This is a genomic window from Rhodoferax sp. RT4P68 (assembly GCF_056521305.1).
In genome coordinates this window covers 1-57,671 of the sequence record NZ_JBWMBB010000005.1, presented here as the reverse complement: position 1 = coordinate 57,671, position 57,671 = coordinate 1, and the positions used below count along the sequence as shown (strand labels likewise).

The window sequence follows — 57,671 nt, the reverse complement described above, 5'->3', positions numbered from 1 at the left end:
CCTGTTCGCCCCGTTCGCGGCCGGGGACGCGGCCCGCGGGTCGGGCCTGGGGCTGGCGATCTGCCGCGAGATCGTGCGGGCCTTGCACGGCAGCCTGTCGATGGACAACCGCGTCACGGTGCAGGGCGATGTGGTCGGCCTGGACGCGGTGGTGCGGCTGCCGCTGGCCATGTCACCTGCCGAGTAGTCAGGCCCTTCTGATTCGTATACTGCGCGCGGTGCAATAACTGTCGACTGATAGGCTCCTCACGCGGGGAGTGCATCGGTCACAGGCGGGGGCAGCGAATGATCAAGAAAATCCGCAGCGACCAACTGTGTGTCGGCATGTTCGTGCACGAGTTTTGCGGCTCGTGGATGGACCACCCGTTCTGGCGCTCCCAGTTCACGATCCGCACGGCGGCGGAGCTGCAGCGCGTCATCGACAGCAAGGTCGTCGAGCTGTGGATCGACACCGGCAAGGGGCCCGATGTGCAGGGCGGCGGGGCGGATGCCGCTGCCAGCATCGACCGCGCGCAGGTCGATGCCGAGATCGAGCGGCGGCTGGAGGAATTCGTCACCATGCCGGCGCCGCTGGGGTTGCTGCAGGGTGTGGAGGAAAGCAGCCTCGATGCGGCAGCCGCCCTGGTGCGCCGGTCGGTGCCGCGCATCGCCTCGATGTTCAACGACGTGCGCCTGGGCAAGGCCTTGGACTCACGCGCGTGCGACGACCTGGTCGACGAGATCACGGAGTCGGTCAGCCGCAACCCCGGAGCGCTGATCAGCGTGGCCCGGCTCAAACGCCACGACGACTACACCTACATGCACTCGGTGGCGGTGTGCGGAATGATGATCGCGCTGGGGCGGCAGATGGAGCTCAAGCCGGCGCTGATCAAGCGCATCGGGCTGGCCGGCATGCTGCACGACCTGGGCAAGGCCATGGTGCCGCTGGCGGTGCTGAACAAGCCCGGCAAGCTGACGGAAGCCGAATTCGAGATCATGAAGACCCATCCCGAGCAGGGGCACGCGCTGCTGGTGGAAGGCGGCAACGCCGGCCCGGTGGTGCTGGACGTGTGCCTGCACCACCATGAGAAGTTCGACGGCACGGGCTACCCGCACGGCCTGGCGGGCGACAGGATCAGCATGGTGGCGCGCATGGGGACGGTCTGCGATGTCTACGACGCCATCACCTCGGTGCGGCCCTACAACAAGGGCTGGGACCCGGGCGAGGCGCTGCGCCGCATGGCGCAGTGGACGGGCCACTTCGATCCGGGGGTGTTCCAGGCCTTCGTGAAGACCGTGGGCATTTATCCGGTGGGCACGCTGGTCAAGCTGCATTCGGGCCGGCTGGCCGTGGTGACCGCGCAGAACGCCGAGGCGCCGCTAACACCCAAGGTCAAGGTGTTCTACGACCTCAAGCGCAAGGCCCGGGTGGAGCCGCAAGAGATCAACCTGGCCAACCGCATGAGCAACGACAAGGTGTTCGGCTGCGAATCGCCGGAGAACTGGAAATTCAAGGACCTGGACGCGCTGTGGGGCGCGCCTGTGGAAGTCTGAGGACTCAGGTCGGCGGCAGTCCGGCCAGCGCGCGCAGGCTGTCGCGCTGCTGCGGCGCGTAGCCCGCCAGCACCATGCCGATGCGGAAATCGCCGGGCGCCGTATAGGACGAATACACCGCCTTGGCGTCGATGCGCAGTTCGCGCGGGACATCGCCGGCATGCAGGCGCAGCACGCAGCGCGAGCCCGGCGGGACCGGCCGGTCCGTCGACAGTGACAGCCCGTCGCCGCTCAGATCCACGGTGGTGCCGTGGCGCTCGGCGCCGTCGGCCAGCACGATGGTGACCGGGCAACGCCACAGATGGCGCGGCTGCATGCGCCGGCTGGAAACGCCGGGCGTCGCGGGCAGTGCGGCAAGCAGGTCGGAAGGGGCGTTAAGTCGCTGCATGGCGGTGGAAATGCGGCGCAGGCCGAAGGTCGGATTGTGCGTGTTCGCGGGGCCGCGTGCGACCGGGGATTCCCGCCCCGGCGCAGCGTTGCGGTCGCTGCGAACTGAGGTGAAATGGCCACCGCGCCGACCGGCCCATCGACCTCACCACTTCAGGGATCTGCCATGCCTCGCTTCGCCGCCAATCTCAGCATGATGTACAACGAACACGCCTTCCTCGATCGCTTCGGCGCGGCTGCGGCGGATGGCTTTCGAGGCGTGGAATTCCTGTTCCCGTACGCCTTCGAAGCACAGGAACTGGCCGCGCGACTGCAGGGCGCGGGGCTGCAGCAGGTGTTGTTCAATGCGCCACCCGGTGATTTCGAGGGGGGCGAGCGCGGCATTGCGGCGTTGCCAGGGCGCGAAGACGAGTTTCGCGCCGGCTTCGAGCGCGCCTTGACCTACGCCGAGGCGCTGCAATGCCCGTGCATCCACGTCATGGCCGCGCTGGTGCCCGACGCCGCCGCCCGTGGGCGCATGCGCGAAACCTATCTGGCCAACCTTGCCTGGGCTGCTGCACTGGCGGGCGAGGCCGGCCGGCGCGTGCTGATCGAGCCGATCAACGGGCGTGACATGCCCGGCTACTTGTTGAGCCGTCAGGACGAAGCGCACGCCGTCATCGCCGAGGTCGGCAGCCCGCACCTGCAGGTGCAGATGGACCTGTACCACTGCCAGATCGTGGAGGGCGATCTGGAGGCCAAGATGCGCCAGTACCTGCCCACCGGCCGGGTCGGCCATTTCCAGGTTGCTGGCGTGCCGGCCCGGCATGAACCCGACGTGGGCGAGGTGAATTTTCCTCACCTGTTCGGCGTCATGGACACGTTGGGCTACGCAGGCTGGGTGGGCTGCGAATACCGCCCCGCCGCTGGCACCAGCGCTGGCCTTGGATGGCTACGCCGCCTGGCCTGACAGAAGCGGGCGGCAAATGGCCGGCAGCGTCAACGACTGCCGACGGCTGAAAAGATGAAATACCGTCAGACATCTATCTAACATTTGCATACACTTGGGAAATTGTAAGCAAAGGTTTTCAGATGGATGCATTGGACGACCGTGGTGCAGGCCGCACCGAACTGACGGTCCCGCGCTGGGCGGCGCTGCGCCAACGCCCCCGCGTGCTGCTGGCGTGGGAGCATGGGCGCAATTTCGGTCGCCTGTCCCGGCTGCTTCGGGTCTCGCGCATGATCGAGCAGCAGGGCGGCGAGCCGGTCTGGGTGGTGCCGCGGCGCCAGCGCGATGCGCCGCAACTGGTGGCCCTGTCGCACCGTCGCCTGGTGGCGCCGGCCATCGAACAGCAGGTGTTCGCCCCTGACTTTCGCGCCGATTCGTTCGCCGATGTGCTGCTGTCCCTTGGCTTCGACGACCCGCGCACGTTGACCACCGCCGTGCGGGCCTGGATGCAGATCCTGGAGAACCTGCAGCCCGAGTGCGTGCTGCTGGACTACGCCCCCACGGCGCAGCTGGCGGCCCAGCTCATGGGGTTGCGCGCCTTCCAGTTGACCAACGGCTTCGATGCGCCACCCTCGCACTGCCCGCCCTATGCCGACGTGCGGCCCGATTCAGTGCTCGGCCAGCGCAATGCGGCACGCGTGCAGCGCGTGTCGGCCACCATCACGCAGGTCGCACAGTCGCTGCTCGGCCGGCCGGCCAGCTCGCTGCAGGCCATCCTGGACCATCCACGCAAGGTCTTCGAGTGCATCCCCGAAGCAGACCCCTACGGCACCCGCCAGCACGGGCTGTGGGTCGGCCCGCTGGGCGCACACCTGGATGCGGTCGACGTGCCCTGGCCGGAGAGCTGGCTGCACCGTCGCCGCGTGTTCGCGCAGATGCGCACCATGGGCGGCGCGACCGAGCTGCTCGACGAGCTGCTGCTGACCGATGCCGTCACGCTGTGCGTTTGGCGCGATGCGCCGGCCGAGGTGATCGCCCGCTACCGCAACACCAGCGTGCGTGTGCTGCGCCAGCCGGTGCGGCTGGAAAGGGTGCTGCCCGAGGCCGACGCCGTCGTGAACCAGGGCTCGACATCGCTGGTCTGCCAAACCCTGCTGGCCGGCAAGCCGCAACTCATCGTGCCCAGCGATTTCGAGAAGCTGACCGTGGCCCGGCGCGTGGCGCAGAGCGGTGCTGCTTCGCTCTGGAACCCGACCAAGGTGGGCGCCCGCGAGGCCGTGCAGTGCCTGCTGCACACGCCCGCGCATGCTGAAGCAGCGCGCAGCATCGCCGAGCGCTACCCGTCGCACTGGCTCGAAGCGAACCGCAACCGCTTTGCCCGCGCGCTGATCGGCGAAGTCGATGTGGCCTTCGCACTGCGGGCGTAGGCGCGGCGCCGCACACCACTGCGGGGCACCTCAAATCATCAGCGGGTCGACGTCGATGGCCCAGCGGATGACGCCCTTGGCCTCGGGCCGCTGGCGCGTGCTGCGCAAAACATCCATCCACGCCGCGAGAAAGCGCTGCAGCGCACCGCGCACATCGCACTCCACCAACATCTGCGCGCGCTCCACATTGGCCACCCGCTGGATGGTCAGCGGCACGGCCGGGTAGCGGCGCACCAGGTCGGCCCCGGGCAGCGCGTCTGCCGCAGCGCTGGCCAACGTCAGGAATTGCTGCGCCGCCTCCTGCGTACGGGCATCGGCGCGCAGGAGCGCCTGGAAGCTGAAGGGCGGCATGCCGGCCTGTTCGCGCTCTTTCAGCTGCGCGGCGGCGAACGCCGGGTAATCGTGCCGGCGCAGTGCGCCAAACAGCGCGTGCTGGGGGTGATCGGTCTGGATCCACATCTCGCTAACCCGCGCCTGCGCGGCGTCGCGGCCTGCCCGCCCAGCGGCCTGCATCAGCAGCGCGAACAGCCTCTCGGGCGCGCGGAAATCGCTGGAAAACAGGGCCCCGTCGGGGTTCAGTGCGGCCACCAACGTGATGCGGCGAAAGTCGTGCCCCTTGGCGATCATCTGCGTGCCCACCAGCACATCTACCTCGCCTGCGTGCACCTGGGCCAGCTGCGATTCGAGTGCGCCCTGGTGGCGCGTGCTGTCGGCGTCGATGCGCAGCACGCGCACGCGCCTGTCCACCTCCCCGGCCTGCCCATCGACGGCCGGGCGCTGCAGACCGGCGAGCAGCTCTTCCAGATGCTCCTGCAGCCGTTCCGTGCCGCGGCCGACTGGCGCCAGGTCGATGTCGCCACACAGCGGGCACGCGCGCGGCACCCTTTCCGTCATGCCGCAGTGGTGGCAGCGCAGCGTGCGGTCGATCTTGTGGAAGACGCGGTAGGCGCTGCAGTGCGGGCATTCGCTCTTCCACTCGCAGCTGCCGCAAGCCAGCACCGGCGCGTAGCCACGGCGGTTCAGCAGCACCATGGCCTGCTCGCCGCGGCCGATGCGCTCGGCGATGGCGGCCAGCAGCACCGGCGCGAACACGGTCTTGCGCGGCTGCAGGTTCATGTCGACCAGACGCACCGTCGGCAGACCGCCAGCGCCACCCGTGTCCTGGCCGACACGCTGCGGCATCAGCAGGCGCTGGTACTTGCCGCCCTCGTCCGGCGGGCGGCTGTGGTGCCAGCTTTCCAGCGACGGTGTGGCCGATCCCAGCAGCACCTGGCAGCGCGGCAGGCCATCAGCTGCCGGCGCCAGGCTGCTTTCCAGCCGGCTGCGATAGATGGCCAGGTCGCGGGCCGAGTAGCGGGCGCCCTCCTGCTGCTTGTAGCTCGGGTCGTGCTCCTCGTCGACCACGATCAGCCGCAGCCCCGGCATGGACGCGAACACGGCCATGCGCGTGCCCAGCACGATGCGCGCGCCCCCGGCGGCCGGGCCGGCATGGGCCGACAGCCAGCTCGACAGCCGCTGCGCCGGCGTCATGCCGCTGTGCATCGAGACCAGCGCCTGCGGCCCGAACAGCGGCGCGAAACGGGCGACAAAGCGCGATTCCAGCTGCGGCGTGAGGTTGATCTCCGGCACCATCACCAGCGCCTGGGCGTTGGGGTCGGCCAGCAGCAGGCGCTGCACCGCCTGCAGATAGACCTCGGTCTTGCCACTGCCGGTGCTGCCGAACAGCAGGAACGGCCCGGGTTCGGCGGCGATGCGCGCCAGCGCCTCGGCCTGCTGCGCGCTGGTCGCAGGCGTGGCCGCCTCGGTGCTAGGGGCAGCGGGTTCGGCACGCGTCTTGCGCTTAAGGCGCCGCTGCCATTGCGCGGCGTCGAGTTCGCGCAGCTGGGGCGGCAGTGCCGCCAACGCGACCTCGCCGAGCGCCCGCTGGTAGTAGCTGGCCGCAAACTGGACCAATCGCCGCCAGGCCGGGCTCAGCGGCGCGATGCCGTCCAGCACCGCCGCGACTGGCCGCAGATCGCCTGCTTCGCAGCCCTCGGGCACGGCGTCCCACACCACGCCGAGCGTCTCGCGCTGGCCGAGCGGCACGCGCACCAGCGATCCTGGCAGAAGTGCCAGCTCACTTCGGTAGCTCAGCGGCCCCGCAGCGTTGCTGTGGGCTGGCAGCTGGACCAGGACGGAGAGGGTCTCGGACATGGCAAGAGGTTCGCTCACGCGCTTTGTTGATGTGAACTCGTGGAAAGCGCGTTAAGTCGTTGATTCCTAAGTTGATTGAATGTCATCCCACAGATCTGTGGATAACTTTGTTGATAGACCTGTCGCAGCGCGCCCAAACCCTTGCAAATCAAGGCTTCGCGGTTCGGTGCCCGCAAAAAAAGCAAAACTGCAAACCCTTATGAATCAACGACTTGGCGCGGCTATGGGTTTTGTAGCGCGGGCGCCTGGGCAGTTGACTTTCCGAAATCCCGCTGCCCCGTTTTTGTGCATAAGTAAGACACGCGGAAATATGCCTCAAGCCCGTGACGTGTATGCAAACGCCCCAGGCAGCGCGCTCGCGCAGCCGGTGTCGCCCGTGACGGCGTTCAGCGTCTGATGGCCCGCGACGCGGTGTGGACCGCCTCGACGAGAGCGCTCACGTGCTCTGGCGGCGTGTGCTGGCTGATGCCGTGGCCCAGGTTGAAGATGTGCGTCGGGCCGTAGCCTGGCCCCTGGTGCGGCCGGCCGAAGCGTTCGACCAGACGCGTCGCCTCGGCGGCGATCTGCGCGGGCGGGGCGAACAGCACGTTCGGGTCCAGGTTGCCCTGCAGCGCCTTGGCACGCGGGTCGGGCGCGGAGCCGCTGGCGCCCCCGACGCGGGCGCGGGCCGAGGCCAGGTCCACCGTCCAGTCCAGCCCCAGCACCTCGCAATCGAGTTCGGCCATGGCGTCCAGCCACAGGCCGCCGCCCTTGGTGAAGACGAGGCGCGGGATGCGCTGGCCGTCGTGCTCGGTCTTCAGCTGGCGCAGCACCTGTTGCGTGTAGGCCAGGCTGAACTGCTGGAACGCGCCATCGGCCAGCACGCCGCCCCAGCTGTCGAACAGCATCACGGCCTGCGCGCCGGCCTCGATCTGCGCGTTCAGGTAGGCGGCCACGGCCTGCGCGTTGATCTGCAGCATGTGGTGCATCAGGTCGGGCCGGCTGTACAGCATGGTCTTGACCAGGCGGTAGTCGTCCGAGCCCTGGCCTTCCACCATGTAGCAGGCCAGCGTCCAGGGGCTGCCCGAGAAGCCGATCAGCGGCACGCGCCCGTTCAGCGCGCGGCGGATGGCGGTGACGGCGTCGAACACGTAGCGCAGCTTGTCCATGTCCGGCACGGCCAGGCGCTGCACGGCGGCCTCGTCGCGCACCGGCGTGGCAAAGCGCGGGCCCTCACCCAGTGCGAACGACAGGCCCAGGCCCATGGCGTCGGGCACGGTCAGGATGTCGCTGAACAGGATGGCGGCGTCCAGCGGATAGCGCTCCAGGGGCTGCAGCGTGACCTCGGTCGCGTAGTCCGGGTTCGTCGCCAAGCCCATGAAACTCCCGGCGCGCGCGCGCGTGGCCCGGTATTCGGGCAGATAGCGGCCGGCCTGGCGCATCAGCCACAGAGGGGTGTGGTCGGTTGCCTGACGCAGGCAGGCCTTGAGGAAGCTGTCGTTTTGGAGGGGGGCAAACATGCGCGGGATTGTCGCCCAGGCTTTCAGGTCAGCGCACCGGAAGGAATTGCAGGAACTGCCCGCCGAAGAGGCTCTGCACATAGCCGATGGCGGCGCGCCTGTACTTCTCGGTGACGACGACGGCCAGCAGATCCAGCCGGCCGATGATCTTGCCGAACTCGCGCTCAAAGCTCAGGTTGCGCGATTGCGCGTTCATCTCGTCGGCCAGCAGCAGCGGCTGGCCGGCCGGCGTGCGGCGCGTGGCCAGCAGCCAGATGGCCGCCTCGATGTTGCGAGCGGCGTTGTACAGGTGCTGCGCGTCCAGGCTGTCCAGCAAATGGAACCGCGTGCGCCCGCCGTGGGCCGTGATCAGCATGTCGGCATTGGCGTAGATGAACGCGGCCACGCGGTCGCCCTGGAACTGCGGGCCGAGCGAGAGGGCCAGCGCCGCGATGTCGCGCTGGCCCTGCAGGCTGGCCGGGGCCTGGCGCGCGCGCATGGCGAAGGCCAGTGCGTCCAGCGCCGCGTCGCGCGTGGCATGGCCGCCCTGGCGCCATTCGGCCGGGTTGCGCCGGTACAGCTTGTCGGCCAGGCGCACCAAACTGTCCAGGTTGTCGCGCATGGCCAGCGTGGCCATGCGGTTGGTGTCGGACTGGGCAATCTCGTCGGCCGCCGTGTCTTCGCCCCGCACCACACCGCGCGGCGTCGCCGTGCTGCTGCAACCGGCCAGCCAAACCAGGGCCGGCAGGGCCAGCACCAGGTGCCGACGCCTTGCGCCCGCGTGCTCAGGCGAAATGGTCGAACGAAGCGTAGCCGCCATCGCGCGCGTGCCCCTCGGCATCGACCACCCGCAGCCCGGCCTCGGCTTCGATGCGGCCGATGCGGGTGACCAGCGTTTCGGATTGGATCGAGGCGCCCTTGACGCTGCCGCGCGCCGACGGCGGCGCGGTGAACACCAGTTCGTAGTCGTCGCCCCCGGCCAGCGCGAAGTCCAGCCGCTGGGCGTCGGTCAACGTGCCGGGGGGGCAGGCCATCAGCGCCAGCGCGGCCTGCGCCTGGATGCGTGCGCCCACGCCCGAGGCGGCCAGCACATGGCTGAGGTCGCCCAGCAGGCCGTCGCTCACGTCCACAGCGGCCGTGGCCACGCCGCGCAGCGCCTGGCCCAGCGCCACGCGCGGGGTCGGTTGCTCCATGCGCGCGCGCGCCGAGGCGAACACCTCCTGCGGCACGGCCAGGTGGCCGCGAAAGACCTCCAGCGCCAGCCGGGCGTCGCCCACCGTGCCGCTGACGTAGATGTCGTCGCCGACCCGGGCGCCCGATCGCAGGAGAGCCTGGCCGCGCGGCACTTCGCCGAACACGGTGATGCAGATGTTCAACGGCCCGCGCGTGGTGTCGCCGCCCACCAGCTCGCAGCCGTGCGCATCGGCCAGTGCCAGCAGGCCCTCGGCAAACGGCGCCAACCAGGCGGCGTCGGCCGCGGGCAAAGCCAGCGCCAGCGTGAACGCCAGCGGCTTGGCGCCACAGGCGGCCAGGTCCGACAGATTCACCGCCAGCGCCTTGTGGCCCAGCATGCGCGGGTCCACCGTGGACAGGAAATGCCGGCCCTCCACCAGCATGTCGCTGGACACGGCCAGCTGCATGCCGGGCGTGGGTTGCAGCAGCGCGCAGTCGTCGCCCACGCCCAGCGCGGCGCGCTGCACGGGGCGCTTGAAGTAGCGCGCGATCAGGTCGAATTCGCCCATGTCGTGTTCCTCAGGCCGGCTGACCTCGGAAGCGCCCGGCCGCCTGGCGGATCACTTCGGCCAGCAGTTGCTCCTGCGACTGGCGCTCGCGCAGCCAGCGCGCGTCGTTGCGGTCTTGCTCGACCTCGGTGCGCAGCAGCGCCAGGCCCGCCTCGGCGCCCAGCAACGCGGCGTGCGGCGCGATCAGATCCAGCGTCTGGCGGATGTGGTCGCGCAGCGCCAGGTGCCCGCCGGTGGAAGGGTCGACATAGACCGCATCCAGCCCGAAGCGGCAGGCCTGGAAGCGGTTGTAGGTGTAGACGAGATAGTCGTCCTCGTCGGGCATGAAGGGCTCGTCACGCATGCACCAGGCCGCCAGGCACTGCACGTAGGCGGCCAGCGCCATGGCACGCTCCACGGTCAGCGGCGTGTCGAACACGCGGATCTCGATCGTGCCGTACTCCGGTTTGGGCCGGATGTCCCAGTAGAAGTCCTTCATGCTGCTGACCACGCCAGTGCGGGTCATCTTGTCGTAGTAGGCCTCGAAGGCGTCCCAGGTCAGCGCGAACGGCGCGCGGCCCGACAGCGGGAACGCGAACACCGAATTCAGCCGCGCCGAGTCGAACGCCGTGTCCTGCCCCTGCACGTAGGGCGACGAAGCCGACAACGCGATGAAGTGCGGGATGTAGCGCGACAGGCGGTGCAGCGTCAGCAGCGCGGTGTTCGCATCCGGGCAGCCCACGTGCACGTGCTGGCCGAAGATGGTGAACTGCTTGGACAGGTAGCCGTACAGCTCGGACAGCTCGCGAAAGCGCGGCTTGTCGTAGATGCGCCGCTCGTGCCATTGCTGGAACGGGTGGGTGCCGCCGCCCACGACGGCGATGTTGAGCTTGTCGGCGCAGGACACCAGCGCGTCGCGCAGCTGCGTCAGCTCGTCCAGCACCTGCGTGGTCGAGCTGCACACGCCGGTGGAGATCTCGATCATGCTGGAGGTCATCTCCGGCACCACGCTGCCGGGCAGCTGGCGGGCTGCCATCAGGCGCAGCATGTCCTGCGCATAGGGCGCCAGGTCGTAGTCGTGGGTGTTGACCAGCTGCAGTTCCAGCTCCACGCCCAGCGACAGTGCGGCCGAATGGCCGAAGGGCTCGAGTTTCATTCCAGATTTCCCCGGTTGCTGTCGCGGTCCTTGCCGGTGGCGAGCGGTTTGGAGCTTTCCCCGGCCCGGTACAGCGCCAGCGTGGCAACCACCGCGCCCAATACTTCCATCAGCAAGATGGCGGGCAGGGCGACGCCGGTGATGGTGGCACCGTGCAGTGCCGAGGTGGCGGCGAACTGCGAGGCCAGCAGCATGGCGACAGAGGACATCGGCGACATCGCGCAGCCCACCCACAGCGCCTGCGACAGTTTCAGCCCGCTGCCGAAGCTGGCCAGCACGACGCCTGTCAGCTTGGCCAGCGTGCGCATGACCAACAGGCCCAGCACCAGCAGCATGCTGGCCGCGCCCCAGGGGTTGTGCGCGGCCACGGTGGAGACCAGCACGAACATCAGCATCGTCAGCATCGAGGCGGCCGTGCCCAGCTGGCGCGGCCAGACCCAGGGCCGCGGGTTCAGGTGCTTGAGCAGCAGCCCGGCCAGCAGCGCCGCCAGTGCTGCCGAGCCGCCCACCAGCGAGGCCAGCGCCGTGCTGGCCGCAATCAGCGCCAGCAGCAGCATCGAGGTGTTCTCGCTGGTCGGGCTCATCACCCGCAGCGCCGAGCGCATGGCCAGGCCCAGCAGCGCCGCCACCACCAGCGACATGCCCAGCAGCGCGAACACCGGGTAGAGCGTGTCGGCCAGCAGGCCGCGTTCCCCATCGACCACGCCGGCCAGCGCGCTGCCCACCGTCAGCGCGTACAACGTGTTCAGCGTGGACAGCACGATGGCCCGCTCTGTCACCGGCCCAGCGGCGCGGGTGTCCATGACCACCCGCGTCAGCACCGCCGGCGCGGCCGCCACGGCCACAATGGCCAGCGGCTCGGCCGCGTCGGGGTGCACATCGAGCATGCGCAGCAACCAGTAGACGCCGCCGAAGGTCAGGATGGTCTCGGCCAGCGACTGCACCAGCACCATCGGGTTGTGCCGGAACCAGCGCAGCGAGATGCGCGCCCCGGCCTCGAACAGCACCACGGCGATGCCCAGCTCCAGCAGGAACAGCGCGTTGCCCGTCAGCGGCCAGGCCGCATCTGCAAAACCGGCAAAGCCGGCGACGGCGCCCACCACGGAATAGCCCGCCACCTTGGGCAGGCCGGTGTAGCGCTGCACCAGATAGCCGGCCGCTGCGGCAGCCGCCAATACCAAGGACCAGGCCAGCGTGGGCATGCTGGCGCTGGCGCGCGCCCCTTCGGCCCAAAAGGCCAGCAACTCCTGCATCGTGTAGGTGTCTCGCTTGTTGTCGTGTGGTCGGTCGGGGCCGGCTCGACGCGGGTCAGGCCGGCACGAAGAACTGGAACGGGTGGCGGCGCCAGCGCGCCCAGATGGCCGCGCGGATGCGGGCCCGGTCCACGCCACTGACGCTGTGCGCGCGCAGCGCCAGGCGGAATGCGCAATAGAAGCTCACGCCCAGGTTCAGCGCGCCGATCAGCGGGATGGCGGCCACGCACCACCACAGCGCCGGCATCTGCAGCACCTGCGGCCCCAGCGCTGCCGCTGCCGCGGCCAACTGGCCGGCCGACAGCGTGACGTGGCGCACGTCCAGCCCCACGCCGAAGAAATCCGCGAACGCCGGCACCAGGCCCAGCATGAAGCCCAGCGCGATGTTGGAGGCAAAGCCCGAGATGTTCTCGCGCATGAAGCTGGCCCAGCGGGCGGCGCGGGCCGGGCCCAGCGTGCGCGTGATGCGCGGGTTGTAGCGCATGGCCGAATCCAGGCGGTGCAGCACGAACCAGTTTTCGGCCCAGCCGGCGATGATGCTGGCCGCGAACAGCAGCACCCCGGTAAACGCGGCGAACAGCAGCGTGGGCCCCAGCAGCGTCAACGACTGCAGCACGTAGTGCGCGCGCTCCGTCCCCACCATCGGGTGGCCCCGCGTCAGCTGGATCAGCGCGCTCAACGCCAGCACGGTCGGCACCACCACCACCACGTTGCCCAGCACCGCCGCCACCTGCGAGCGCACCAGATGGGTGATCTCGTCGACGAACACGTCCACCGCGTTGCCGGACAGGTCCTTCAGCTTGGCGGCCATGGCCGGCGCCGTCATGGCCGGCTGCTTGGTGGCCAGCGTGCAGTGCAGCAGTTGGATCAGCAGGAAGCTGGCGGCGTAGATCACGCCGGACCAGAACCCGCTCCAGAACGCCGACAGCCCCACCGCCACGATGCCGAACTTCATCAGCACCGTGACGCCGGTCAGTGCGCCGCCGCCGGCCGCCTTGCGCAGCATCTCCAGATAGGCGCCGCGGTCACGCGTGATGTAGTGCTCGCCTGTCTCCGCGCTGCGCTCGGCCACCTTGGCAGCCAGCAGCGAGGAGTTGGCCTGCACCAGCGCGCGCACGCTCTTGCGGTCCTGCTCGTCCTGCGCCATGCGCGCGATCAGCCGCGCCGCACTGGCCAGCGGCTTGCTGCCCACCAGCAGCTCCATCAGCTCGCGCACGCGCAGCATGCGTTCGCGCAACTGGCGCAGGCGGAACACCATGCCGACGGAGATGCCGTTCTCCTCCAGGTGCGTGTAGACCGTGCCCACCGCGTGGCGGCAGGCTTCCAGCCGCTCGCGCAGCTGCAACGTGGCAGCGTCCAACGCTTCCTGCGAGGCGGTCTGCTGCTGCGCACGGCGCAAGTTGTCCACGTCGGCCGACAGCGCATGGAAGGCGCGGTTCGCGCGCGTCTGGTCACTCATGCGCAGCCGCAGCTCAGGCGAGAAGCCGGAGGCCTGGATCTGCCCGGTGCAGTAGGTGATGGCGTCGATCACGACGGACTGCCGGCGTGGCATGCGCGGGTCTTCCGGATTGGACAGCAGCGCCGCCAGGCGGGCCAGCAGAGGTTCGTCCAGCGCGGCCAGCCAGGCGCCATCGATGCGCTGCGAAAACGTCAGCGAGAACAGCTCCGAGGCGTCCACCGTTTCCGGCGTGCCGGGCAGGATCTTGCGGCGCAGCCGCTCGGCCAGCTCACTGAGGAACGCCGTACGCGGTGCAAAGCCATGGTCGCCCAGCAGCACCGAGAAATCGACCGTCAACACCAGCGTGCGCCACCAGGCGCGCAGTCGCGGCAGCAACTCGGGCCGGGCCTCGATCGCGTCCACCAGGAACTGCATGCGGCTCACCGCTGCCGGCACCGAGGCACCATTGCCGCGTACCCACTCGACCACGGAGATCAGCCACAGGTGGCGGCGCGCCAACGGGGCGCCCGGGTCCAACGCATCCAGGATGCGGTTGATGTCCTGCACAGGCGCGCCCTAGTGCAACACGCGCGCACTGCCGGCGCGGGCCTCACCGCCGCCGCCCTCGTCGGCGTCCAGGATGAAGGCGGGGATCGTCACGTCGAAGCGCTCGCCTTCTTCGGTCACGCAGAAGTAACTGCCGCGCATGGCGCCGCTGGCCGTGCGCAGCCGGCAGCCGCTGCTGTACTGGAACGACTCGCCAGGCCGCAGCAACGGCTGTTGGCCGACCACGCCCAGGCCATTGACCTCTTCCTGGTGGCCATTGCCGTCGGTGATGATCCAGTGGCGCGCGATCAGCTGCGCGGCCACCTGGCCGCTGTTGTGGATGGTCACCGTATAGGCGAAGCTGTAGACCGACTGCGTCGGGGCCGATTGCTCGGCCACGTACTGCGGGCTGACTTCCACGGTGAACTGGTACTTGGACATGGCGGAATGCTAACTGCACAGCGCGCGCAGCCGGCCGAATGCCCCGCATGCCGGCACGCCCTGCCAAAATGCCGGCCCATGAGCCGCATCCCCCTGATTTCCCCCTCCCTGTTGTCTGCCGACTTCACCCGGTTGGGTGAAGAAGTAAAAGACGTCATCGCCGCTGGCGCCGACTGGATCCACTTCGACGTGATGGACAACCACTACGTGCCCAATCTCACCTTCGGCCCCATGATCTGCAAGGCCTTGAAGCCCTTGTCGAAGAAGGCCGATGGCACGCCGGTGCCGATCGACGTGCATTTGATGGTGCAGCCGGTGGACGCACTGGCCGCCGCCTTTGCCGAGGCGGGCGCCGACCTGATCAGCTTTCACCCCGATGCGTCGGCCCACGTGCACCGCAGCGTGCAGGCCATCCGTGCTGCCGGCTGCAAGGCTGGCCTGGTGTTCAACCCGGCCACGCCGCTGGACGTGCTGGACTGGATGATCGAGGACATCGACCTGGTGCTGATCATGAGCGTGAACCCCGGCTTCGGCGGCCAGGCCTTCATCGACAGCGCGCTGCGCAAGATCGAAGACGTGCGCCGTCGCATCGACACCTGCGGCAAGGACATCCGGCTGGAGGTGGATGGCGGCATCAAGACCGACAACATCGCCCGCGTGGCGGCTGCCGGGGCCGACACCTTCGTCGCCGGCAGCGCCATCTTCGGCCAGAAGGATTACGCCGGCGTGATCGGCGCCATGCGCAAGGCACTGGCCGGCGCCTGACGGGCGGCAACGCCATGACCGCGCCCGCGCCTCTGGCCACGCCCGCCCCGTCCGCCATGACCGCTACGCACGCCACGCACGCTACGCACGCCACGCACGGCCTGACGGGCGCCGCGCTGATCGACGCGTGCGCCGACGCTTCGCTCGATCTGCTGGAGCGCAACTGCACGCCGCATGGCGTGCTGGCCGCCACCCGCACATTGGCCGCCGAGGCGCGGCGCTACACCCGCATCTTCGGGCGCGACGCCGCCATCTGCGTGATGGCCATGTGCGGCAGCGGCCGGCCGGCGTTGGAACAGGGCGCCGTCGCCAGCCTGGACGCGCTGGCCGCGCAGCAGGCGGCCAACGGCCAGATCCCCAAGTACGTGGACCCGCAGGGCCAGGATGCCGACTTCTGGTACCTGGGCTGCATCGACGCGACGCTGTGGTGGCTGATCGCCGTCGACCACGTGCGCCGCCACGGTGATGTGGACACCGCCAGGCCGCCCCAAGGTGTCCAGCACCGTAGCACGCAGCGCGCAGGCCTCGTGGCACCGACGCGCTGGGCCGACGGCGTGCAGCGCGCCATCGGCTGGCTGCTGGCGCAGGAGCACCAGCACTTTCGTCTGCTGCAGCAGAACGAGGCCAGCGACTGGGCTGACATCATGCCGCGCTCGGGCTACGTGCTCTATACGAATGCGCTGTGGTTCGAGGTCAAGCGCCGCTTCGGGCTGGACCATGCCGAGGACACACGACACCACTTCAACCACCTGTTCAACCCCTTCCAGCGCGACCTGCCGCACTACCACCGCGCCCGGCTGTTGCGCCACTATGCGCGGCGCGGCCGGCGCGATCCGGGTCTGTATCTGAGCTTCGTGAACCTGGCCGTGGTGGGTGACGAGGGCGACGTGTTCGGCAACGTGCTGGCCATCCAGTGCGGCCTGGCCGACGAGGCCATGGGCGCGCGCATCGCCGACACCATCACCGCCGCCCACGCCTCCGAACCCTACCCGGTGCGCGTGGTGCTGCACCCGCTGACGCGCCAGCACGAGCTGTGGCGCCGTTACATGGAGCGGCACCAGCAGAACCTGGTGCACCAGTACCACAACGGCGGCATCTGGCCCTTCGTCGGCGGCTTCTGGGCCATGGTGCTGGCACGGTTGGGCAGGCGCGAGCAGGCCTGGGTCGAAGTGGAACGGCTGGCGCATGTCAATGCGCTGGACGGTTGGCGATTCACCGAGTGGTTCCACGGCCGCACGCTGGCGCCCATGGGCATGGCGGGTCAGAGTTGGAATGCGGCGACGTTTTTGCTGGCGTTGCGGCAGCTGCGGGGGGAGGGCGCGGGGTGGTGAATCCTCCATCCGCGCCGCACTGTGTCAGCATCACGCCTGTGACCGACGAACTGCCCCAACCCGCCACGCCCCCCGCCGCCCAGCCGCGCAACCCCCTGCACGGCATCACGCTGGAGCGCATCCTCACCGAGCTGGTGGGCCACTACGGCTGGCCGTCGCTGGGCGAGCGCATTCCCGTGCGCTGCTTCACGCAGGACCCGAGCATCGCGTCCAGCCTCAGATTCCTGCGCAAGACGCCCTGGGCACGCGAGAAGGTCGAGGGGTTGTACCTGTTCATGCTGCGCGAGCAGCGGCGCGGGCGGGCCTGAAGCCAGGGTGACGGGCGACGGTCATCGGGCCGAGCACAAGTGGAACGCCCCCGTGGCCGGCTCCTCGCGCAAGGCGCGCGCGCCGTCGTGGGTCAGCCTACCAGATCGGTGCCTGCGTAGACCGCAGCCAGCGCCACCGGCACATCGCCCAGCCACGGCTCGGGAATGGCCTCGCCCTGCACATAGGCCAACGCCTGCCACTGGCCGTCGGCGCTGCGGGAGTGGACCTCGATGCGCTGTTCGGTCTGGCTCACGATCCAGTAGGCGCGCAGGCCGATGAGCTTCTGGTAGGCCCCGAGCTTCTCGCGCCGGTCGATGCTGGCCGTGGACTCGCTCAGCACCTCGACCACCAGCGTGGCGTCCGGGGCGACCTTTTCGTCGTTGGCGACGGCCGAGCCAACGAACACGTCAGGGTAGTAGACGCAGTCGGCTGCGGACACATGCAGCTTCATGTCGTTGATGAAGACCTGGCAGGGGGAGCCGTCGAGCAGGTTGTCCAGAATCCGGAAGACGTTGCCGGCGATCCGGTTGTGCCGCATGCTGCCGCCGGTCATCGCATGGATGCGCCCGCCGACGTACTCGTGGCGCTGCTGGCTCGCGTTGTCGCGGGCCAGGTAGTCGAACAGGTGGATCGGCTTTTCCAGCGCTTCGGCCATGGGGCGGATTCTATCGGCGGCCCCTGGTTTCGGAGCACATCGGCGTCCTCTCCACGCGCTGCATCTTGGGCTCCGTCGCCCCCATCTCGCGCGTGATGCTCGGGTAGCATGCGCCGCTTCTGCTATCCCAGCATCTGCCCCGTGACAACCTTCTCGCTCGCATCGCTTTCCCTGCAGGCCGCCATCGTCGACCTGGACGGCACCATGGTCGACACGCTGGGCGATTTCAGCGCCACGCTGGACCGCATGCTGGCCGACCTGTCGCTGCCCGCGCTGCCGCCGGGCGAGGTGGCCGACATGGTGGGCAAAGGCTCTGAGCATCTGATCCGTAGCGTGCTGGCGCGCCTGCACGCAGACCCGGCGTTGTACGACCTGGCCTGGGCTCGCTACCAGCACCACTACGCGCAGGTGAACGGCCGGCATTCGCAGGTCTACCCCGGCGTGGTCGAAGGCCTGCGCACGCTGCAAGCGCATGGCCTGCCCCTGGCCTGCCTGACCAACAAGCCGACAGCGTTCGCCCGCGCGCTGCTGCGGCACAAGGGGCTGGACGGCTACTTCTCGCAGGTGTTCGGCGGCGATGCGTTCGAGCGCAAGAAGCCCGACCCCTTGCCGTTGCTGCGCACCTGCGCCGCGCTGGGCAGCGTGCCAGCGCGCACCTTGATGCTGGGCGATTCGAGCAATGACGCGCAGGCGGCGCGCGCGGCCGGGTGCCCCGTGGTTCTGGTGACCTATGGCTACAACCACGGCCAAACCGTGCGCGAAGTGAGCGCCGAAGGTTGGATCGACTCGCTCGCGCATCTCGTCTGAAGCCACACGCGCTGGCGGCCGTAGTCGACTTCCTACTCGAACGCGCTGCGCCTTCCCACAGACACGCGCCGCCGGTGGCTACTAGCCCTGCGGCGGCCACGCTCTACGCTTGTGCGATGACGCGCAGCAAAGACCCTAGAAGTTCCAACGGCAAGCCGCGCTCGAACGCTGCGGCGTCGGCCAAGCAGCAGCAGATGCAAGCCTTCACGGCAGTGGAGGCGCCAGGGCTCACCACCAACCAGGGCCTGCAACTCTCGGACAACCACAACTCGCTGAAGGCTGGCGTGCGCGGGCCGACCCTGCTCGAAGACTTCATCCTGCGCGAGAAGATCACGCATTTCGACCACGAGCGCATTCCCGAGCGGGTCGTGAATGCGCGCGGTTCGGGTGCACATGGGTATTTCCAGGTCTACCGATCAATGGCCACCTACACCCGGGCGGCCTTTTTGCAAGACCCCGAGGTGAAGACGCCGGTGTTCGTGCGCTTCTCCAATGTGGCTGGTTCGCGCGGCTCGGCCGACACGGTGCGCGACGTGCGCGGCTTCGCCGTCAAGTTCTACACGTCGGAGGGCAACTACGACCTGGTGGGCCACAACATGCCGGTGTTCTACGTGCAGGACGCGATGAAGTTTCCCGACCTGATCCACGCGATCAAGCCGGAGCCGCAGCACGATATGCCGCAGGCTGCCAGCGCGCATGACACGTTCTGGGATTTCGCCTCGCTGATGCCCGAGACCACCCACATGCTGATGTGGGCCATGTCCGACCGCGGGCTGCCGCGCAGCCTGCGCATGATGGAGGGCTTTGGCGTGCACACCTTCCGCCTGGTGAATGCGCGCGGGGACAGTGTGTTCGTGAAGTTCCACTGGAAGCCGAAGCTTGGCGTGCATGGCCTGGCCTGGGACGAAGCGCAGAAGATCGCCGGCAAGGACCCGGACTTCCACCGCCGTGACCTGTGGGAGGCGATCGAGCGTGGCGACTTTCCGGAGTGGGAATTGGGCGTGCAGATCCTGGACGAGTCCAAGGAGCAGTCTTTGGGTTTCGACATCCTCGACCCGACCAAGCTGGTCCCCGAGGAAATGGTGCCGGTGCAGCGTATCGGCCGGCTGGTGCTGGACCGCAACCCCGACAACTTCTTCGCCGAGACCGAGCAGGTGGCCTTCCACCCCGGGCACATCGTGCCGGGCATCGATTTCAGCAACGACCCGCTGCTGCAGGGGCGGTTGTTCTCGTACACCGACACGCAGTTGTCACGCCTGGGTGGGCCGAACTTCCACGAGATCCCGATCAATCGCGGCGTGTGCCCGTTTCATAACTTCCAGCGCGACGGCCTGCACCGCCAGACAGTAAACCGAGGCCGGGCCGCCTATGAACCCAACACGCTGGGCGGGGGCGGTACGGAGTTCCGCGTCGAGGGCGACTCGCAGGGCTTTCGCGAGGTGCCTGCAACCGTGGACTCCCCCCGCATCCGGCGGCGCAGCCCTTCCTTCGATGACCACTTCTCGCAGGCCACGCTGTTCTGGCACAGCCAGAGCCACGCCGAGAAGGAGCACATCGTGACGGCGTTCCGCTTCGAGCTGTCCAAGGTGGAGTTGCCTGCGATCCGTCAGCGCATCGTGGACAACCTGGCCCATGTGGACCCGATGCTGGCGCGCAAGGTGGCCGCGCCGCTGGGCATCGACTTGCCGGACCCAAAGGCCGCTGCCGGCCGTGCGGGCTTTCGTGCGGCGCGCGGCAAGCTGCCGATCGAGGAATCGGCAGCCCTACGCATGCCGGGTGAGCCCCTGCCCGGCTCACAGCCGATCGCCACGCGCAAGGTCGCCGTGCTGGTGGCCGATGGCGTGGACGTGGCGGCCCTCAGGCCTGTCGTGCAGGCGCTGCAGGACGTGGGCGCCCAGTGTGTCGTGGTCGGGCCGCACCTGGGCGCCGTGGCCACCGAGGGCGGGCGGCAGTTTGCAGTCGACCACACGCTGGCGACCATGCCGTCGGTGATGTTCGATGCGGTGCTGGTGGCCGGTGGCACGCGGTGCGCACAGGCGCTGGCCGGCATGGGGGCGGCCGTGCATTTCGTGCTGGAGGCCTACAAGCACGGCAAGGCGATCTGCGTGCTGGGCGAGGGTGCTGTGCTGCTGCAGCTGTTGCAGCTCGAAGCTGGGGCGGACGCGGCCGCGCTGGCGCCGCATCCCGGCGTGGTGCTGGGGCTGGCGGGCGCCGACGCCGCGCCCGAGACGGCCAAGGCGTTCACCCTGGCCATCGGTCGGCACCGGCACTGGGACCGGCCGCTGGCCGATGCGGTGCCGGGCTGAGCACCACACGGCGTTCTGAGCCGCAGAAGTGCTGGCCCGCTCCCTACTCTCGGGGCAGCATGCGGCGGATGGTGTCCGCCAGTTCTTGGGCGACGAACTTGCCGACGTAGGCATCGGCGCCCACCGTCTTCACGTGCTCCTCGTTGGTCGTGCCCGACAGCGAGGAGTGGATGACCACCGGGATGGAGCGGAAGCGAGGGTCCTGCTTGATCTTGCGCGTCAGCGTGAAGCCGTCCATCTCCGGCATTTCCAGATCCGTCAGGATCAACGCGACCTTGGCCGACGTGGGTTTGCCTTCGGCCTGGGCCTCATTGGCCAGGGTTTGCAGCTTGTCCCAGGCTTCGCGGCCAGAGCGGGTCATGATGTAGGGCGCGCCCATCGCCGCCAGCCCCTGCTCGATCAGCGAGCGGGCCACCGCCGAATCATCGGCCGCCAGGATCATGCTGCCCGGCGGCAGTTTCACCTTCGGCCCGATGTTGTCGCTGGTGATCTCGGGGGCGGTCGGTGGCATCACCATGCGCAGCACCTGTTCCACGTCCAGCACCTGGGCCAGGCGCGTGTTGTGCACGTCGCCGTCCAGCCGTGCGATGCTGGTGATCATGCCGCCGGCAGCCGTGCTGCTCTCTGCGGACAGTACCTGGCTCCAGTCCAGCCGCACGATCTCGTCCACCTCCTCCACGGCGAAGGCCTGGGTGGTGCGTGCGTATTCGGTCACCAACAGGATGTTCAGCCCCGTCTTGGGTGTGCAGCCCACAGCGGCGGGCAGGTTGATGACCGGGATCACCTGGCCGCGGATGTTGGTCACACCCATCATGTGCGTGGTGGAGTTGGCCACCGACGTCACGGTGGGCATCACCATGATCTCGCGCACCTTGAACACGTTGATGCCGAACAACTCGCGCTGGTCGGATTGCGGCGTCACGCCCAGACGGAACAACAACAGCTCAAACTTGTTGCTGGCGGTCAGATTGGTCCGCTCGTCCACTTCTTTTTGCACTGTACTCATGGCGAATGTCCTTACCGACACGTTTAGACGTTGAACGAATTGTGGGAGCATAGACGACTGCGGGCCAAACGCGCAGCCCGCGGCGGCCGTTTGCTACACTCTTTGCCCATGTCTGCTCACAGCATCACGACATCAGGCGCAGGCCGGGGAGCCTGGCCCTGGCGTAAGCCAACGACAAGCCGCACCTGACAGCACGGCCGTTGCCGTGCGCTCGCGCCCCGTCGCTCGCATTTGCGGCAGGGCAGGTTGGAACGAAGGCAGCCCCGCGCTGCCGCCAGGGCAAGATATGACGCCCGGCGCCATCTTCGAAAGCACGCTGTGATCACTGAACTCGAATTCAAGAGCCTGTCCAAGGACGGCTACAACCGCATCCCCATGATCGTCGAGGCTTTCGCCGATCTGGAAACCCCGCTCTCGCTGTACCTGAAGCTCGCGCATTCCCAAGGCGGTGGCAAGCTGAGCTTTCTGCTCGAATCCGTTGTCGGCGGCGAGCGTTTCGGCCGCTATAGCTTCATCGGCCTGCCGGCGCGCACGCTGCTGCGCGCCAGCGGCTTCGGCGCCGAAGCCCGCACCGAGGTCGTGACGGACGGCCGGGTGGTGGAGACAGCCGGCGGCAATCCGCTGGATTTCGTCGAGGCCTACCAGAAGCGCTTCAAGGTCGCGCTGCGGCCCGGGCTGCCACGCTTTTGCGGCGGGCTGGCCGGTTACTTCGGCTACGACGCGGTGCGCTACATCGAGAAGAAGCTGGAGAACAGCTGCCCGCCAGACCAGCTGGGCTGCCCGGACATCCTGCTGCTGCAATGCGAAGAGCTGGCTGTCATCGACAACCTGTCGGGCAAGCTCTACCTCATCGTCTACGCCGACCCCAGCCAGGCCGAGGCCTACGGCAACGCCAAGCGCCGGCTGCGCGAGCTGAAGGACAAGCTGCGCTACTCGGTCAGCGCGCCCCAGGTCAAGCCGTCGCAGGCTCACCCGGCCGAGCGGCCCTTTGCCAAGGCGGCCTACATCGCCGCTGTGGAGAGCGCCAAGGAGATGATCGCCGCCGGTGATTTCATGCAGGTGCAGGTGGGCCAGCGCATCAGCAAGCGCTACACCGAATCACCGTTGTCGCTGTACCGCGCGCTGCGTTCGCTGAACCCATCGCCTTACATGTATTACTACGACATGGGCGACCACCACGTCGTGGGCGCTTCGCCCGAGATCCTGGTGCGCCAGGAGAACATGGGCAACGGCGAGCAGAAGATCACGATCCGCCCGCTGGCCGGCACGCGACCGCGCGGCGCGTCGGTCGAGCAGGACAAGGCGGCCGAGATCGAACTCGTCAACGACCCCAAGGAGCGCGCCGAGCACGTCATGCTGATCGACCTGGCGCGCAACGACATCGGGCGCATCGCCAAGACCGGCACCGTCAAGGTGACCGAGGCCTTCGCGGTGGAGCGCTACAGCCACGTGATGCACATCGTCAGCAATGTCGAGGGCATGCTGAAGGACGGCATGACGGCCATTGACGTGCTGAAGGCCACGTTCCCTGCCGGCACGCTGACAGGCGCGCCCAAGGTGCACGCCATGGAGCTGATCGACAAGCTGGAGCGCACCAAGCGCGGTCTGTATGGAGGCGCGTGCGGCTACATCAGCTTTGCGGGCGACATGGACGTGGCGATCGCGATCCGCACCGGCGTCATCAAGGACCAGACGCTGCACGTGCAGGCGGCTGCAGGGGTGGTCGCCGATTCCATTCCCGAGTTGGAATGGAAGGAGACGGAGGCCAAGGCGCGCGCCTTGCTGCGGGCGGCTGAACTGGTCGAAGAAGGGCTGGAGTAAGTCATGAAACTCTTGATGATCGACAACTACGACAGCTTCACCTTCAATCTGGTGCAGTACTTCGGCGAGTTGGGCGCCGAGGTCGAGGTCTTTCGCAACGACGAGATCGACATCGCGGGCGTCGCCGCGCGCCAGCCCGACCTGCTGGTGGTCTCGCCCGGCCCGTGTTCGCCGGCTGAGGCCGGCATCTCGGTCGAGGCGATCCGGCATTTCGCGGGCAAGCTGCCGATCCTCGGCGTGTGCCTGGGCCACCAGAGCATCGGCGCAGCCTTCGGCGGCAAGATCGTGCGCGCACAGCAACTCATGCACGGCAAGACCAGCGTGATCACGACCACGCGCGAAGGCGTGTTTGCCGACCTGCCGGAACAGTTCACAGTCAACCGTTACCACTCACTTGCCATCGAGCCGGGCACCTGCCCGGCGATGCTGGCCGTCACGGCGCGCACCGACGATGGCGAGATCATGGGTGTGCGACACAAGGAACTGCCGATCCAGGGTGTGCAGTTCCACCCCGAGTCAATCCTGACCGAGCACGGGCACGCCATGTTGCGCAACTTTTTGGAGCAGAAATGATGGCGGCAGGTGCACCCGTTGTGGATCTGCGCAGCGACACGGTGACGCGGCCGACCGCTGCGATGCGCGAGGCCATGTTCGCCGCCCCGCTGGGCGACGACGTGTTCGGCGACGACCCCAGCGTGCGTGCGCTGCAGGAGCGCATCGCCGCCTTGCTCGGCTTCGAGGCCGCGCTGTTCGTGCCCAGCGGCACGCAGAGCAACCTGTGCGCCATCCTCGCGCACTGCCAGCGTGGCGACGAATACATCGTGGGCCAGATGCAGCACTGCTACCGTTGGGAGGCCGGCGGCGCCGCCGTGCTGGGCAGCGTGCAGCCGCAGCCCATCGCCCACGCGGCCGACGGCACGCTACCGCTGGCGGACATCGAAGCCGCCATCAAGCCCGACGACGCGCACTTTGCGCGCACACGGCTGCTGGCGTTGGAGAACACGCTGGGCGGACAACTGCTGCCATTCGACTACGTGCAAAGCGCAACGACGTTGGCGGCCGATAAGGGGCTCGCGCGGCACCTGGACGGCGCAAGGCTGTTCAACGCCGCAACGGCCCAGGCTGCGCTGACGGGCAGCGACGCCTACGCCGAAGCCCGGCGCATCGCGCAGTGTTTTGACAGCGTATCGGTCTGCTTCAGCAAGGGTCTGGGCGCGCCGGTGGGCTCGGCCCTGTGCGGCTCGCGCGACTTCATTGCCCGCGCGCACCGCATCCGCAAGATGGCCGGCGGTGGCATGCGCCAGGCCGGCCTGTTGGCCGCCGCCGCGCACCATGCGCTGGACCACCACGTCACACGCCTGGCCGACGACCATGCGCTGGCGCGTCGGCTGGCCGAAGGGCTGGCCGGCATCGAAGGCGTGGATGTGCGCAGCCCGCACAGCAACATCGTGTTCGCCAGTCTGACGGGCGCCGCGCAGGCGCGTGGTGCGGGCCTGCTGCCCTACCTGGCCGAGCGCGGCATCCTGGCCACGGGCCTGTACCAGCTGCGCTTCGTGACGCACCTGGACGTGGACACTGCCGGCGTGGACCGCGCAGTCGCCGCGGTGCGCGCGTATTTCCAGCAGGCTTGAGGGGCCGCCATGCCGGAGTTCCATCAACTGCTGCTGTTCATCGCAGCCGGCTGGCTGCTGAACCTGACGCCGGGGCCGGACGTGCTCTACATCGTCAGCCATTCGCTGCGCAGCGGCGCGCGCGCCGGCATCGTGGCCGGGCTGGGCATCACGGCCGGCTGCTTCGTGCACATCGCCGCGGCGGCGATCGGCGTCGGCGCGCTGCTGGCGGCTTCGGCCACCGCGTTCACCGCGCTGAAGTGGCTGGGTGCGGCTTACCTGTTCTACACCGGCTTGCGGCTGCTGTTCGCGCGCGCCGCCGCCAGCCCGCTGGCCCAGGCCGCCGGGCAGGGCGCGCGGCACGAGCCAGCGGACTTGCGCCGCGTGTTCATCGGCGGTTTCTGGACCAACGTGCTGAACCCCAAAGTGGCACTGTTCTTTCTGGCCTTCGTGCCGCAGTTCATCGCGCCGGGTACGCACGACACGGCCACGGTGTTCGTGCTGCTGGGCGTGCTGTTCAACCTGAACGCCGTTCCAGTCAACGTGGGCTGGGCCCTGGCGGCATCCTGGGTGGCGCGCCGCTCGGGTAGCGTTCCGCGCAGCATGCACTGGCTGGACCGCGCCGCCGGCGTGCTGTTCATCGGATTCGGCCTGCGGCTGGCGCTGTCGGAGGGGCCGCAAGGCCCATCGGCCCGTTGATGACTTTCGATTCTCAGGAGATACCCATGATCACCCCCCAGGAAGCGCTGCAGCGCACCATCGAACACCGCGAGATCTTCCACGACGAGATGCTGCACATCGTGCGCCTGATCATGAGCGGCGACTGCTCACCCGTGATGATGGCCGCGCTGATCACCGGCTTGCGCGTGAAGAAGGAAACCATTGGCGAGATCACGGCGGCCGCGCAGGTCATGCGCGAGTTCTCCACCAAGGTGCATGTGGCCGACGCACGGCACCTGGTGGACATCGTGGGCACCGGCGGCGATGGCTCGCACACCTTCAACATCTCCACCTGCTCGATGTTCGTCGCGGCCGCAGCCGGCGCCAAGGTCAGCAAGCACGGTGGGCGCAGCGTGTCCAGCAAGTCCGGCAGTGCCGATGTGCTGGAGGCGCTGGGGGTCAACATCCAGCTGGCGCCGGAGCACATCGCCCGCTGCATCGAGCAGGTTGGCCTGGGCTTCATGTTCGCGCCCAACCACCACCCGGCCATGAAGAACGTGGCGCCCGTGCGCAAGGAGCTGGGCATCAAGACCATCTTCAACATCCTGGGGCCGCTGACCAATCCGGCGTCGGCGCCCAACATCCTGATGGGGGTGTTCCACCCCGACCTGGTCGGCATCCAGGTGCGGGCGCTGCAACGCCTGGGCGCCGAGCACGCGCTGGTGGTCTACGGCAAGGACGGCATGGATGAGGTCAGCCTGGGCGCGGCCACGCTGGTCGGCGAGCTCAAGGACGGCGAGGTGCGCGAGTACGAAGTCCATCCCGAGGACTTCGGCCTGGCCATGGTCAGCAACCGCGCCCTGCGCGTGGAGACGCCCGAGCAGTCCCGCGCCATGCTGCTGGACGTGCTGGACGACACGCCGGGTGCGGCGCGCGACATCGTGGTGCTGAACGCCGGCGCGGCGCTGTACGCGGCGAACGTGACGGCATCCATCGAGAGCGGCGTCACCGCCGCGCGCCAGGCGATTGCCACGGGTGCAGCCAAGGCGCGCCTGCAGCAGTTCGTGGACCTGACCCAATCTTTTTCCAAGTGAAAGCCGACATGTCCGAAGACATCCTGCGCAAGATCGCCGACGTCAAACACCTGGAGGTGGCCGCTTCCCTGGGCCGCAAGCCGCTGGCCGAGGTGCGCGCCGACGCCGAATCGCGTGTGCTGACACGCGACTTCATCGGCGCCATGCGCGCCAAGATCGCCGCCGGCCAGTCCGCCGTGATCGCCGAGATCAAGAAGGCCAGCCCGTCCAAGGGCGTGCTGCGTGAAGATTTCATCCCGGCCGACATCGCGCAGAGCTACGCCGAGTTCGGCGCGGCGTGCCTGTCGGTTCTGACTGACAAAGACTTCTTCCAGGGCAGCGGCGACTACCTGAAGCAGGCGCGCGCGTCGTGCCAGCTGCCGGTGCTGCGCAAGGACTTCATGGTCGATGCCTACCAGATCTACGAATCGCGCGTCATGGGTGCCGATGCGGTGCTGCTGATCGCCGCCATCCTGGACGACGGCCAGATGGCCGAGTTCGAGGCCATCGCACGCCAGCTGGACATGGCGGTGCTGGTCGAGGTGCACGACGCAGCGGAACTGGAGCGGGCGCTGAAGCTCAGGACGCCGCTGATCGGCATCAACAACCGCAACTTGCGTACGTTCGAGGTGTCGCTGCAGACCACGTTGGACCTGCGCCAGCGCGTGCCGGCCGACCGCATCCTGGTGACCGAGAGCGGCATCCTCGCGTCGGCCGACGTGCAGCGCATGCGCGATGCAGGCGTTCACGCGTTCCTGGTGGGTGAAGCCTTCATGCGCGCGCCCGAACCGGGTGAGGCGCTGGCGGAGCTGTTCGGCGCATGAAGGCATGGGGGCCGGTCGCCGACGACTGGATGCCGGTTGTCGACGGCTTTCTGGCAAGTACTGCCGGGCAGAGCTTGGACGCCTTTCTGGGCGCGCGGCGCGCGGCCGGCGCCATCATCTACCCGCCCGAGCCCCTGCGGGTTTTGCGGCTGACGCCGCTGCATGCAGTGCGCGCCGTGATCCTGGGGCAGGACCCCTACCACGGCGCGGGCCAGGCCGAGGGCCTGGCGTTTTCGGTGGCGCCGGGCGTGCGCCTGCCGCCCTCGTTGCGCAACATCTTCAAGGAGCTGCAGCGCGACCTGAGCCAGCCGATGCCTGCGAGCGGCTCGCTGCTGCGCTGGGCCGAACGGGGTGTGCTGCTGCTCAACACCAGCCTCACGGTGGAAGACGGGCTGGCCGCCAGCCACGCCAGGAAGGGCTGGGAAAGCCTCACCGACAGCCTGATCGCCCACGTGGCGGCCCACGCCTCGCCCTGCGTGTACCTGCTGTGGGGCGCCCATGCGCAGGCCAAGGCGCCGTTGATCGCCCGCACGGCCGAGATGCATGGCCGGCAGGCGCTCATTCTTCAGGCCAACCACCCATCGCCGTTGTCGGCGCTACGTCCGCCGGTGCCGTTCATCGGCTGCGGGCACTTTGGCCAGGCGCATCGCTGGCTGGCCGAGCGTGGCACCGCGCTGGATTGGGACCTGACGCCTGCTGGAGACAAGTTGCAGACCGCAGCTGCGATCTGCCACAGAGTCATGCTATAGTTCCGGGTTCGCTGGAGAGGTGGCCGAGTGGTTAATGGCAGCAGACTGTAAATCTGCCCTCTTACGAGTACGCTGGTTCGAATCCAGCCCTCTCCACCAGTGATTTGTGAGTTGGTCGATCGAGTTTTTGGCGGCGTTGAATGAACGCGTCGTCGCTTGCGGGCCCTGCCGGCAAGGCGATGCGGGAGTAGTTCAATGGTAGAACCCTAGCCTTCCAAGCTAATGACGCGGGTTCGATTCCCGTCTCCCGCTCCAAGAGCGCTGCGATCGATGAAGTTGGTAAGTGCGTGGTGCAAGACGCAGCCGGGTCGTCCGGCCGGCACCAGGTGCTGATGAGTTAGAGCGCCCTTTTGGCTCAGTGGTAGAGCACTCCCTTGGTAAGGGAGAGGTCGCGGGTCCGATTCCCGCAAAGGGCACCAAGTTTTCCGGTGGTTGGCGATGCCAACACAGGGCGCTTGGGTATTTTGGTTGGATATCTTTTTTCGGAGTCGAAAAATGGCAAAAGAGAAATTCGCACGGACCAAGCCGCACGTCAACGTCGGCACGATCGGTCACGTGGACCACGGCAAGACCACGCTGACGGCGGCGATCACCACCGTGCTGGCAGCCAAGTTCGGCGGCCAAGCCAAGGCGTACGACCAGATCGACGCGGCTCCGGAAGAAAAGGCCCGCGGCATCACGATCAACACCGCGCATGTGGAATACGAGACGGCCAACCGCCACTACGCCCACGTCGACTGCCCCGGCCACGCCGACTACGTCAAGAACATGATCACCGGTGCCGCGCAGATGGACGGCGCCATCCTGGTGTGCTCGGCCGCGGACGGCCCCATGCCCCAGACGCGCGAGCACATCCTGCTGGCCCGCCAGGTCGGCGTGCCATACATCATCGTGTTCCTGAACAAGTGCGACATGGTGGACGACGCCGAACTGCTCGAACTGGTCGAAATGGAAGTGCGCGAGCTGCTGGACAAGTACGACTTCCCCGGCGACAACACCCCCATCATCCACGGCAGCGCCAAGCTGGCCATGGAAGGCGACAAGGGCGAGCTGGGCGAAGGCGCCATCCTGAAGCTGGCCGAAGCGCTGGATACCTACATCCCCCTGCCCGAGCGCGCAGTGGACGGCGCCTTCCTGATGCCCGTCGAAGACGTGTTCTCCATCTCCGGCCGCGGCACCGTCGTGACCGGTCGTGTCGAGCGCGGCATCGTCAAGGTCGGTGAAGAAATCGAAATCGTCGGCATCAAGGCCACCGCCAAGACCACCTGCACCGGCGTGGAAATGTTCCGCAAGCTGCTGGACCAAGGCCAGGCAGGCGACAACGTCGGCATCTTGCTGCGCGGCACCAAGCGCGAAGAAGTCGAGCGCGGTCAAGTGCTGTGCAAGCCCGGCTCGATCAAGCCGCACACGCACTTCACGTCCGAAATCTACGTGCTGAGCAAGGACGAAGGCGGCCGCCACACGCCCTTCTTCAACAACTACCGCCCGCAGTTCTACTTCCGCACGACGGACGTGACCGGCGCGATCGAGTTGCCTGAAGGCAAGGAAATGGTCATGCCCGGCGACAACGTCAGCATCACGGTCAAGCTGATCAACCCGATCGCCATGGAAGAAGGCCTGCGCTTCGCCATCCGCGAAGGCGGCAAGACGGTCGGCGCCGGCGTCGTGGCCAAGATCATCGCGTAAGCGGTTCTACAGGGGTATAGCTCAATTGGCAGAGCGTCGGTCTCCAAAACCGAAGGTTGTAGGTTCGATTCCTACTGCCCCTGCCACCTGATCTCAGGTTGGCAACCGAAACAAGCCCGTCATGACCTGACGGGCTTTTAGCGTCTCCGGACGTCTGTGTACCTGAAGCGAAAACAAGGCCGACATGGCGACTACGCAAGTTGAAACTGTCAGTACGGGCGCGGACAAGGCCAAGATGGCCGCGTCCATCGCCCTGGTTGTGGGCGCCGTGGCCGGCTTCTACCTGCTGAGTCAGCGCGGCCAGCTCGTGCAGTGGGCCATCCTGCTGGTGGGCTTGGTGGCTGCAGCGGCCTTGTTCCTGACGTCTGAGCCCGGTCGGCAGCTGATCGCGTTCGGGCGCGATGCCACGCGTGAAGTCAAGAAGGTGGTCTGGCCGACGCGCAAGGAGTCGATGCAGATGACGGCCTATGTGTTCGCCTTCGTGGTGGTCATGGCGCTGTTTCTGTGGCTTACCGACAAGACCTTGGAATGGGTGTTCTATGACCTCATCCTGGGCTGGAAGAAATAAATGACTGATGCTGTGGAAACGCCCTCGACGGAATCGACCCCGGCCCCGACCAATCCAGACTTTCGCTGGTACATCGTCCACGCCTACTCGGGCATGGAGAAGGCCGTGGAGCGCAACATCGTCGAGCGTATCAACCGCGCTGCCATGCAGGCCAAGTTCGGCCGCATCCTGGTGCCGACCGAGGAAGTGGTCGAGATCAAGAACGGTCAACGCAAGACGACCGAGCGTCGCCTGTTTCCAGGCTATGTATTTGTCGAGATGCAGATGGACGACGAGTCCTGGCATCTGGTCAAGCACACGAACAAGGTGACGGGTTTCGTCGGTGGCGCGAAGAATCGCCCGGCGCCGATTTCCGAGGAAGAGGTCGTCAAGATCGTCAGCCAGATGCAGGAAGGCACGGACAAGCCGCGCCACAAGGTCGAGTTCATGGTCGGCGAGTTCGTGCGCGTCAAGGATGGTCCGTTCACCGACTTCAATGGCTCGGTCGAGGAAGTCAACTACGACAAGAGCAAGGTGCGCGTCTCGGTCACGATCTTCGGCCGCGCCACCCCGGTCGAGTTGGAATTCAGCCAGATCGAAAAGACGTAAGTCATTCTGTAGAAGAACCTGAGCGGAGCGGGGAACGTCCCCGCATCGCTCTCGGTGCCCGCGCATTTCGACTCGGCGCGGGTGTCGTGAACTAGCAAGAGTCTTCAACCCCGGGGAGCCGAGGTGCAGCCGACAGGCTGGCCAACGCGTCATTACCCGCAAGGAGTTCATCCATGGCGAAGAAAATCGTCGGCTTCATCAAGCTGCAAGTGCCAGCTGGTAAGGCCAATCCGTCCCCCCCGATCGGCCCGGCTCTGGGTCAGCGCGGCCTGAACATCATGGAGTTCTGCAAGGCGTTCAACGCCCAGACCCAGGGCGTCGAGCCGGGTCTGCCGCTGCCGGTGGTGATCACCGCGTTCGCGGACAAGAGCTTCACCTTCATCATCAAGACCCCGCCTGCGACGGTCCTGATCAAGAAGGCCGTCAAGCTGGACAAGGGTTCGGCCACGCCGCACACCGTCAAGGTCGGCAAGATCACCCGCGCACAGCTGGAAGAGATCGCCAAGACCAAGCTGAAGGACATGAACGCCGCGAACGTGGATGCCGCCATCCGCACGCTGGCTGGTTCCGCCCGTTCCATGGGCATCACGGTGGAGGGTGTCTAAATGACCAAGCTGACCAAGAAGCAAAAGTCGCAGCAGGGCAAAGTCGACAGCAACAAGCTGTACGCGCTGACCGATGCGCTCGCCCTGGTGAAGGAAGCCGCTACCGCCAAGTTCGATGAATCCATCGACGTGGCTGTGCAACTGGGCGTGGACGCCAAGAAGTCGGACCAGGTCGTGCGTGGCGCCGTCGTGCTGCCCAACGGCACCGGCAAGACCAAGCGCGTCGCCGTGTTTGCCCAGGGCGCCAAGGCTGAAGAAGCCAAGGCCGCTGGCGCTGACATCGTCGGCATGGACGACCTGGCCGCCCGCGTGAAGGCAGGCGACATGCCTTTCGACGTGGTCATTGCCGCACCGGACGCCATGCGCGTCGTCGGTACGCTGGGCCAGATCCTGGGTCCGCGCGGCCTGATGCCCAACCCCAAAGTCGGCACGGTGACGCCTGACGTCGCCACGGCTGTGAAGAACGCCAAAGCCGGTCAGGTGCAGTTCCGCGTCGACAAGGCCGGCATCATCCACGGCACCATCGGCCTGCGCTCGTTCGATTCGGACAAGCTGCAAGGCAACCTGGTGGCCCTGATCGAGGCGCTGACCAAAGCCAAGCCGGCCACCAGCAAGGGTGTGTTCCTGCGCAAGGTGGCGGTGTCGTCGACCATGGGCATCGGTGTCCGCGTGGACACCCAGACCATCTCGGCTTGAGCGTAAGAAATGTGAATGGCCCTTCGCAGGGCTGTTCTCGTGGTGGGTCGCCCGGCATGCCGGGCGAGCCATCCAAGACCGCTGGTGCCTTCGCAGGAAGGCTTAATCGTCGTGAGACAGCCAGCGCAGATGGCGATCCCGCTGCAGATGGAATCTGATTCCTGAACACAGTTGGTCGCTGCAAGAAGGCGTGTCAGAGGGTGCGAACCCGATGGCACAACATAAGGAGTAGACCTTGAGTCTGAATCGCAGTGAGAAAGAAGCGGTCATCAGTGATGTGACCAGCCTCGCCGCACAAGCTCAAACGCTCGTGATGGCGGAATACCGTGGCATCACGGTCGCCGACATGACCCGTCTGCGCTCTGCCGCGCGCAATGGTGGGGTGAGTCTCAGCGTGTTGAAGAACACGCTGGCTCGCCGTGCCGTTGCCGGCAGCGCATTCGAAGTCGTGTCCGACCAGATGACCGGTCCGCTGATCTATGGCTTTTCGACCGATGCCGTGGCCGCCGCGAAAGTGGTGGCCGACTTTGCGAAGACCAACGACAAGTTGGTGATCCGCGGTGGCGCATTCGGTGGCAAGGCCCTGGACGTCGAGGGCGTGAAGCAACTGGCCAACATCCCTTCCAAGGAAGTGCTGCTGGCGCAATTGCTGGGCTTGTTGCAATCCCCGATCTCGCGTACGGCCCGTGTGTTGGCCGCCATCGCCGAGAAAAAGGGTGGAGGCGCTGCCGAAGAACCGGCAGCCGAAGCCGTCGCCGCTTGAAGCGCGACCTATTCACCCAACTTAATTTAGGAAATCAAAATGGCATTCGATAAAGACGCATTCCTGACCGCGCTCGACAGCATGACGGTCCTCGAACTCAACGACCTGGTGAAAGCCATCGAAGAGAAGTTTGGCGTGAGCGCAGCCGCCATGTCGGCTCCTGCAGCTGGCGGCGGCGCCGTGGCGGCCGTGGCCGAAGAGAAGACCGAATTCACGGTCATGCTGCTCGAAGCTGGCGCTCAGAAGGTCTCCGTCATCAAGGCCGTGCGCGAAATCACCGGCCTGGGTCTGAAGGAAGCCAAGGACCTGGTCGACGGCGCTCCCAAGGCTGTCAAGGAAGGCATTGCCAAGGCCGACGCCGACGCAGCCAAGAAGAAGCTGGAAGATGCCGGCGCCAAGGTTGAACTGAAGTAATCAGCCTGCTCTCCAAGGCTGGAGCGCCCTTTTGGGCCTCCAGCCTTTGGTGCTTGTGGGGGCCTCATCACGGGGCCCCTCAAAAGCCAGCCGAAAGCGACGCAGCAACGTGGCTTTCGAGTGTCTTTTGACTCGACTGCAAAAGATGCCTTGGTTCGGGCGATGTGCAATGCATCGCTGTCCGCCATAGGTTGGTAGTGGCCAACCGCCAAGTTCGCCGGGTGTGATGCCCCGTCGCCACAGTCGCAGGATTCGAATCCTCGCCCGGAGATCTCATGGCCTATACGTACACCGAACGAAAGCGCATCCGCAAGAACTTTGGCAGCCGCGACAGCGTGCTGGAAGTTCCCTACCTGCTCCAGATGCAGAAGGATGCCTACACGGCCTTTTTGCAGGCGGAAATCCCCCACAGCAAGCGCACGAACGAAGGTTTGCAGGCCGCATTCGAGGCGGCGTTCCCCATCGTCTCGCACAACGGCTATGTCGAGATGAAGTACGTGGAGTACAACCTCGCCAAGCCAGCCTTCGACGTTCGCGAATGCCAGACGCGGGGCCTGACCTTCGCCTCGGCCGTGCGCGCCAAGGTGCAGCTCATCATTTATGACCGCGAGTCGTCGACTTCGCAGTCCAAGGTGGTCAAGGAAGTCAAAGAGCAAGAGGTCTACATGGGCGAAGTGCCCCTGATGACCGACAAGGGCTCCTTCATCATCAACGGCACGGAACGCGTGATCGTGTCCCAGCTGCACCGCTCGCCCGGCGTGTTCTTCGAGCACGACAAGGGCAAGACCCACAGTTCGGGCAAGCTGCTGTTCTCCGCACGCATCATTCCCTACCGCGGCTCGTGGCTGGACTTCGAGTTCGACCCGAAGGACGTGCTGTACTTCCGTGTCGACCGCCGTCGCAAGATGCCGGTCACCATCCTGCTCAAGGCCATCGGCCTGAACCCGGAATCGATCTTGGCGAACTTCTTCGTCAACGACAACTTCCGCCTGATGGACAGCGGCGCGCAGATGGAGTTCGTGCCCGAACGCCTGCGCGGTGAAGTCGCCCGCTTCGACCTGACCGACAAGTCCGGCAAAGTGATCGTGGCCAAGGACAAGCGCGTCACGGCCCGCCACACGCGTGACCTGGAGCAGTCCGGCACCACGCACATCAGCGTGCCCGAAGACTTCCTGGTCGGCCGCGTGGTCGCCCGCAACATCGTCGACGCCGACACCGGCGAAATCCTGGCCAAGGCCAACGACGAGCTGACCGAAGCGCTGCTGAAGAAGCTGCGCCAGGCCGGCGTGCAGGACCTGCCCGCCATCTACACCAACGAGCTGGACCAGGGCGCCTACATCAGCCAGACGCTGCGCTCGGACGAAACGGCCGACGAGTTCGCTGCCCGTGTCGCCATCTACCGCATGATGCGCCCCGGCGAGCCGCCGACGGAAGACGCCGTGCAGGCCCTGTTCCAGCGCCTGTTCTACAACCCGGACACCTACGACCTGTCGCGCGTGGGCCGCATGAAGTTCAACGCCAAGGTCGGCCGCGACGAAGCCACCGGCCCCATGGTGCTGACCAACGAAGACATCCTGGCCGTGGTCAAGATCCTCGTCGATCTGCGCAACGGCCGCGGCGAAGTCGATGACATCGACCACTTGGGCAACCGCCGCGTGCGTTGCGTCGGCGAGCTGGCCGAGAACCAGTACCGCGCCGGCCTTGCCCGCATCGAGAAGGCCGTGAAGGAGCGTCTGGGCCAGGCTGAGCAAGAGCCGCTGATGCCGCATGACCTGATCAACAGCAAGCCGATTTCGGCCGCGCTGAAGGAATTCTTCGGCGCCTCGCAGCTGTCGCAGTTCATGGACCAGACCAACCCGCTGGCCGAAATCACGCACAAGCGCCGTGTCTCGGCCCTGGGCCCAGGCGGTTTGACGCGCGAGCGCGCCGGCTTCGAAGTGCGCGACGTGCACGTGACCCACTACGGCCGCGTCTGCCCGATCGAGACGCCCGAAGGCCCGAACATCGGCCTGATCAACTCGCTGGCCCTGTACGCCCGCCTGAACGACTACGGCTTCATCGAGACGCCGTACCGTCGCGTGGTGGACAGCAAGGTCACGATGGACATCGACTACCTGTCGGCGATCGAAGAAGGCAAGTACGTGATTGCCCAGGCCAACGCCACGCTGGATGGCGAAGGCAAGCTGACCGGTGATCTGGTCTCGGCCCGTGAAAAGGGTGAATCCATCCTGGTCGGCGCCGAGCGCGTGCAGTACATGGACGTGTCGCCGGCGCAGATCGTCTCGGTGGCCGCCTCGCTGGTGCCGTTCCTGGAGCACGACGATGCGAACCGCGCGCTGATGGGCGCCAACATGTCGCGCCAGGCCGTGCCTGTGCTGCGCCCTGAAAAGCCGATGGTCGGCACCGGCATCGAGCGCGTGGCCGCCATCGATTCCGGCACCGTGGTCACCGCCACCCGTGGCGGTCTGGTCGACTACGTGGACGCCACCCGCATCGTGGTGCGCGTGAACGACAACGAAGCCACCGCCGGTGAAGTGGGTGTGGACATCTACAACCTGATCAAGTACCAGCGTTCCAACCAGAACACCAACATCCACCAGCGCCCCATCGTCAAGAAGGGCGATCTGCTGGCCAAGGGTGACGTGATCGCCGATGGCGCATCGACCGACCTGGGCGAGATCGCCATCGGCCAGAACATGCTGATCGCCTTCATGCCCTGGAATGGCTACAACTTCGAAGACTCGATCTTGATCTCCGAACGCGTCGTCGCCGACGACCGCTACACCTCGATCCACATCGAGGAGCTGGTGGTCATGGCCCGCGACACCAAGCTGGGTGCCGAGGAAATCACGCGCGACATCCCGAACCTGGCCGAGCAGCAGCTCAACCGCCTGGACGAGTCCGGCATCATCTACGTGGGCGCCGAAGTCATGCCCGGCGACACGCTGGTCGGCAAGGTCACGCCCAAGGGCGAGACCACGCTGACGCCTGAAGAAAAGCTGCTGCGCGCCATCTTCGGCGAGAAGGCTTCCGACGTGAAGGACACCTCGCTGCGCGTGGACCAGGGCTCGCAAGGCACGGTCATCGACGTGCAGGTGTTCACACGTGAAGGCATCACGCGCGACAAGCGCGCCCAGCAGATCATCGACGACGAGCTCAAGCGCTTCCGCCTGGACCTGAACGACCAGCTGCGCATCGTCGAGGCCGACGCGTTCGACCGGATCGAGAAGCTGTTGACCGGCAAGGTCGCCAACGGTGGTCCGCAGAAGCTGGCCAAGGGCACCAAGCTGGACAAGGCCTACCTGTCCTCGGTCGAGCGGTTCCACTGGTTCGACATCCGCCCGGCCGAAGACGACGTCGCGGCCCAGCTCGAATCGATCAAGAACTCGCTGGAGCAGACCCGCCACAGCTTCGACCTGGCATTCGAAGAGAAGCGCAAGAAGCTCACGCAGGGCGACGAGCTGCCCGCAGGCGTGCTGAAGATGGTCAAGGTCTACCTGGCCGTCAAGCGCCGCCTGCAGCCCGGCGACAAGATGGCCGGCCGCCACGGCAACAAGGGTGTGGTGTCCAAGATCGTTCCGGTCGAAGACATGCCCTACATGGCCGACGGCACGCCATGCGACATCTGCCTGAACCCGCTGGGCGTGCCTTCGCGCATGAACGTGGGCCAGGTGCTGGAAGTGCATCTGGGCTGGGCTGCCAAGGGCATCGGCCACCGCATCGGCGACATGCTGCAAGCCGAGGCCAAGGTGGCCGAGCTGCGCAAGTTCATGGACGAGCTGTACAACAAGTCCGGCCGCAAGGAAGACCTGGCGCTGCTGAGCGATACCGAAGTGCTGGAGATGGCAAGCAACCTGTCGCACGGCGTGCCGTTCGCGACGCCGGTGTTCGATGGCGCCTCGGAAGAAGACATTCGCGCCATGCTGAAGCTGGGCTATCCGGAAGAGATCGCCAAGATCAAGGGCCTGACCGAGACCCGCACGCAGGCCCATCTGTTCGACGGCCGCTCGGGCGAACCGTTCGAGCGCCCGACGACCATCGGCTACATGCACTTCCTGAAGTTGCACCACCTGGTGGACGACAAGATGCATGCCCGTTCGACCGGCCCGTACTCGCTGGTCACGCAGCAACCGCTGGGCGGCAAGGCCCAGTTCGGTGGCCAGCGCTTCGGTGAAATGGAAGTGTGGGCGCTGGAAGCTTATGGCGCCGCCTACACCCTGCAGGAAATGCTGACCGTGAAGTCCGACGACGTGGTCGGCCGTACCAAGGTGTACGAGTCCATCGTCAAGGGCGAACACGCCATCGAGGCCGGCATGCCGGAATCGTTCAACGTGCTGGTCAAGGAAATCCGCTCGCTCGGCCTGGACATCGAGCTGGAACGCAGCTAATCAGGCAAGGACAAGGAAAACGCTATGAAGTCATTACTCGACCTGTTCAAGCAATTCACGCCGGACCAGCATTTCGATGCGATCCGGATCGGCATGGCCTCGCCGGAGAAGATCCGCTCGTGGTCGTTCGGTGAAGTCAAGAAGCCTGAGACCATCAACTACCGCACGTTCAAACCCGAACGTGACGGCCTGTTCTGCGCCAAGATCTTCGGCCCCATCAAGGACTACGAGTGCCTGTGCGGCAAGTACAAGCGCCTGAAGCACCGTGGCGTGATCTGCGAGAAGTGCGGCGTTGAAGTCACGCAGACCAAGGTGCGCCGCGAGCGCATGGGCCACATCGACCTGGCCGCGCCCTGCGCGCACATCTGGTTCCTGAAGTCGCTGCCATCGCGTCTGGGCCTGGTGCTGGACATGACGCTGCGCGATATCGAACGCGTGCTGTATTTCGAGGCGTACGTCGTGACCGATCCCGGCATGACCCCGCTGAAGAAGTTCTCGATCATGACCGAGGACGACTTCGACGCGAAGCGCAAGGAATTCGGCGACGAGTTCACCGCTAAGATGGGCGCCGAGGGCATCAGGGACCTGCTGGAATCCATCGAGATCGAGGCTTCGATCGAGCGCCTGCGCGGCGATCTGACCGGCTCGGAAGTCAAGATCAAGAAGAACGCCAAGCGCCTGAAGCTCCTGGAAGCGTTCAAGAAGTCCGGCATCAAGCCCCAGTGGATGGTGCTGGAGGTGCTGCCCGTGCTGCCGCCGGACCTGCGTCCGCTGGTGCCGCTGGATGGCGGCCGCTTCGCCACGTCCGACCTGAACGACCTGTATCGCCGCGTCATCAACCGCAACAGCCGTCTGCGCCGTCTGCTGGAACTGAAGGCGCCCGAGATCATTGCGCGCAATGAGAAGCGCATGCTGCAGGAAGCCGTGGACAGCTTGCTGGACAACGGCCGCCGCGGCAAGGCCATGACCGGCGCGAACAAGCGCGCGCTGAAGTCGTTGGCCGACATGATCAAGGGCAAGAGCGGGCGTTTCCGCCAGAACTTGCTGGGCAAGCGCGTCGACTACTCGGGCCGTTCGGTCATCGTGGTGGGCCCCACGCTCAAGCTGCACCAGTGCGGCCTGCCCAAGCTGATGGCGCTCGAGCTGTTCAAGCCCTTCATCTTCTCGCGCCTGGAAGCCATGGGCATCGCGACCACGATCAAGGCCGCGAAGAAGGAAGTCGAATCCGGCACGCCGGTGGTCTGGGACATCCTGGAAGAGGTCATCAAGGAGCACCCGGTTCTGCTGAACCGCGCGCCCACGCTGCACCGCCTGGGCATCCAGGCCTTCGAGCCGATCCTGATCGAAGGCAAGGCCATCCAGCTGCACCCGCTCGTCTGCTCGGCCTTCAACGCCGACTTCGACGGTGACCAGATGGCCGTGCACGTGCCGCTGTCGGTGGAAGCGCAGATGGAAGCCCGCACGCTGATGCTGGCCTCCAACAACATCCTGTTCCCTGCCTCCGGCGAGCCGTCCATCGTGCCGTCGCAGGACGTGGTGCTGGGTCTGTACTACACGACGCGCGAGCGCATCAACGCCAAGGGCGAGGGCCTGCTGTTCTCCGACACCGGCGAGGTGCGCCGTGCGTTCGACGCGGGCGAGCTCGACCTGAACGCCAAGATCAACGTGCGCCTGACCGAGTACGACAAGGACAAAGTCACCGGCGAGTTCACGCCGTCCACCAAGCTGTGGGAAACCACCGGTGGCCGTGCGCTGCTGTCCGAGATCCTGCCCAAGGGCCTTCCCTTCTCCAACCTGAACAAGGCGCTGAAGAAGAAGGAAATCTCCAAGCTGATCAACGTCAGCTTCCGCAAGTGCGGCCTGAAGGAGACCGTGGTCTTCGCCGACAAGCTGCTGCAGGCCGGATTCCGTCTGGCCACCAAGGCCGGCATCTCGATCTGCATCGACGACATGCTGGTGCCCAAGGAGAAGGCCGGCATCATCACGCGCGCCCAGAAGGAAGTGAAGGAGATCGAGCAGCAATACGTCTCCGGCCTCGTGACCTCCGGCGAGCGCTACAACAAGGTGGTGGACATCTGGGGCAAGTCGGGCGACGAAGTGTCCAAGGTGATGATGGCCCAGCTGTCCAAGCAGAAGGTCATGGACCGCCACGACAAGGAAGTGGACCAGGAGTCCTTCAACTCCATCTACATGATGGCCGACTCGGGCGCGCGCGGTTCCGCCGCGCAGATCCGCCAGGTGGCCGGTATGCGGGGCCTGATGGCCAAGCCCGATGGCTCCATCATCGAGACGCCCATCACGGCGAATTTCCGTGAAGGCCTGAACGTGCTGGAGTACTTCATCTCCACCCACGGTGCGCGAAAGGGTCTGGCCGACACGGCGCTGAAGACGGCCAACTCCGGCTATCTGACGCGTCGTCTGGTCGACGTGACGCAAGATCTGGTGGTGACCGAGTTCGACTGCGAGACGCACGAAGGCACGGTCATGCGCGCCATCGTCGAAGGCGGTGAAGTCATCGAATCGCTGCGCGACCGCATCCTGGGCCGCACCACGGCCGACGATGTGCTGCACCCCGAGAACCGCTCGGTGCTGCTGCCCGCTGGCGAGATGCTGGAAGAAGACACCATCGACGAACTCGAGGCCGTGGGCGTCGATGAAGTCAAGGTGCGCACGGCGCTGACCTGCTCCACGCGCTTCGGCATCTGCGCCAAGTGCTATGGCCGTGACCTGGGCCGTGGCGGCCTGATCAACAACGGCGAAGCCGTCGGTGTGATCGCCGCCCAGTCCATCGGCGAGCCCGGCACGCAGCTGACGATGCGCACGTTCCACATCGGTGGTGCGGCGTCGCGTGCGGCGGTCGCCTCCAGCGTGGAAGCCAAGTCCAGCGGCACGATCGGCTTCAACGCCACCATGCGCTATGTGACCAACAGCAAGGGCGAACTGGTGGTGATCGCGCGTTCCGGCGAGATCGTCATCACCGAGCATGGCCGTGAGCGCGAGCGCCACAAGGTGCCCTACGGTGCGACCCTGGCCGTCAAGGCCGACCTGTCCATCAAGGCCGGTGCCGTGCTGGCCAACTGGGACCCGCTGACGCGCCCCATCATCACCGAGTTCGCGGGCCGTTCGAAGTTCGAGAACGTGGAGGAAGGCCTCACGGTCGCCCGCCAGGTCGACGAGGTGACCGGCTTGTCCACGCTGGTGGTCATCGATCCGAAGCGCCGTGGCGCGGCCAAGGTCGTGCGTCCGCAGATCAAGCTGGTCGATCCCTCGGGCAACGAGGTCAAGATCCCCGGCACCGACCACTCGGTGACGATCGGCTTCCCGATCGGCTCGCTGATCCAGGTGCGCGACGGTGAAGAAGTCGGCCCCGGCGAAGTGCTGGCGCGTATTCCGGTCGAAGGCCAGAAGACCCGCGACATCACTGGCGGTCTGCCGCGCGTGGCCGAGCTGTTCGAAGCGCGTACGCCCAAGGACAAGGGCTCGCTGGCCGAGATGACCGGTACCGTGTCCTTCGGCAAGGAGACCAAGGGCAAGGTGCGCCTGCAGATCACCGATCCGGAAGGCAAGGTCTGGGAAGATCTCGTGCCCAAGGAGAAGAACATCCTGGTGCACGAAGGCCAGGTGGTGAACAAGGGCGAGTCCATCGTCGACGGCCCGGCCGATCCGCAGGACATCCTGCGCCTGTTGGGCATGGAAGAGCTGGCGCGCTACATCGTCGACGAAGTGCAGGACGTCTACCGCCTGCAGGGCGTGAAGATCAACGACAAGCACATCGAAGTGATCGTGCGCCAGATGCTGCGCCGTGTCGTGGTCGACAACCCGGGCGAGTCCGGCTACATCGGCGGTGAACAGGTCGAGCGCTCCGAGATCCTGAACACCAACGAGGCCCTGCAGTCCGCTGGCAAGATCCCGGCGGCCTTCAGCAACGTGCTGCTGGGCATCACCAAGGCCTCGCTGTCGACCGACTCGTTCATCTCGGCTGCATCGTTCCAGGAGACGACGCGCGTGCTGACCGAAGCGGCCATCATGGGCAAGCGCGACGAGCTGCGTGGCCTGAAGGAGAACGTCATCGTCGGCCGCCTGATCCCCGCAGGTACCGGCATGGCCTACCACCTGGCACGCAAGGCCAAGGACCTGATGGACGACGCCGAGCGCCGTGCCATCGCCGATGCCGAAGCCGCCGAGCTGGCCGGCCAGGGCGTGACGGCCGAGTCCGACGCCCTCGACACGCCGGCGCACGACTGATCTCGATCGGTCTGGTGGCCAGCGCTGCTGGCCCGCACCCCAGGTTCCTATGATGGGCACCTGGGGTGTTTTTGTTTTGGGGACGACTTTGAGGGTTGGAACGTGAGCGACAACTGGCTGTGGGCGATGGCGCTGGAGTGGGGCATCGCTGCCGTGCTGCTGTTCTGGGCCGTTGGCGCCTACAACCGGCTGGTGCGCCTGCGCTCCAAGGTCACCAGCATCTTCGCGACGCTGGTGTCGCAGTTCGAACGCTACGGCCAGTGGGTGCAAACCCACGCTCCGTTGCCTCCAGAGGCCGACGCCGCGCCGCGGCCGGCCGGCGATCCCTGGACCAACCTGCGCGCCGCCGCAGCACAATTCACCGCGTCGCTGAACGCGGCCCGTGGCAAGTCGACCGACATTGCGGCCATGGCCGCCCTGGTGGCTGCGCGCACGGTGCTGCTCATGGCCTGGCAGCATATCGACGATGCCACCCTGGAACAGGCGCGCAGCGGCGAACCGGTGCCGACGCTGCGGGCCGAATGGGAGGCGGTCACGGCCCAGACGCAGAGCGCGGACAAAGCCTTTGCGACGGCGGTGACGGTCTACAACCGCGCGGTACGGCAATTCCCCGCCGTGCTGCTGGCCTGGATTTTCGGCTTTCGCCCCGCGCGCACGCTGTAGCGTTGCGGCCGTGCGCCGATGCCCCTTGTGTGCACGGGCGGCGCAGCGCCTCGCCGATACTGTCGCCCCCCGATCCGGGGCGTTCACGACCACCCACCTGGAGACCGCCAATGCGACGGACCGTCGCCCTGCAGGGGCACACCCGGATGAACCTCGACCGATGACGCAGCCCGCCGTTTCAACCCCGTTGTGGCGCCAGCTGCAGGCTGCCGCCGGCGTGCTGCAGGCCGTGCGGGCCGGCCAGTCCACCACCACCGCGCTGGCCGCCGTGCCTGCGGGGCTGCGGCCGGCGGCGCAGGCGCTGGTGTTCCAGGGCCTGCGCCAACTTGGCCGGGCTGTGGCCTTGCGCGCGCAGCTGGCCAAGCGCCCACCCGCGCCCGAGCTCGACGCGCTGCTGTGCCTGGCGCTGGCATTGGCTTGGGACCCTGCGCAGTCGCCCTACGAACCGTTCACGCTGGTCAACCAGGTGGTGGAGGCCGCCAACCGGGGCCGGGCGAAAGCCGGGGCCGGCTTCGTCAACGCCTGCCTGCGCCGTTTCCTGCGCGAGCGCGACGCGCTGGTCGCCGCGACCGACGACGACCCGGTCGCGCGCTGGAACCATCCGGCCTGGTGGATCGCCCGCCTGCGCCGCGACTGGCCGCAGGACTGGCAGGCCATCCTCGCCGCCAACAACAGTGCGCCCCCGTTGACGCTGCGCGTGAACCAGCGGCGCACCACGGTGGCCGCCGTGCTGCAGCGCCTGCACGACGAGGGCATCGAAGCGCGCCCCATCGGCCTGGCCGGCGTGCTGCTGCCGCGCGCGCGGCCTGTGCATGCGTTGCCGGGTTTTGATGCGGGCGACATGTCGGTGCAGGACGCCGCAGCTCAGATCGCCGGGCCGCTGCTGCTCGATGGTCTGCCCGTGCCTGCCGGCCGCCCCCTGCGCCTGCTGGACGCCTGTGCTGCGCCGGGCGGCAAGACCGCGCACCTGCTGGAGCTGGTCGATGCCGAGCTGACGGCACTGGACGTCGACCCTGCGCGCTGCGAGCGCATCCACCAGAACCTGGCGCGCCTGGGGCTGGCGGCCCGCGTCATCGCGGCCGATGCGGCCGAGCCTGCCGCCTGGTGGGATGGCCAGGCGTTCGATGCCATTTTGCTGGACGCGCCTTGCAGCGCCTCGGGCATCGTGCGGCGTCACCCGGATGTGCGCTGGCTGCGCCGCGAGAGCGACATCGACACGCTGGCCCGGCTGCAGATGCGCCTGCTGGACACCTTGTGGCCGTTGCTGGCGCCCGGCGGCAGGCTGGTGTTGTGTACCTGTTCGGTGTTCCGTGCCGAGGGCGAACACCACATCGAAACGTTTGTTGCACGCCACACCGATGCCCGATTGCTGCCTTCGCCAGGCCATTTAATCCCCCGAAACGGGATGCCCGACGCGGGCGTCCCGGACAATCCTTCGGGTGACAACGACGGTTTTTTCTACGCTGTGCTGGCCAAGAGTCTGGCTTAGCCTGCTGCTTGCGTGGGCCCTGGCCTGCGGTGCCCTGGGCGTCGCGCAGGCGCAGCAACCGGCCACCAGCGTCGCTGACGTCACCGAACTGCAGGTCGAGCGCGTCGAAGGCGAACTGTTGCTCAGCGCGCATGTGAAGTTCGAGCTCTCCGGTCTGGTCGAGGATGCGCTGCTCAAGGGCGTGCCCCTGTTCTTCGTCGCCGAGGTCGAAGTGGTGCGCGAACGCTGGTACTGGACAGACCAGAAAGTCGCCACCGAGATGCGCCATATGCGCCTGGCCTACCAACCGCTGACGCGGCGCTGGCGCCTGAATGTGGGGCCGCGGCCCCTGGGCAGCGTCGGCGTCGGCGTCACGCTGGCGCAGACCTTCGATTCGCTGGCCGAGGCACTCGCCGGCGTGCAGCGCATCTCGCGCTGGCGCATCGCCCATGCGTCCGAGTTCGACGGCGACAGCGCCTACCTGCTGCGATTCCGTTTCGCGCTGGACGTCTCGCAGTTGCCCCGGCCGCTGCAGATTGGCGCGGTCGGCCAGGCCGAGTGGAGCGTCTCGGCCAGCCGCACCGTGCGTGTCGGTGCCGAAGGCCTCAAGTGAGCGACGCGCCGGGCCGCCCCAAACAAGCTCGCTTCCGCCCGGCGGGACAGGCCGCAGGCCGAAGGGTGCGCCAGTGAGCGACGACGCCCCCGACGTGCTGGTGGTCGGCAGCCCGCACCTTGAGCGTTCGCGCGCGCTGCGCTGGGCCGTGGGTGTGGGCACGGCGCTGATCGGGCTCATCGGTCTCGTTCTGCTGCTGCTGCTGACGCAGGCCACCAAGAACCGTGACCTGTACGAGCGCAACTACGCGATGCTGTTCGCCATCAACGTGGTGGTGGCCGCCCTGCTGTTCGCTGTCATCGCCTGGGTGGTCGTGCGGCTGCTGGTGCGCCTGCGACGCGGCCAGTTCGGCAGCCGGCTGCTGGTCAAGCTAGCCGCCATCTTCGCGCTGGTCGGCGTGGTGCCGGGTGTGCTGATCTACGTCGTCTCCTACCAGTTCGTGTCGCGTTCGATCGAAAGCTGGTTCGACGTCAAGGTGGAAGGCGCGCTCGACGCCGGCGTGAACCTGGGCCGCACCACGCTGGAAGTGTTGGCCAACGACCTGGGCAACAAGACACGCGCCGCCAGCGGGCAGCTGGCCGATGTGCCCGACGCAGCCGTCGGCCTGCACCTGGAGCGTATCCGCGAGCAATTGGCCGCGACCGATGTCGTGCTGTGGAGCGCCTCGGGCCAGCTGATTGCCAGCGCCGGCCAGTCCAGCCTGCAACTGGCGCCCGAACGCGTGACGGCGCAGCAGCTGCGCAATGCGCGCACGCAGCGCTTCGTTGCACTGGTCGAGGGGTTGGACGAGCCCGTGCCCGGCGTGGCGCAGCAAGGGCGCGTGAAGGCGCTGGCCTCGGTGCCGATCGTGAGCAGCACCGGCAGCCTGGCGGAGCCGCGCTTCCTGCAGGCCACGCAGCCGCTGCCGCAGGTGTTGGTCGACAACGCCCTGGCCGTGCAGGAGGCCAACCGCGAGTACCAGGAACGCGCGCTCGCGCGCAACGGCCTGCAGCGCATGTACATCGGCACGTTGACGCTGAGTTTGTTCCTGGCGGTGTTCGGCGCCGTGCTGCTGGCCGCGCTGCTGGGCAACCAGCTGGCGCGCCCGCTGCTGCTGCTGGCGCATGGCGTGCGCCAGGTGGCCGCGGGTGACCTGACGCCCAAGGCCATCCTGCAGTCGCGTGACGAGCTCGCTGGCCTGACGCGCGCCTTCGCCGACATGACCCAGCAGCTGGCCGATGCCCGCTTCACGGTGGACCGCAGCATGCAGCAGGTCGACAGCGCGCGCGCCAACCTGCAGACCATCCTGGACAACCTGACCTCTGGCGTCATGGTGCTGGATGCGCAGGGCGGCATCGTCTCGGCCAACCCCGGTGCCACGCGCATCCTGCGTGCGCCGCTGGCCGCGTTCGAGGGCCGCCCGCTGGTCGAGGTCACCGGGCTCGAAAGCTTTGCCCAGAGCGTGCAGGCGCAGTTCGACCGCTTCGGCGAAGAGCGCGACCACCACGGGCTGGACCACTGGCAGCAGTCGTTCGAGCTCGACGCCACGCAGTCACCGTTCTCGCAGACCGCCATCATGCTGCTGGCGCGCGGGGCGTTGCTGCCCGATGGCACGCACCTGCTGGTGTTCGACGACATCTCCGAGGTTGTCTCGGCCCAGCGCGCGCAGGCCTGGGGCGAGGTCGCGCGCCGGCTGGCGCACGAGATCAAGAACCCGCTGACGCCGATCCAGCTGTCCGCCGAGCGCATGGAGATGAAGCTGGCGTCCAAGCTCGGCGACACCGAGCGTGCGTTGCTGACGAAGTCGGTTCGCACCATCGTCGAACAGGTCGATGCGATGAAGCGTCTGGTCAATGAATTCCGCGACTACGCGCGGCTGCCAGCCGCCGACCTCAAGCCGCTGGACTTGAACGCGCTGGCGCAGAACGTGGTGCAGCTCTATCCGGATGAGAACGCCGTGGTGCGCGTGGACCTGGACCTCGATGCGCGGTGTCCATCCGTGCTGGGTGACGCCGAGCAGTTGCGCCAGGTCATCCACAATTTGTTGCAAAACGCCCAGGACGCGACCGTCGCCGCCCACCGTGCCGACGCCGGGCAGAGCGTGCTGCTGCGCACGCAGTGGAACGAAGTCACGCGCCGCGTGCGGTTGGTCGTGCAGGACCAAGGCAACGGGTTCCCCGAGAACATCCTCAAGCGCGCCTTCGAGCCCTACGTCACCACCAAGCCGCGCGGCACGGGCCTGGGTCTGGCGGTGGTGAAGAAGATCGCCGACGAGCATGGCGCGCGCATCGACATCTCGAACCGCGTGCTCGATGGCGTCGTTTCCGGCGCGCAAGTGTCGTTATCATTCGCCGTCAACGGCAGGCCATAGGGGCTGCGCCTCCTTACGGGCTACTGCGCTCTCTTCAACATGGCAAACATACTCGTGGTGGACGACGAGTTGGGCATCCGGGACTTGCTCTCGGAGATCCTCAACGACGAAGGCCACACCATCGAACTGGCGGAAAACGCCGCTCAGGCACGCGCAGCGCGCGGCCGCGCCGCACCCGATCTTGTGCTGCTCGATATCTGGATGCCCGACACCGATGGCGTCTCGTTGCTCAAGGAGTGGGCGGCCAACGGCGCACTGACGATGCCGGTCATCATGATGAGCGGCCACGCCACCATCGACACCGCCGTCGAGGCCACCAAGATCGGCGCGCACTCGTTCCTCGAAAAGCCCATCACGCTGCAAAAGCTGCTCAAGGCCGTCGAGCAGGCGCTCGTTCGCAACGTGGTGCGCAAGACCCTTGGCGTGGTCGCCGGCAGCGGCATGCTGGACGGCAGGCTCGAGCCGATCGAGCTGATCGGCATGCCCGGTCCTCACGCCCTGCAGACCAACGGCGTGGCCGAAGGCGAAGGCGGCCCTCAGGCGCGGCAGAGCTTCGAGCTCGACAAGCCGCTGCGAGAGGCGCGCGATGGTTTTGAGAAGGCGTACTTCGAATTCCATCTCGCGCAGGAAGGCGGCTCCATGACCCGCGTGGCGGAGAAGACCGGCCTGGAACGTACGCACCTGTACCGCAAGCTGAAGCAACTCGGCGTCGACCTCGCGCGCGGCAAACGCAGCGCGGCGTAAGGGTTGCAGGCCCGCGTCTGTCCTTGGGGTGGAAAAAAGTAGGCCCCTGATCCTGGTATATAATCGGGGGCTTCCGGCCCGGTAGCTCAGTTGGTAGAGCAGCGGATTGAAAATCCGCGTGTCGTTGGTTCGATTCCGACCCAGGCCACCAGACAAAAAGATGCCCCAGCGCCTTCAAGGCGCTGGGGCATTTTCATTTCTGAGGCCTGCCCCACCAGCCGACTTGGCGCCGATCTGCACGCGCCACGGGTCGTCCTCCAGCCCTTGCTTGTCCTTCACCCCGTCCGGGCAATCGTTAGCGCAGACGGGCTTTGCCGCGCCCGCTGGTGACGATCGGCTTGCGCGCCGTCGATCTCGGCCGGCCTGCCCGCCCGCTATCTCGCGCGTTTCGCCACAGGCGACTTCGACGGCAGAAGTCAGGCGTCCACGCGAATCGCACCCTCGTCCACGAATCGCTGGTAGTCCGTCAACGGCAATGCCGTGCTGCCACGCGTTCCCTTGCCGGAGGCGTCCTCGTCCCAACTCAGGGTGGCGTCGAGTTCCGTGGTCTCGACCTCGATCGGACCCTTGCGAATGCGCAACGACGCACCATCGCCTTCGCGATACTCCACCGTTCCGACCACTACTGCTGCCTGTGCCATGGTTGACTCCTTGCTCTCTCGAACTGAAATGGTGCACGTCCCCAGTGGGAATGCCCAGGGGCCATCACGCGCTTGTGCTGTCGTCCTCTGCCTACAGCGGCGTGCGGCGCGCAACGCTTGCGGTAAACGCAGCGCACTGGCACCGTCCGGAGCGGCGCGTGGTGGCGGCGGTTGCGGCGCAACAACCATGCCAGTGATGTATCGAGCTGTGTCGTCGGTCGGCCGTGTGGCCGGCTTGCCGGCGGCCTGCTGCAACCCACGTTCCCTCATCTGATCACTTGATGCCCACCTGATGCTGTTTGCTCTTGCCTGCGGCGCGACCATCGTGCTGTCCAGCTTTCTGCTGTTCCTGGTGCAGCCCATCCTGGCCAAGCAGATCTTGCCGTGGTTCGGCGGCACGTCGGCCGTGTGGACGGTCTGCATGGTCTTCTTCCAGTGCGCGCTGCTGGCAGGTTACGTCTATGCGCACTGGCTGCAGGCGCGCACCCCACGTACGCAGCGGTGGCTGCACCTGGCACTGCTGGCCGCCGCGTTGCTGACGCTGCCGATCGTGCCGGATGCCACGTGGAAGCCCGCTGGCGATGCCGATGCCGCGCTCACCATCCTCGGCCTGCTGGTTGCCACCGTGGGCCTGCCCTATGTCTCGCTGGCGACCACCTCACCGCTGCTGCAACGCTGGTTGAGCCGCACGCTGGCGGGCGATGCGCAACGCCAGGTCTACCGCCTGTTCGCATGGTCCAACGCCGGCTCGCTGGCGGCACTGCTGGCCTACCCGTTCCTGGTCGAGCCCTGGTTCGACAGCCTCACGCAGTCGCGCGCCTGGAGCGTGGCGTACGCCGTCTTCGCGCTGGCCTGCGGCTGGGTCACCTGGCGCGCCACGGCAGCCGGTGTGCAGCCACTCACGACAGCCACCGTGCTTGACGACACCGCGCCCGCGCCCGGCCTGCGGGCGTACGCGCTGTGGACGGTGCTGGCCATGCTGCCCTCGGCTTTCCTGCTGGCGGTGACGACGCATATGACGCAGAACATCGCCTCCATCCCGTTCCTCTGGATCGTGCCGCTGGCGCTGTACCTGGTGTCTTTCATGCTGGTGTTCGAAGGGCAGGGCGGGCGCGGCTGGTACGCCGGCCCGTTGGCGCGCCGGCTGTGGCTGCTGCCCACCTTGGGCGTGCTGGTGGCGATGGCCTGGGCGCTCTCGGCCAGCGGTGGCGTGCTGCACATCCGCTACGCGCTGCCGCTGTTCGCCAGCGGTCTGCTGCTGGTCTGCGTCATGTGCCATGGTGAATTGGCCGCGATGCGGCCGGCGCCGCAGCACCTGACGCGCTTTTACATGTGTCTGTCAGCGGGCGGCGCCATCGGTGGCCTGGGCGTGGGCCTGGTCGCGCCGCAGGTGTTCGACGGCTATTGGGAACTGCCCGGCCTCATGCTGGCGGTGGCGCTGGTCAGCATCGGCGCGGGCTGGCGCAGCGGGCCGCGCTGGCAGTGGCGTGCCGTGCCGGTCTCGGCGGCGCTGGTGGCGGTGGGTGGCGTGGGCTGGTATGGATTGGAATACGCCAAGGCACAGCACAGCGGCAATGTCGTCGCCTCACGCAACTTCTACGGCATGCTGCGCGTGACGCAGGTCGGCAGCGGCGAACACGCTATGCGCCGGCTGCTGCACGGCACCATCATGCACGGCGAGCAGTTCACCGACGACAAGCTGCGCGGCCGCCCCACCAGTTACTACGGCGAGGGCAGCGGCATCGGTCGGCTGCTGCGCCATGCCGCCACGCAGGGGCCGGCGCGCGTCGGCTCGGTCGGGCTGGGCACCGGCACGCTGCTGACCTACGCGCGGCCGGGCGACCAGTACGTGGTGTATGAGCTCGACGCCCAGGTGGTGGAGACCGCGCGCCGCTGGTTCCGCTTCATGGCCGATGCGCCCGTCGTGCCCGAGATGCGCCTGGGCGACGCCCGCTTGTCGATGGAGCGCGAACTCGCCGCCGGCCAGCCGGGCCGCTACGACGTCATCGCGGTCGACGCCTTCAGCAGCGATGCGATCCCCGTGCACCTGCTCACGCGCGAGGCGCTGGCCGTGTACTTGGCCCACCTGGCGCCGGGCGGCGTCGTGGCCTTCCACGTCTCCAACCGCTATCTGGACCTGCCGCCCGTGGTGGCGCAGCTGGCGGCCGCGCATGGCGTGTCGGCCTGGCAGATCGAGGACTACCCGACCGAAGACCACCTGAGCTACACCGACTGGGTGCTCGTCGGCCGCGACATCCCCGAAGCGCTGAAGGACACCGGCCGGCTGCTGACGCCCAAGGCCGGCACGCCGCTGTGGACGGACACCACCAACAACCTGTTCAAGGCGTTGCGGTTTTGAGTGACGCATATTGGTGGGCGCACGCAGCTGAGCGCGCTACTTGAGCACGGTCCCGGGGGCCACCCCGCGCAACCAGCGCCAGCGCTTCTCGGTGATTGCACAGAGGCGCCATCGCAGTCTGTGTCTGGCACACGCCGCCGAAGTGCTCGAAGGCCCGCTCGTGTGCCGACAGCAGGTTGTCATTCGCTCGTTCAGGTAACCCTCGGCATAGCCGTGCCGGCTGTAGCCCACCCTCATCACGATACGTTCACCTGGGTCGGCGGGCCAGCGAGCCACATCTTGACGTGGCCCCACTCGAAATGGCCCCAGTCGACCCGGGCCTGTTCGCCCGGCGCCGTCTCAAAGCACAACCGCGTGACCGCGGCCACTGAGGCGTTCAAGCGTAGCGGCCACACGGCCACCTTCGCGACCTCATAGCGCCCGTGAATCCGCACTGAGTGCGCAGTTCCCGGTACAGCACCCGACCCGACATCCGACCTGCGGCGCCCGGCTCCGCACCCAGTCCACGGGTCAAGCAGCATGGAGCGCGCTACCTTGCTGTACGGCTTGCACGTCTCACGCCGCGGCAGGTCCTCACCGTCTTGCGACTCATGCCCATCTACCGCGAGATCGACGAGAGGCTATGGCCTGCCGCGCCTCGCTCCCGGATCGCCGCCCTTGCTCTTGGCCAACCACAGGTACCCCCCATGCCCCGTTCTTGAACGGCGCGGCAGTGGCCAGCGCCACGATTGCTTGATCTTCCCTTTCCATCTCTCGCTGCTTTGCGATGTCGGTGGGTGGGGAGATCTCAGAGGACACAACTGGGGGTTACGGGACTGCCATAGACATCTCCCGATACGCCGGCCGCCAGCGCGTCTGCGCACGGACGCATGCCGCACGCGTTGCTGCAGCGTGTGGCGCTCGAGCTGGGGAGCTCTGTCGAACGGCTGGACCGGCCCGTTGCGATGCTGGCAGGGGACGCCCGTTGGTGTGTCCAAGATCGATCCCAACCACGGCCGAGACGACCGGCCACCAGATCCGCATGTGCTCATGAACGGTGTTGGCTGAAGTTTGGCGGATCGTGTGCTAATCACATGGTTTCACAACCAATATCGCGCGCGATTCGATAGAGTTTCAATAGAAATCGGCAAATTATTAATGCATTGTTTCGAATGTAATCTGAATATTAACTGCTCAAAAATGTGAGGCAGTTCTCAATTCAACGCTACTTCTTCATTTCGTGTCGATCGACACAATGCTTGTTGCCCTAGACTCTGCTGCGTCGGAGATCAGTTCTGAATTGATCACGGCTACAGGGACAAGTAGAGGATTACATTTTCGGAGCATTGACCGTATGTCAGTGCTCGGAATAAATTTGCGGACGCAGGATTTTTATATTCCTTGAAGGCAATTTATGGAGATAGAGGACGACTCGCTGACGGAGGTTGTCGATTATCTGACGCTAGATGATCGGACGATCGAACGCTATCTATCTTTAGATAGCTTGGTCAATCAATATGACGCGGAAGGGCAGGGACCCTTGAAAAGGGGTGAGGACCCTTTCAGGTGGTCATTTGTTGAAGCAGAGGCGCGAGCGTTACTTGAACTCACGCCTGATTTGCGCGTTGCCGTGTGGCTATTGCGGGCGCTGATCGTCCAAAAAGGACTGGTCGGCCTCGAGGAAGGGTTGGGCACGATCTCGACGCTCCTGAAAAAGCCGGCGGCAACTATTTTTCCCCGTTCGGAAGATGGGGAGCATGTCAGGGACGCGCACGTCGTTCCGTTGGGGTGGCTGGGAGGCCAAGCATTCTTGGGGGCGCTGAGCATCACTAAGGCTCATCCTGAAGCGAACCTGCGTTTGTCTGACGCCCTTGTTTCATCAACTGCTGCTGATGTTCTATCAACGCAGCAGCGCGAAGACGCAGCGCGGCGGCTTCGGGCTGCGCGGGCTGAGCTCATTGAAATCAGGGAATGCATCATCAATGACGGCGGCTCCTGGGAGCGCGATCCCATCATCGCCACCGAGTTCATTTCCAGTCTGCTGCCTGTGCTTGTTAAGGGGGCAAAGGCGCCGCATGACCATGGTCAGAAGTCTGCCGCGCGGGATAAGACAGTGGTTGTTGAAACAACGACTGGCAATGAACCTTTGGTTCAGGTTGAAAGCCGGGCGGATGTCAAAAGGGTTGTTGTTCTGCTGCTGGACTACTACAAGAAAAACGAGCCTGCGCATCCAGCATCTATTTTGCTTGATCGTTTGCAGAGAACGATTGATGCTTCATTCGAAGAAATACTGGGCGAGCTGTTTGCGGATGCATCCTCGCTGGTTGATCGAATACGAAATCCTGCCCGATGATCTGAGGCAGTTTTAGCATGGCCTGAAAGGAGAAACTATGGTACGGCAAAGTGATGGGCAGAAATTCATCGGAGAGAGTCGCGCTCCGCGTGTCCAGATTGAATACGACGTCGAAGTTTATGGCTCTCAAAAGAAGGTCGAGTTGCCATTCGTCGTAGGGGTAATGGCAGATATCTCTGGCGACAACGGGGATGCACGCCCGGTAATGGAAGAGCGGAAGTTCTCTGTCTTTGACGTTGAGAACTTTGATGAGCGCATGGCGCAGATTCAGCCGACCTTGCACTTGCAAGTTGAGAATACCTTGAGCCCGGACAATACGTTCATTGATATCGATCTTGCCTTCGAATCCATGGAGGATTTCGAGCCGGCGCAGATCGTTAGAAAAATTCCTGAGCTCTCCGTGCTTCTGGAGGCAAGAAACCGGCTCAAGGAATTGATCATGTACATGGACGGTAAGTCGAGCGCCGAGGAAGTGGTCGAAGAACTGTTACGTTCCACCGGTGCCCAGACAATGGCTGAAGTGGAAGCTTCCACCCCGGAAGTTGCTGATGATTCAGGTGAGACTGAAACGCCGGAGGTGCAACCATGAGCGCCGCCGTCGCACAACAATCGAACGTCGATCTGCAAGCGAGCGTTACGGACGAGGCGGATGACGGTCTGCGTGGCCTGCTCCGGCAGTCGTTCAGACCGCGCACCGATGATGCTGCAACGGCGGTTGAGCGGGCTGTTCAAACCCTGTTGGGCTTTGCACGCCGCAACAAGGTGGTCATTCATGCCGACGTGGTCCAAACGGTAGACCAACTGATCGCCGAACTTGACTCGAAAATTTCTGTGCAGCTTTCCAAGGTCATGCACGACAAGAAATTTCGGGCGCTGGAAGGAGCATGGCGGGGCCTGCACCATCTTGTCTTCAATACGGACACCAGTGCTAATCTGAAGATCAAGGTGCTGAACGTTGGAAAGCAAGAACTCTACCGGAACCTTCGAAGATTCAGTGGGATCGTGTGGGACCAAAGTCCGCTGTTCAAGAAAGTGTACGAGCAGGAGTTCGGCCAGTTCGGTGGCGAGCCGTTCGGCTGTCTCGTGGGCGATTATGAGTTCGGTCACGGGCACCAAGATGTGTCCCTTCTGACCGAGTTGTCCCGCATTGCGGCAGCAGCACATGCGCCATTTATTGCTGCAGCTTCTCCAACGATGATGCAAATGGATAGTTGGTCCGAGCTGTCCAATCCACGCGAGATTTCGAAGATATTCACCGCGGTCGAGTACGCCGGTTGGCGCCGGCTGCGCGAGAGCAACGATTCTCGCTACATTTCTTTGACGATGCCGCGCTTCCTGGCCCGTTTGCCTTACGGCGCGACCATGACGCAGATTGATGAATTTGCCTTCGAAGAGCAAATCAATCCTCAAAGCGCTGACGATTTCTGCTGGGCGAACTCAGCTTATGCCATGGCAGCCAACGTGACGCGCGCATTCAAGCTGTATGGGTGGTGCACGAAGATTCGAGGCATCGAGTCTGGAGGCGCAGTGGAACTGCTGCCCAAATATTTCTTTCCTTCTGACGAAGGAGAGGTTGGACTGTACTGTCCTACCGAGATTGCGATCTCCGACCGACGTGAGCACGAATTGTCAGAGGCGGGACTGATGCCATTGGTGTATCGGAAGAACTCGGATATGGCAGCGTTCATCGGCGCAAAGACTTTGCACAAGCAGGCGATCTATGAGGATGACGACGCTACGGCAAATGCCAATCTGTCGTCGAGACTTCCGTATATCTTCGCGACCTGCCGCTTCGCCCATTATCTGAAGTGCATTGTTCGGGACAAGATTGGTTCGTTCAAATCTCGTGACGAGACGCAGCGCTGGCTCAACGACTGGATCATGAACTATGTGGATGGTGACCCCACCATCTCCAGTGAGGCCACAAAGTCACGTCGACCTCTTTCGGCTGCCGAAGTAACGGTTCATGAACTGCCGGAAAACCCTGGTTATTACCGTGCCCAATTCTTCTTGCGACCTCACTACCAGCTGGAGGGGCTCACTGTCTCTCTTCGGTTGGTGGCCAAGCTTCCTTCGGCGAAAGTCGAAGCTGCTTGAGCTGGGCACTAATGGAGGTCGGGAGAAAGATGCTTGCAAAAGCATCTGTATCTCAAAGAACTTAGTCCCTTCCCAAAAACGCATCAACTTTAATAGGAGTTAAAAATGGCTGTTGCAGAACCAAATAAAGCACTTGCAGACTATTTCTTGAAGATCGACGGTGTCGAGGGTGAGTCGCCCGATCAGCAGTATCCTGGCCTGATTCAATTGGAATCCTGGCAATGGGCGGAGGAAAACAGTGGTCGCTGGGGGTTTGGCAGCGGCGGTGGCGCAGGCAAGGTCGAAATGAAGGACTTTGAGTTTCGGATGGTGTCGAACAAGGCGTCCCCGAAGCTGTTTCTGATGTGCGCGACCGGTGAACACATCGCACAAGCTCGGTTGATCTGCCGCATGTCGGGTAAAGGTCAACAGGACTTCATGATCGTGACGTTCAGCAACTGCCTGGTTTCCTCGTTCCGCACGCTTGGCAATATCCCGATGCCGCTGGCCAATGGTCAGACGGACGCCTACGTGCTGCCGGTCGACGAAATCAAGATCAACTTTGCGCGGATCGAGGTCGAGTACCGCGAGCAGCGCAATGATGGATCGATGGGCGCGGTGATCAAGGCCGGCTACGACCTGAAGCTGAACGCAGCAGTCTGAAAGAGAGGGGCAGGCGATTGAACCACTCTGGTCATATTGCACTGTCTCCACAGAATATGCCTCAAGTCTTCGCAAAGTTGTCGGGCCAAGTCCGTGAAGAGGATTTGCCAACAAGCGTTGCAAACGACATCCTCGCATTGATCAATGCATCAATTCGAGGGAGGCAACTGCAGGAGTTGCGCGGCACTCCTGCCTTTTCTTCTGTTTTGAATTATGGGAATGCACCGTTGGCTCGCTTCGGCGCCGGCTATATCGACCTCCAGTCGCTTGCCAACGCTGTAAAGGCCACCATCCTGATGTTCGAGCCACGCGTATTCGCCAAGTCACTTGTCGTGACGGCGCTGATCGATGAAGGCCGATCCTTTAGTTTTCGCCCCCCTTCCCAGTGGCCATTGTTCTGTATCGATGGCGTATTGGTCAGGGGCGATCGGCCACTGAGACTTCGCATGCGCATCGATGTCGCCCATGGTCACGCCTGCATGGATCAATAGTCAAATGACTCAGCTATTGGACCGATACAACGAAGAGTTGCGTTTCCTCCGCGAGGAAGGTGCACTCTTCGCGCTAGAGAACCCCCAGGTCGCAGCGCGCCTGGGGTTGCGTGCCGACACGGTCACCGATCCTTTTGTGGAGCGGCTGCTGGAGGGCGTCGCCTTTCTCAGCGCAAGAGTGCATGCGCGGATGGATCGCGAGTGCGCAGAGTTTGCCGAGCAGGCACTCGCACGGGTTGGTCCGGCCTTTTGCAATGTCACGCCGTCCATGACGACGTTTTCGTTTTTCCCTGACTACACCTCACCTGAATCGCAGCGTGGAAGGACGATCCCCAAGGGCTCCATCGTTCAGAGTCGGACCGCCGGTTCACAACAAGCAGTGAAATTCGTGACGGGCCGCAAGGTGGAGTTGCTGCCACTGCGATTGGCAGAGGCCGAATGCAGCCGGGCTGTATCAGGGTTGCCGAATGCTGCGGCGTTGCATCTGGTCAAAACATCTGCGGTCGTTCGCCTCAGATTCGAGATCGAAGCCAACAGCAGCCTGGGCGATCTCGCCAAGGTCCCCATCGGTGGAAAAAGCGCAGTGGAGCCGCTCACGTTAACCCTTGGTGGCGATGCCCCGCTGGCATTCGGCCTTCACCATGCGCTTCTGGCTGACGCCGCACAGGTTCATTTGATCGCCGATGACGATCGCCAACGCCATGTCGTCACCCTGCCCGCGACGGCACTGCGCTTGCCTGCCCTGGACGAAGACCACGCACTTTTGCCCGCCGATATTGGTGGTTGCGTATTTCAGCCCATCGTGGACGGCATTTCAGTCTGATCGTGGACGGGATTTCAGCGTGATCGTGGACACCGTTTCAAACTGATCGTGGACGCTGTTTCAGCGTGATCGTGGACG

Annotated in this window: 49 protein-coding genes and 5 tRNA genes (1 of these 54 running past the window's edge); 42 read left to right on the top strand and 12 right to left on the bottom strand. The window is 65.9% G+C overall.

The features are described 5' to 3' along the window. Together AC099J_RS12220 and AC099J_RS12215 are read left to right on the top strand one after the other, a co-directional pair. Positions 1-187 carry the 3' end of a sensor histidine kinase gene (locus AC099J_RS12220; protein WP_479615528.1) on the top strand. 1,226 nt of this gene lie to the left of the window's left edge, so 187 of the gene's 1,413 nt are visible here — the last part of the coding sequence; the start codon falls outside the window, past its left edge; its stop codon occupies positions 185-187. Positions 188-285: 98 nt separating this feature from the next. Further along, a complete protein-coding gene (locus AC099J_RS12215) occupies positions 286-1,533 on the top strand; it encodes an HD-GYP domain-containing protein (protein WP_479615527.1) in 1,248 nt (415 codons plus the stop codon). Positions 1,534-1,537: 4 nt separating this feature from the next. On the opposite strand, the gene AC099J_RS12210 is transcribed toward AC099J_RS12215, so the two are convergent. Beyond that, positions 1,538-1,921 carry a PilZ domain-containing protein gene (locus AC099J_RS12210; protein ID WP_479615526.1) on the bottom strand — a complete coding sequence of 128 codons (384 nt, stop codon included), beginning with the start codon at positions 1,919-1,921 and terminating at the stop codon, positions 1,538-1,540. A 165-nt stretch (positions 1,922-2,086) separates the two neighbouring features. Between AC099J_RS12210 and otnI the strand changes: the two genes are divergently transcribed. Both otnI and AC099J_RS12200 read left to right on the top strand, forming a co-directional pair. After that, the gene (gene otnI, locus AC099J_RS12205; RefSeq protein WP_479615525.1) at positions 2,087-2,869 is read left to right on the top strand and encodes a 2-oxo-tetronate isomerase; all 783 of its coding nucleotides are present in this window, start codon (positions 2,087-2,089) and stop codon (positions 2,867-2,869) included. Positions 2,870-2,991: 122 nt separating this feature from the next. Beyond that, a complete protein-coding gene (locus AC099J_RS12200; RefSeq protein ID WP_479615524.1) occupies positions 2,992-4,275 on the top strand; it encodes a glycosyltransferase in 1,284 nt (427 codons plus the stop codon). A gap of 30 nt (positions 4,276-4,305) precedes the next feature. On the opposite strand, the gene priA is transcribed toward AC099J_RS12200, so the two are convergent. The 8 genes from priA to apaG all read right to left on the bottom strand — a co-directional run bounded on the left by priA (position 4,306) and on the right by apaG (position 14,501). Continuing rightward, positions 4,306-6,468: a replication restart helicase PriA gene (priA, locus tag AC099J_RS12195; protein WP_479615523.1), complete on the bottom strand. Its 2,163-nt coding sequence runs from the start codon at positions 6,466-6,468 to the stop codon at positions 4,306-4,308. Between the two features lie 386 nt (positions 6,469-6,854). Further along, positions 6,855-7,967: a uroporphyrinogen decarboxylase gene (gene hemE, locus AC099J_RS12190; protein ID WP_479615522.1), complete on the bottom strand. Its 1,113-nt coding sequence runs from the start codon at positions 7,965-7,967 to the stop codon at positions 6,855-6,857. Between the two features lie 28 nt (positions 7,968-7,995). Then, positions 7,996-8,703, bottom strand: a complete 708-nt coding sequence (locus AC099J_RS12185) for a hypothetical protein (protein ID WP_479615521.1) — start codon at positions 8,701-8,703, stop codon at positions 7,996-7,998. Between the two features lie 28 nt (positions 8,704-8,731). Then, a complete protein-coding gene (gene thiL / locus AC099J_RS12180) occupies positions 8,732-9,688 on the bottom strand; it encodes a thiamine-phosphate kinase (protein WP_479615520.1) in 957 nt (318 codons plus the stop codon). Positions 9,689-9,698: 10 nt separating this feature from the next. Continuing rightward, on the bottom strand, positions 9,699-10,823 hold the full coding sequence (locus tag AC099J_RS12175) for a YbdK family carboxylate-amine ligase (protein WP_479615519.1): 1,125 nt from the start codon (positions 10,821-10,823) through the stop codon (positions 9,699-9,701). Then, positions 10,820-12,076 carry a cation:proton antiporter domain-containing protein gene (locus AC099J_RS12170; protein ID WP_479615518.1) on the bottom strand — a complete coding sequence of 419 codons (1,257 nt, stop codon included), beginning with the start codon at positions 12,074-12,076 and terminating at the stop codon, positions 10,820-10,822. The genes AC099J_RS12175 and AC099J_RS12170 overlap by 4 nt, the downstream gene beginning before the upstream one ends. Before the next feature lie 55 nt (positions 12,077-12,131). Beyond that, complete coding sequence (locus AC099J_RS12165; RefSeq protein WP_479615517.1) at positions 12,132-14,081, bottom strand: site-specific recombinase; 1,950 nt, start codon at positions 14,079-14,081, stop codon at positions 12,132-12,134. A gap of 9 nt (positions 14,082-14,090) precedes the next feature. Then, complete coding sequence (gene apaG, locus AC099J_RS12160; protein ID WP_479615516.1) at positions 14,091-14,501, bottom strand: Co2+/Mg2+ efflux protein ApaG; 411 nt, start codon at positions 14,499-14,501, stop codon at positions 14,091-14,093. Between the two features lie 78 nt (positions 14,502-14,579). Here apaG and rpe point away from each other — a divergent pair, with 78 nt between their 5' ends. From rpe to AC099J_RS12145, 3 genes are read left to right on the top strand one after another with little or no spacing between them, the layout of a single operon-like run. Beyond that, entirely contained in the window at positions 14,580-15,266 is a 687-nt protein-coding gene (gene rpe, locus AC099J_RS12155; RefSeq protein ID WP_479615515.1) for a ribulose-phosphate 3-epimerase, read from the top strand. Between the two features lie 56 nt (positions 15,267-15,322). Next, the gene (locus AC099J_RS12150) at positions 15,323-16,597 is read left to right on the top strand and encodes an amylo-alpha-1,6-glucosidase (RefSeq protein WP_479615514.1); all 1,275 of its coding nucleotides are present in this window, start codon (positions 15,323-15,325) and stop codon (positions 16,595-16,597) included. A gap of 38 nt (positions 16,598-16,635) precedes the next feature. Next, a complete protein-coding gene (locus tag AC099J_RS12145; protein WP_479615513.1) occupies positions 16,636-16,905 on the top strand; it encodes a VF530 family protein in 270 nt (89 codons plus the stop codon). A 92-nt stretch (positions 16,906-16,997) separates the two neighbouring features. On the opposite strand, the gene AC099J_RS12140 is transcribed toward AC099J_RS12145, so the two are convergent. Beyond that, on the bottom strand, positions 16,998-17,561 hold the full coding sequence (locus tag AC099J_RS12140) for a Uma2 family endonuclease (RefSeq protein WP_479615512.1): 564 nt from the start codon (positions 17,559-17,561) through the stop codon (positions 16,998-17,000). Between the two features lie 141 nt (positions 17,562-17,702). Between AC099J_RS12140 and gph the strand changes: the two genes are divergently transcribed. After that, positions 17,703-18,368 (top strand): phosphoglycolate phosphatase, encoded by a 666-nt coding sequence (gene gph, locus AC099J_RS12135; RefSeq protein ID WP_479615511.1) that lies wholly within the window; start codon positions 17,703-17,705, stop codon positions 18,366-18,368. Between the two features lie 116 nt (positions 18,369-18,484). Then, on the top strand, positions 18,485-20,674 hold the full coding sequence (locus tag AC099J_RS12130; RefSeq protein WP_479615510.1) for a catalase: 2,190 nt from the start codon (positions 18,485-18,487) through the stop codon (positions 20,672-20,674). A 43-nt stretch (positions 20,675-20,717) separates the two neighbouring features. Here AC099J_RS12130 and AC099J_RS12125 read toward each other — a convergent pair whose 3' ends face one another. Next, positions 20,718-21,680, bottom strand: coding sequence for a chemotaxis protein (locus AC099J_RS12125; protein ID WP_479615509.1), 963 nt, complete (start codon positions 21,678-21,680; stop codon positions 20,718-20,720). A gap of 318 nt (positions 21,681-21,998) precedes the next feature. On the opposite strand from AC099J_RS12125, the gene trpE reads away from it, so the two are divergent. From trpE to AC099J_RS11995, 26 genes are all read left to right on the top strand, one after another. Continuing rightward, the gene (gene trpE / locus AC099J_RS12120; RefSeq protein WP_479615508.1) at positions 21,999-23,501 is read left to right on the top strand and encodes an anthranilate synthase component I; all 1,503 of its coding nucleotides are present in this window, start codon (positions 21,999-22,001) and stop codon (positions 23,499-23,501) included. 3 nt (positions 23,502-23,504) lie between these two features. Continuing rightward, positions 23,505-24,074, top strand: coding sequence for an anthranilate synthase component II (locus AC099J_RS12115; RefSeq protein ID WP_479615507.1), 570 nt, complete (start codon positions 23,505-23,507; stop codon positions 24,072-24,074). Continuing rightward, on the top strand, positions 24,074-25,132 hold the full coding sequence (gene ltaE, locus AC099J_RS12110; RefSeq protein ID WP_479615911.1) for a low-specificity L-threonine aldolase: 1,059 nt from the start codon (positions 24,074-24,076) through the stop codon (positions 25,130-25,132). The genes AC099J_RS12115 and ltaE overlap by 1 nt, the downstream gene beginning before the upstream one ends. Before the next feature lie 9 nt (positions 25,133-25,141). Further along, the gene (locus tag AC099J_RS12105; protein ID WP_479615506.1) at positions 25,142-25,810 is read left to right on the top strand and encodes a LysE family translocator; all 669 of its coding nucleotides are present in this window, start codon (positions 25,142-25,144) and stop codon (positions 25,808-25,810) included. A 26-nt stretch (positions 25,811-25,836) separates the two neighbouring features. After that, positions 25,837-26,865 (top strand): anthranilate phosphoribosyltransferase, encoded by a 1,029-nt coding sequence (trpD, locus tag AC099J_RS12100; protein WP_479615505.1) that lies wholly within the window; start codon positions 25,837-25,839, stop codon positions 26,863-26,865. A gap of 8 nt (positions 26,866-26,873) precedes the next feature. Then, entirely contained in the window at positions 26,874-27,668 is a 795-nt protein-coding gene (trpC, locus tag AC099J_RS12095) for an indole-3-glycerol phosphate synthase TrpC (protein ID WP_479615504.1), read from the top strand. Next, the gene (locus AC099J_RS12090; RefSeq protein WP_479615503.1) at positions 27,665-28,417 is read left to right on the top strand and encodes a uracil-DNA glycosylase; all 753 of its coding nucleotides are present in this window, start codon (positions 27,665-27,667) and stop codon (positions 28,415-28,417) included. The genes trpC and AC099J_RS12090 overlap by 4 nt, the downstream gene beginning before the upstream one ends. Positions 28,418-28,430: 13 nt before the next feature. After that, positions 28,431-28,516, top strand: a tRNA-Tyr gene (locus AC099J_RS12085). Positions 28,517-28,598: 82 nt separating this feature from the next. Further along, positions 28,599-28,672: transfer RNA gene (locus tag AC099J_RS12080), tRNA-Gly, on the top strand. A gap of 89 nt (positions 28,673-28,761) precedes the next feature. Next, a tRNA-Thr gene (locus tag AC099J_RS12075) sits at positions 28,762-28,836 on the top strand. Positions 28,837-28,912: 76 nt separating this feature from the next. Continuing rightward, the gene (gene tuf, locus AC099J_RS12070) at positions 28,913-30,103 is read left to right on the top strand and encodes an elongation factor Tu (RefSeq protein WP_479613607.1); all 1,191 of its coding nucleotides are present in this window, start codon (positions 28,913-28,915) and stop codon (positions 30,101-30,103) included. A 10-nt stretch (positions 30,104-30,113) separates the two neighbouring features. Beyond that, positions 30,114-30,189: transfer RNA gene (locus AC099J_RS12065), tRNA-Trp, on the top strand. Between the two features lie 98 nt (positions 30,190-30,287). Then, the gene (gene secE / locus AC099J_RS12060; RefSeq protein ID WP_479615502.1) at positions 30,288-30,671 is read left to right on the top strand and encodes a preprotein translocase subunit SecE; all 384 of its coding nucleotides are present in this window, start codon (positions 30,288-30,290) and stop codon (positions 30,669-30,671) included. Continuing rightward, positions 30,672-31,259, top strand: a complete 588-nt coding sequence (nusG, locus tag AC099J_RS12055; protein WP_479615501.1) for a transcription termination/antitermination protein NusG — start codon at positions 30,672-30,674, stop codon at positions 31,257-31,259. A gap of 173 nt (positions 31,260-31,432) precedes the next feature. Then, entirely contained in the window at positions 31,433-31,864 is a 432-nt protein-coding gene (gene rplK, locus AC099J_RS12050; RefSeq protein ID WP_326538630.1) for a 50S ribosomal protein L11, read from the top strand. Next, positions 31,865-32,560, top strand: coding sequence for a 50S ribosomal protein L1 (rplA, locus tag AC099J_RS12045; protein ID WP_479615500.1), 696 nt, complete (start codon positions 31,865-31,867; stop codon positions 32,558-32,560). A gap of 235 nt (positions 32,561-32,795) precedes the next feature. After that, complete coding sequence (gene rplJ / locus AC099J_RS12040; RefSeq protein WP_479615499.1) at positions 32,796-33,323, top strand: 50S ribosomal protein L10; 528 nt, start codon at positions 32,796-32,798, stop codon at positions 33,321-33,323. Between the two features lie 39 nt (positions 33,324-33,362). After that, positions 33,363-33,737 carry a 50S ribosomal protein L7/L12 gene (rplL, locus tag AC099J_RS12035; protein ID WP_479615498.1) on the top strand — a complete coding sequence of 125 codons (375 nt, stop codon included), beginning with the start codon at positions 33,363-33,365 and terminating at the stop codon, positions 33,735-33,737. A 275-nt stretch (positions 33,738-34,012) separates the two neighbouring features. Continuing rightward, a complete protein-coding gene (gene rpoB, locus AC099J_RS12030; RefSeq protein ID WP_479615497.1) occupies positions 34,013-38,125 on the top strand; it encodes a DNA-directed RNA polymerase subunit beta in 4,113 nt (1,370 codons plus the stop codon). Between the two features lie 24 nt (positions 38,126-38,149). Next, the gene (gene rpoC / locus AC099J_RS12025) at positions 38,150-42,370 is read left to right on the top strand and encodes a DNA-directed RNA polymerase subunit beta' (protein WP_479615496.1); all 4,221 of its coding nucleotides are present in this window, start codon (positions 38,150-38,152) and stop codon (positions 42,368-42,370) included. 102 nt (positions 42,371-42,472) lie between these two features. Then, the gene (locus tag AC099J_RS12020; RefSeq protein ID WP_479615495.1) at positions 42,473-43,033 is read left to right on the top strand and encodes a LemA family protein; all 561 of its coding nucleotides are present in this window, start codon (positions 42,473-42,475) and stop codon (positions 43,031-43,033) included. Between the two features lie 160 nt (positions 43,034-43,193). Next, a complete protein-coding gene (rsmB, locus tag AC099J_RS12015; protein ID WP_479615494.1) occupies positions 43,194-44,522 on the top strand; it encodes a 16S rRNA (cytosine(967)-C(5))-methyltransferase RsmB in 1,329 nt (442 codons plus the stop codon). Next, on the top strand, positions 44,473-45,114 hold the full coding sequence (locus tag AC099J_RS12010) for a DUF4390 domain-containing protein (protein WP_479615493.1): 642 nt from the start codon (positions 44,473-44,475) through the stop codon (positions 45,112-45,114). Before rsmB ends, AC099J_RS12010 begins: the two co-directional genes overlap by 50 nt. A 73-nt stretch (positions 45,115-45,187) precedes the next feature. After that, positions 45,188-47,464: a sensor histidine kinase gene (locus AC099J_RS12005; RefSeq protein ID WP_479615492.1), complete on the top strand. Its 2,277-nt coding sequence runs from the start codon at positions 45,188-45,190 to the stop codon at positions 47,462-47,464. A 39-nt stretch (positions 47,465-47,503) separates the two neighbouring features. Continuing rightward, entirely contained in the window at positions 47,504-48,208 is a 705-nt protein-coding gene (locus tag AC099J_RS12000; protein ID WP_479615491.1) for a response regulator, read from the top strand. A 75-nt stretch (positions 48,209-48,283) separates the two neighbouring features. Further along, a tRNA-Phe gene (locus tag AC099J_RS11995) sits at positions 48,284-48,359 on the top strand. Positions 48,360-48,624: 265 nt separating this feature from the next. On the opposite strand, the gene AC099J_RS11990 is transcribed toward AC099J_RS11995, so the two are convergent. After that, complete coding sequence (locus AC099J_RS11990; RefSeq protein WP_479615490.1) at positions 48,625-48,849, bottom strand: hypothetical protein; 225 nt, start codon at positions 48,847-48,849, stop codon at positions 48,625-48,627. 292 nt (positions 48,850-49,141) lie between these two features. Between AC099J_RS11990 and AC099J_RS11985 the strand changes: the two genes are divergently transcribed. The 7 genes from AC099J_RS11985 (at position 49,142) to AC099J_RS11955 (ending at position 57,593) form a co-directional block, all read left to right on the top strand. After that, complete coding sequence (locus AC099J_RS11985; protein WP_479615489.1) at positions 49,142-51,208, top strand: spermidine synthase; 2,067 nt, start codon at positions 49,142-49,144, stop codon at positions 51,206-51,208. A 1,393-nt stretch (positions 51,209-52,601) separates the two neighbouring features. After that, positions 52,602-53,540 carry a type VI secretion system protein TssA gene (locus tag AC099J_RS11980; protein ID WP_479615488.1) on the top strand — a complete coding sequence of 313 codons (939 nt, stop codon included), beginning with the start codon at positions 52,602-52,604 and terminating at the stop codon, positions 53,538-53,540. A 37-nt stretch (positions 53,541-53,577) separates the two neighbouring features. Beyond that, a complete protein-coding gene (tssB, locus tag AC099J_RS11975; protein ID WP_479615487.1) occupies positions 53,578-54,129 on the top strand; it encodes a type VI secretion system contractile sheath small subunit in 552 nt (183 codons plus the stop codon). After that, entirely contained in the window at positions 54,126-55,637 is a 1,512-nt protein-coding gene (gene tssC, locus AC099J_RS11970; RefSeq protein ID WP_479615486.1) for a type VI secretion system contractile sheath large subunit, read from the top strand. The genes tssB and tssC overlap by 4 nt, the downstream gene beginning before the upstream one ends. 105 nt (positions 55,638-55,742) lie before the next feature. After that, positions 55,743-56,279, top strand: coding sequence for an Hcp family type VI secretion system effector (locus AC099J_RS11965; RefSeq protein ID WP_479615485.1), 537 nt, complete (start codon positions 55,743-55,745; stop codon positions 56,277-56,279). Positions 56,280-56,335: 56 nt separating this feature from the next. After that, the gene (locus AC099J_RS11960; protein WP_479615484.1) at positions 56,336-56,770 is read left to right on the top strand and encodes a hypothetical protein; all 435 of its coding nucleotides are present in this window, start codon (positions 56,336-56,338) and stop codon (positions 56,768-56,770) included. Then, complete coding sequence (locus tag AC099J_RS11955; RefSeq protein WP_479615483.1) at positions 56,745-57,593, top strand: type VI secretion system baseplate subunit TssF; 849 nt, start codon at positions 56,745-56,747, stop codon at positions 57,591-57,593. Before AC099J_RS11960 ends, AC099J_RS11955 begins: the two co-directional genes overlap by 26 nt. Positions 57,594-57,671: the final 78 nt, after the last annotated feature.

Excerpts from the sequence above, each read along its gene's own strand:
- AC099J_RS12130 (WP_479615510.1), top strand. The coding sequence starts at position 18,485 with ATGACGCGCAGCAAAGACCCTAGAAGTTCCAACGGCAAGCCGCGCTCG.
- tssB (WP_479615487.1), top strand. The coding sequence starts at position 53,578 with ATGGTACGGCAAAGTGATGGGCAGAAATTCATCGGAGAGAGTCGCGCT.
- AC099J_RS12150 (WP_479615514.1), top strand. The coding sequence starts at position 15,323 with ATGACCGCTACGCACGCCACGCACGCTACGCACGCCACGCACGGCCTG.
- secE (WP_479615502.1), top strand. The coding sequence starts at position 30,288 with ATGGCGACTACGCAAGTTGAAACTGTCAGTACGGGCGCGGACAAGGCC.
- AC099J_RS12125 (WP_479615509.1), bottom strand. The coding sequence starts at position 21,680 with ATGAGTACAGTGCAAAAAGAAGTGGACGAGCGGACCAATCTGACCGCC.
- AC099J_RS11955 (WP_479615483.1), top strand. The coding sequence starts at position 56,745 with ATGGTCACGCCTGCATGGATCAATAGTCAAATGACTCAGCTATTGGAC.
- AC099J_RS11960 (WP_479615484.1), top strand. The coding sequence starts at position 56,336 with ATGCCTCAAGTCTTCGCAAAGTTGTCGGGCCAAGTCCGTGAAGAGGAT.
- rpoB (WP_479615497.1), top strand. The coding sequence starts at position 34,013 with ATGGCCTATACGTACACCGAACGAAAGCGCATCCGCAAGAACTTTGGC.
- AC099J_RS12175 (WP_479615519.1), bottom strand. The coding sequence starts at position 10,823 with ATGAAACTCGAGCCCTTCGGCCATTCGGCCGCACTGTCGCTGGGCGTG.
- priA (WP_479615523.1), bottom strand. The coding sequence starts at position 6,468 with ATGTCCGAGACCCTCTCCGTCCTGGTCCAGCTGCCAGCCCACAGCAAC.
- thiL (WP_479615520.1), bottom strand. The coding sequence starts at position 9,688 with ATGGGCGAATTCGACCTGATCGCGCGCTACTTCAAGCGCCCCGTGCAG.
- AC099J_RS12140 (WP_479615512.1), bottom strand. The coding sequence starts at position 17,561 with ATGGCCGAAGCGCTGGAAAAGCCGATCCACCTGTTCGACTACCTGGCC.
- AC099J_RS12115 (WP_479615507.1), top strand. The coding sequence starts at position 23,505 with ATGAAACTCTTGATGATCGACAACTACGACAGCTTCACCTTCAATCTG.
- AC099J_RS11980 (WP_479615488.1), top strand. The coding sequence starts at position 52,602 with ATGGAGATAGAGGACGACTCGCTGACGGAGGTTGTCGATTATCTGACG.
- AC099J_RS12170 (WP_479615518.1), bottom strand. The coding sequence starts at position 12,076 with ATGCAGGAGTTGCTGGCCTTTTGGGCCGAAGGGGCGCGCGCCAGCGCC.
- AC099J_RS11985 (WP_479615489.1), top strand. The coding sequence starts at position 49,142 with ATGCTGTTTGCTCTTGCCTGCGGCGCGACCATCGTGCTGTCCAGCTTT.
- rplA (WP_479615500.1), top strand. The coding sequence starts at position 31,865 with ATGACCAAGCTGACCAAGAAGCAAAAGTCGCAGCAGGGCAAAGTCGAC.
- AC099J_RS11990 (WP_479615490.1), bottom strand. The coding sequence starts at position 48,849 with ATGGCACAGGCAGCAGTAGTGGTCGGAACGGTGGAGTATCGCGAAGGC.
- trpD (WP_479615505.1), top strand. The coding sequence starts at position 25,837 with ATGATCACCCCCCAGGAAGCGCTGCAGCGCACCATCGAACACCGCGAG.
- apaG (WP_479615516.1), bottom strand. The coding sequence starts at position 14,501 with ATGTCCAAGTACCAGTTCACCGTGGAAGTCAGCCCGCAGTACGTGGCC.
- ltaE (WP_479615911.1), top strand. The coding sequence starts at position 24,074 with ATGGCGGCAGGTGCACCCGTTGTGGATCTGCGCAGCGACACGGTGACG.
- AC099J_RS12210 (WP_479615526.1), bottom strand. The coding sequence starts at position 1,921 with ATGCAGCGACTTAACGCCCCTTCCGACCTGCTTGCCGCACTGCCCGCG.
- rsmB (WP_479615494.1), top strand. The coding sequence starts at position 43,194 with ATGACGCAGCCCGCCGTTTCAACCCCGTTGTGGCGCCAGCTGCAGGCT.
- AC099J_RS11965 (WP_479615485.1), top strand. The coding sequence starts at position 55,743 with ATGGCTGTTGCAGAACCAAATAAAGCACTTGCAGACTATTTCTTGAAG.
- rpe (WP_479615515.1), top strand. The coding sequence starts at position 14,580 with ATGAGCCGCATCCCCCTGATTTCCCCCTCCCTGTTGTCTGCCGACTTC.
- AC099J_RS12105 (WP_479615506.1), top strand. The coding sequence starts at position 25,142 with ATGCCGGAGTTCCATCAACTGCTGCTGTTCATCGCAGCCGGCTGGCTG.
- rplK (WP_326538630.1), top strand. The coding sequence starts at position 31,433 with ATGGCGAAGAAAATCGTCGGCTTCATCAAGCTGCAAGTGCCAGCTGGT.
- rplL (WP_479615498.1), top strand. The coding sequence starts at position 33,363 with ATGGCATTCGATAAAGACGCATTCCTGACCGCGCTCGACAGCATGACG.
- AC099J_RS12215 (WP_479615527.1), top strand. The coding sequence starts at position 286 with ATGATCAAGAAAATCCGCAGCGACCAACTGTGTGTCGGCATGTTCGTG.
- hemE (WP_479615522.1), bottom strand. The coding sequence starts at position 7,967 with ATGTTTGCCCCCCTCCAAAACGACAGCTTCCTCAAGGCCTGCCTGCGT.
- trpC (WP_479615504.1), top strand. The coding sequence starts at position 26,874 with ATGTCCGAAGACATCCTGCGCAAGATCGCCGACGTCAAACACCTGGAG.
- tssC (WP_479615486.1), top strand. The coding sequence starts at position 54,126 with ATGAGCGCCGCCGTCGCACAACAATCGAACGTCGATCTGCAAGCGAGC.
- AC099J_RS12000 (WP_479615491.1), top strand. The coding sequence starts at position 47,504 with ATGGCAAACATACTCGTGGTGGACGACGAGTTGGGCATCCGGGACTTG.
- tuf (WP_479613607.1), top strand. The coding sequence starts at position 28,913 with ATGGCAAAAGAGAAATTCGCACGGACCAAGCCGCACGTCAACGTCGGC.
- AC099J_RS12200 (WP_479615524.1), top strand. The coding sequence starts at position 2,992 with ATGGATGCATTGGACGACCGTGGTGCAGGCCGCACCGAACTGACGGTC.
- AC099J_RS12090 (WP_479615503.1), top strand. The coding sequence starts at position 27,665 with ATGAAGGCATGGGGGCCGGTCGCCGACGACTGGATGCCGGTTGTCGAC.
- rpoC (WP_479615496.1), top strand. The coding sequence starts at position 38,150 with ATGAAGTCATTACTCGACCTGTTCAAGCAATTCACGCCGGACCAGCAT.
- otnI (WP_479615525.1), top strand. The coding sequence starts at position 2,087 with ATGCCTCGCTTCGCCGCCAATCTCAGCATGATGTACAACGAACACGCC.
- nusG (WP_479615501.1), top strand. The coding sequence starts at position 30,672 with ATGACTGATGCTGTGGAAACGCCCTCGACGGAATCGACCCCGGCCCCG.